The organism is Janthinobacterium sp. CG_23.3, from assembly GCF_046115965.1.
Taxonomy (GTDB): Bacteria; Pseudomonadota; Gammaproteobacteria; order Burkholderiales; family Burkholderiaceae_D; genus Janthinobacterium.
In genome coordinates this window covers 1-57,671 of record NZ_JBJXIB010000015.1, presented here as the reverse complement: position 1 = coordinate 57,671, position 57,671 = coordinate 1, and the positions used below count along the sequence as shown (strand labels likewise).

The window sequence follows — 57,671 nt, the reverse complement described above, 5'->3', positions numbered from 1 at the left end:
CACCTTGCCGGGGTTTTCCAAGCGGTGGTTCATGCCGATTGGAATATAGGTCGACTCGTTCTCGGTCAGCAACTTGACGCTGTCGCCGCAGGTCACGCGCGCGGTGCCCCTGACCACCACCCAGTGCTCGGCGCGGTGGTGGTGCATCTGCAGCGACAGCTTGCCGCCCGGGTTGACGGTGATGCGTTTGACCTGGAAGCGTTCGCCGGCGTCGATGCCCTCGTAATAGCCCCACGGCCGGCAAACCCTGGTGTGGCGCAGGTGCTCGGTGCGCTGCTGCGCCTCCAGGTGCGCGACGACCTGCTTGACGCGCTGGACCTGGTCCTTGTGCGCGACCAGCACCGCGTCGCGTGTCTCGACGACAACCAGGTCTTGCAACCCGATCACCGCGACGATGCGGCTTTCGGCGCGCACTAGCGAGTTCGCCACGCCGTCGAGGTAGACGTCGCCGCGCACCACGTTACCGTCGGCGTCGGCCCGCTGCACTTGCCACAGCGCCGACCAGGAGCCGACGTCGCTCCAGCCTATGTCGGCCGGCACCACCACCGCGTGGGCGGTGTGCTCCATCAGCGCGTAGTCGATCGAATCGGACGGGCAGGCCGAAAAAGCGGCCTCGTCCAGCCGGCAAAAGTCGAGGTCGCGGTAACCCAGCCGCACCGCCGCCTCGCAGGCGGCGACGATGGCCGGCTGATACAAGGCCAGCTCGCTCAGATAGCTGTCGGCGCGAAACAGGAACATGCCGCTGTTCCAAAAATAGTTGCCAGCGCTGACGCATTGCTGCGCCGTCGCGCGGTCCGGCTTCTCGACGAAGTGCGCGACGCGGTAACACGACTCGGCGCCGTCCAGCGCGGCGCCGGCGCGGATGTAGCCGTAGCCGGTTTCCGGCGCGGTCGGGACGATGCCAAAGGTCAACAGCGCACCGGCGCCAGCCTGGCGCGCGGCGCCGCCGATGGCCAGGTGGAAGGCCGCCACGTCGGTGATCACATGGTCGGCCGGCAGCACCAGCATCAGCGCCTCCGGGTCGATGGCGGCCAGGTAGTGGGCGGCGGCGGCCACCGCCGGCGCGGTGTTGCGCCCGGCCGGTTCAAGCAGGATGGCGAGCGGGGCGACGCCGATGTCGCGCAACTGCTCGGCCACCAGGAAGCGGTGTTCGTTGCCGCACACTACCAGCGGCGCCATCAGGCCGGGCAGGCCGGCCAGACGCAGCGCCGTTTCCTGCAACATCGTATTGTCCGTGACGAGGGGTAGCAATTGCTTAGGCAACACCGCGCGCGACAACGGCCACAGACGCGTGCCGGAGCCGCCGGACAGGATGACTGGATAAATGTTCATGCCTTGATGCTCTTCCGTTCGGTTACATTCGTATTCGTATCGTCGTCGGTGCGGCGCTTGCTGCGCCGGTCGCGCGCGTTGGCCCAGGCGTCCGGGTCGCACTCCGACACGTGCTTCATCTCGCCGGCGCGGTCGACGCTGTAGTCCTTGAAGACGATCATCTCGTCGAGCGCCACCCCGGGCAGCACACGGGTGTATTCGAACAGCACGCTGCGCACCACCTCGGCGCCGGAGCAGATGTGGCTGCCGTGGCCGATCCAGGTCGGCCCGATGATGGTCGCGCCGGCCTCGACCCGGGTGCCCGAGCCGATGTAGACCGGGCCTTCGATGCGGGTGCCGTCGGCCCAGTCGATGCTGGTGTTGAGGCCGACCCACAGGCCCTCGTCGACTTGGATGCCGGGCACGTCCATGTTGGCGACCTCCCCCATCAGCACGCTTTGCAGCACTTCCCAGTAATCCTTGACGCTGCCGATGTCGATCCAGTTGAAACGCCGCGTCTGGGCGTAGAACGGCAAGCCCTTCTCGACCATCAGCGGGAACAGTTCTGAGCCGATGTCGAACGGGCGGTCGGTTGGAATCAGCTCGATCACCTCCGGTTCGAAGATATAGATACCGGTGCTGGCGAAGTTCGACAACGCCTCCGTTTCGCTGGGCTTTTCCTGGAAGGCGCGGATGCGCCCGTCCGGGTCGGTGACGACGACGCCGTAGTTCGGCACCTTGTCCCACGGCACCTCGCGCGTGATGACCGACGCCAGCGCGCCCTTGCGGCGGTGCTCGAACAAGGCCGACTTGATGTCCAGGTCGATCAGCGCGTCGCCGCACAGCACGATGGTGGTGTCGTCGAAGAAGCCGCCGAAGTCCTGGATTTTCTTCATGCCGCCGGCCGAACCGAGCGGTTGCGGCACCACTTCGCCGGCGTCGTTGGTGTAGCCTTCGAAGGAATAGCCGATCTGCACGCCGTACTGGTGGCCCTCGCCGAAATATTCCTCGATTTTTTCATGCAGGTAACTGACGTTGACCATGATCTCGGTGATGCCGTACTTGGCCAAGTGCTCGACCAGATAGGCCATCACCGGCTTGCCGAGGATCGGGATCATCGGTTTGGGCAGGTCGTAGGTCAGGGGCCGCACGCGCGTGCCCTTGCCGGCCGCCAGAATCATTGCTTTCATGCTGTCACGCTCCGTTAAATGACTGCTTGCGACATGGTTTGCCAGCGCCAGGAATCGACGCACATCTGCTCGAGGTTGCGCACGGCCTTCCAGCCCAGCTCGCGCTCGGCCAGGCCGGGGTCGGCGTAGCAGGCGGCGATGTCGCCCGGCCGGCGCGCCACGACCTGGTAGGGCACGGGTCGGCCGCTGGCGGCCTCGAAGGCGCGCACCATCTCCAGCACGCTGTTGCCGCGGCCGGTGCCCAGATTGTACGTGTGCACGCCCGGCGCCGCCGCCAGCTTCGCCAACGTCTTGACGTGGCCCAATGCCAGGTCGACGACGTGGATGTAATCGCGCACGCCGGTGCCGTCCGGCGTCGCGTAGTCGCCGCCGTATACCGACAGCAGCGGGCGCAGGCCGTGAGCGACCTGGGCCACGTACGGCAGCAGATTGTTCGGGATGCCGTTGGGTTCCTCGCCGATCAGGCCGCTTTCATGGGCGCCGACCGGGTTGAAGTAGCGCAACAGCGCGATGCGCCAGCCCGGGTCGGCCAGCGCGGCGTCGCGCAGCATCTCCTCGACCATCAGCTTGCTGCGCCCGTACGGGTTGGTGGCCGACAGCGGGAAGTGTTCGAAGATCGGCACCGAGGCCGGGTCGCCGTACACCGTCGCCGAGGAGCTGAACACCAGCGTCTTGACGTCGAACTTGGCCATCGTCTCGAACAACACCAGGCTGCCGTTGACGTTATTGTCGTAATAACGCAGTGGCTGTTCGACCGATTCGCCGACCGCCTTCAGGCCAGCGAAATGGATCACCGCGTCGAAACGCCGGGCGGCGAACAGGGCCTCGAGGCCGGCGCGGTCGCGCACGTCGAGCGTGACGCAGTCGACGCCCTGGCCGGCGATCGCGCCCACGCGCTCCTGCACCGAGGCCTTGGCGTTGCTGAAATTATCCAACGCCAGCACTTGGTGGCCAGCGGCCAGCAGTTCGACGACGGTATGGGAGCCGATGTAACCCATGCCTCCAGTTACGAGTATATGCATTGCTGAACCTTTGTTGTCGGTGCGCACGGGGCGCAAGGAAAAACCGCGGCCTGGACCGCGCCTACAAGCGCCACACGCGCAAGCCGGACTGCTCCAGCGCCGCCGCGTCGAAGCACGCCTTGACGTCGATGAAGCAACCGCCCTTGACCAGCTTTTGCTGGAAGTCTTCGGCCGGCAGATCGAGTAGTTGTTGGTGCGACACGGCCGCCACGATCGCGTCGGCGCGCGGCAGCTCGTCCCACGAGAACAGGCGCACGCCATACTCGTGCATGGCCTCCTCCGGGTCGGCGTACGGGTCGTGCACGAACACCTCGACGCCATAGGTCTTGAGTTCGTTGATGACGTCGCCCACCTTGGAGTTGCGCAGGTCGGCGCAGTTTTCCTTGAACGTCAGGCCTAGCACGTTCACGCGCGAGCCCTTGATGTAGCTGCCGGCGGCGATCATGTTCTTGATGGTCTGCTCGGCGATGTACTTGCCCATGCCGTCGTTGATGCGGCGCCCGGCCAGGATCACCTGCGGGTGGTAGCCGACCATCTCGGCCTTGTGGGTGAGGTAGTAGGGATCGACGCCGATGCAGTGGCCGCCCACCAGGCCCGGGCTGAACTTCAGGAAGTTCCACTTGGTGCCGGCCGCCTTCAGCACTTCCGAGGTGTCGATGCCGAGCTTGTCGAAAATGATCGCCAGCTCGTTCATCAGCGCGATGTTCAGGTCGCGCTGGGTGTTCTCGATGACCTTGCATGCCTCGGCCGCCTTGATACTCGAGCAGCGGTGCACGCCCGGCTCGACGATCGACTCGTACATCGCGGCGACGGTCTGCAGCGTTTGCGGGGTGTCGCCCGAGACCACCTTGACGATGTTGGTGAGCATGTGCTGGCGGTCGCCGGGATTGATACGTTCGGGCGAGTAGCCGACGAAGAAGCCGTCCTTCCACTTCATGCCCGAGGCCTTCTCCAGCACCGGGATGCACACCTCCTCGGTGGCGCCTGGATAGACGGTGGACTCGTAGACGACGATGGCGCCCTTCTTCATGTGCTTGCCCACGCTGGTGCTGGCGCCGATCAGCGGCGAGAAATCGGGGCTGTGGGCGCCATCGACCGGGGTCGGCACCGCGACGATGATGATGTCGGCCTCGGCCAGCATGGCCGGGTCGGCCGTGTATTCGGCGTGTTCGGCGGCCGCCATTTGCGCGTCGCTCAGCTCGCGCGACGGGTCGACGCCGCGCTGGCAGGACTCGACCTTGGCGGTGGAGATGTCAAAACCGATGGTGCGTGCCCGTTTGCCGAACTCGACGACGAGGGGCAGGCCGACGTAACCGAGGCCAATCACAGCAATAATAGTCATATAACAGCTTTCAATTCAGTGAGTTGCCGCTTAGCGGCGAAAGGCTTCTTTGATGAACAGGCCAATGAAGGCCATGTCCTCGATAAAATAGCGGCGAAACATGCGCCGCGGCTCCTGCAGGAAACGGTAGAACCACTCCAGGCCGACGTTTTGCATCCACACCGGCGCGCGCTTGACGCGGCCGACGGCGACGTCGAAGGTGCCGCCGACGCCCATCGCGAACGGCACCTTCATCTGGGCCTGGTACTGGCCGAGAAAATGTTCCTTCTTCGGCGAACTGATCGCCACGAACAGCAGATCGGCGCGGGCCGCCGCGATGTCGGCCACCACGCCGGCCTCCTGCTCCGGCTGCCAATAACCGTTGCGGTAGCCGGCCACGGTCAGGCCCGGGTACTTGCGCTCGTAGTTGTGCTTGACGCCGGCGACGACTTCCTCGCGCGCGCCCAGCAAATACACGCGCCAGCCCTTCTCGGCGGCGCGGCGCATCAGCGCCTCGAACAGGTCGACCCCGGCGACGCGCTCCTTCAAGCCCTTGCCCAGCAGGCGCGAGGCCCACACCACCGGCATGCCGTCGACGTTGATCAGGGCGCACTCGTTGATGATGCGGCGCAGCTCCGGGTCGCGGTTGGCCTTGACGAGCTTGTCGACGTTGACCACCACGTGCTGGTGCGGCAGGCCGGACTGGATAAAGCCCTCAACCCGTTGCAGCGTGTCCTCCATGCTCAGATTATCGATCTGGCAGCCCATCATCGTGATGCGCCCGCTCATGCCAGCGCCTTGTCCAGCGCCGCGACGATGCGCTCGGCGGCCTTGCCGTCCCACAAGTGAGGGCGGCGGCCGGCCTTGCCTTCGCCGCGCAAAATGGCCTCGGCCGCGGCGACGATGCGCGCCGGGTCGGTGCCGACGAGCACGTTGGTGCCCTCGTCGACCGTCACCGGCCGCTCCGTGTTCTCGCGGATGGTCACGCACGGCACGCCCAGCGCCGTGGTCTCCTCCTGCAGGCCGCCGCTGTCGGTGAGCACCAGCGCGGCGTCCTTCCACAGGTTGAGGAAAGCCATGTAGGCCTGCGGCCCGACCAGGGTCACGTTCGGCCCGAGGTCGACGCCGAAGCGCTCCAGGTTGGCGCGGGTGCGCGGATGGACCGGAAAGATCAAGGGCAGTTGCGCGCCAATCTCGCGCAGCGCGCCGCCGATGCGCGCCATCATCGCGGCGTCGTCGACGTTGCTGGGACGGTGCAGCGTGACCACGCCGTAGCGTCCGCCGCCCTCTTGGCAGCGGGCCTTGAAGGCGGCCGTCTCGAAGCCCGCGGTGTCGGTGCGCTCGAGCTTGTCGGCCTGGTACAACACGTTGTCGACCATGACGTGGCCGACGTAGTGGATCGCCGCCTCGGCCTTGCCCTCGCGCCGCAGGTGGCCGACGGCGCTCGGCTCGGTCACGAAGAACCAGTCGGAAATACTGTCGGTGACGAGGCGGTTGATTTCCTCAGGCATGCTCATGTCGCCGCTGCGCAGGCCGGCCTCGACGTGGGCCACGGGAATGTCGAGTTTTTTGGCGACGATCGAACAGGCCAGCGTCGAATTGACGTCGCCCACCACCAGCACCGCGTCCGGGCGCTCGGCCAGGCACAGGTCCTCGAAGGCGACCATGATCTTGGCGGTCTGGGCGGCGTGGCTGCCGCCGCCGGCGGCCATGAACAGGTCCGGCTCGGGGATGCCGAGTTCCTCGAAGAAGACCTCGTTCATCTCGCGGTCGTAGTGCTGGCCGGTGTGGATGATCTTGAACGCGATACCGCCATGCGCCTGCAGCGCGCGCACGATGGGCGCGATTTTCATGAAATTGGGGCGGGCCCCGGCAACCAGATAGAGAACAGGCATAGACAAAACCTTTAGTGGTAAATTTTAGAAAACATCGATTGTAAACCGCGCCTCGATCGGCCCGGCACTCTGTTGGGTGGTAACGCGCAGCACCGGACACGGCGCCTTCGACTCGTACGTCCTGGAGAACCAGCCCAGCGGCGGATCCTCGGCGCCGCGCAGCAACTCGAGGCTGAGCGCGGCGCCCGAAAAGCTGCCGACCAAGCTGAAGGCGCGGCCCTGGACGCGGACCTCGGCGCCGTCCAGCGTGACCTCCAATCCGGGGGCGAAATGCCAGAACTGTTCCAGCAGGTGGCCCTGGCGCGCGACGATATGGTCGCGCACCAGCAGGCTGCGGGTGGCGGCGTCGAACTGCACCGCGCGCTGGTGGCGCACCGGATCGGCCAGCCGGGTGTAACCGTCGTGCCAGCCGGCGAAGTCGAACTGGGCCGGCCCGGTCGGCATGCGCTCGATATGGCAGGCCGCCTTGCGGGTCCACATGAAACGCCCGCCGCTGACGGACTGGTCGCAGCGGTCGACGCGCAGCGTGTTGTGCGCCGAGGTACCGCGGAAGTAGTCGCGCCACTGGATGTCTTGCCAATAGGAATAGGTGCCCGGGTCGACCAGGCATTCCTCGCCGCCGACCGACAGCGTCAGCGCCAGCGCGTCGGCGTGACCGTGCGCGGCGATGCCGAGGTAGCCCAGCGCGCCGCAGTCGAGCATGCCCTTGATCTCGTCGGCCGCGCCGAAACCGCTGCCGAACAGCAGGTAGCCGCCGTCGGCGAAGTTCCAGTCCGAGGCGGGCGGCTGCGCCGACGCCGGCGCCACCTGCCCCAGCCCGGCCAGCAACCACTGCGCGGTGGCGCTGCGCGCGCCGGGCGCCGCGCCGAAGATGGCCGCTGCCAGCGCCAGCAGCATCGCCGGCCGGTCGGCGGTGGCGCCCGGCTCGAGCCGGAAGACGATGCCGTCGTCGGCGTCGCCGACCATCGGCACATGGCCGCCGACGTCGCGCACGGCGCCGAGGAAATGCAGCGCGCGCCGCAGCACTTGCCAGTAAGCGGTGGAGAACGGGTCGCCGGCGCGGCAGCCGGCGACGCCGGCCAGCAGCAGGAATTCGGCCGTGAAGACCTGGTAGGAGAAGGCCTGCTCGCGGTTGACGCCGTCGCTGGAATGCTGCTTGACGGCTTCGGCCTCGAGCTCGCGCTTGGCCTGGGCGCGCCACTGCTCGCTGTGCTTCCAGCACGGCCAGGTCTGCGCCGCCACGTACAGGCCGGCCAACTCGCCCACGAGATGGTTGTTGGCCGACGAATGGCGCGAAAAATGCCGTTGGATGTACTGGCAGTGGGCGAAAATGCTGGCCAGCCAGTCGCGCCGCAGACTCGCCCCGGCGGCGCCGCCGAACAGGGCGCCGTCGGCGCCGCCGGTGAGCTGCCAGATCAGGCTCCAGTTAATCAGGCGGATGCCCAGTTCCAGGGAACTGGTCCAGTTGGGGCCGCGCAGCGGCGGGCATTGCTCCAGCCAGGAAGCGATCTGCCCAGCCAGCGCGTCGGCGTAACGCCGCTCCCCGCTGAGCGCGTACGCCTGCGCCAGGCGCACCAGGTGCAGGTGGCGGTTCAATTCCCACACATGCTTGATGTCGCCCACCAGCGCGCGGTCGGTGATGCCGATGCCGGGGCCGAAGACGTCCGGCCCCGTCACCCCGGTCAACGGGTCGCGGTTCCAGCGCGGCGCCGGGCCAACCTGGAACACGGTGGCGGCAAACAGGATGACCTCGCCGGCGACGATGGCGTCGGCGTCGTGCAGGTAGGGCGCCGCGTCGAGCCCGGCGGGCGCTAGCGCCGGCGCCGCTGGCCGCTGCGCCGCCTGCGGCGCCGGCGCCTCGCGTGCGAGCAAGCCGTGGCGTACCATGCGCGTCAGCACCGCCTGCTGAAAACGATACAGCACCTCGCCGGCCGACATGCACCTCAGGCGATTGACGAACCACAGCGCGCGCGCGCCCAGCGCGCTCATGCGCGCGCCCCGTGGCGGCGCGCAGCGGCACGCGGGGGAAACTTGACCATACCGACCACCCTTACCATATATTACTATTTACCATATATATACTCCCCGCCCGCCTACGATAATAAAAGAACCCGTTCGCCGCAGCCATCGCCCGTCTCGGCGGCGGCGCGCCGGCGACGATGACGGCGACGACGACGACGACGAGCGATATTATAATATGTCTTTTGCAACAAGCCTGTTTTTCTCGCGCGCGGCGCTTATTTTCGATGCGCCAGTGCTGCGCCGCAGCAATCGGCGCGCGCCGTCGCGCCGTCCGGCCCGAGACGCGCGCCCGATTGACTGGGGCGGCCAGATCCAGATATAGTGCGCGCTGGCATAACTTATCTATTCGTCAGCGTCCGCGCAACGTTTGGCGGGCGCGCGACGCTCGAGTACGCCGCGCGCGCCCGGCAGGCGAGGCCGGAACCGTTCCCGCTCGTGCTTGCGACCCCATCGGCAGGGCTGCGGAACGCCGGCCGCGGCTGTTTGCGCTTACAATTTTGCCGGCGCGGGTAGCGCCGCGGCTGCGGGGATTTTTTGTCAAGTTATATTGAAGGCGTCACGTACATTGAAAAACCTCACATTTTTGCTCCGCCATTTGCTGCGCCGCAACCTCATCGCGCTCGGGAGGGCGCGCGCCCTGATCCGCCGAGAACGCCTACCCTGGCCGCAACTGCAAGCGCGCCAGGGCGCGCTGCTGCGCGCCACGCTGGCGACCGCGCGCCGGGTGCTGCCCCACTACGCCGCCATCCCCGTTGCGCCGGACGACGCCGATATCCACGCCTGGCTTCGCGCGCATTATCCGGTCATATCGAAACAGGATTTGATCAAAGGCCGCGCCACCCTGTACCCAAACAAGGGCAAGCGCCGTCCTTGGTGGCCCTCGGGCAAGACCAGCGGCACCTCGGGCACGCCGCTGGAAGTATTTCGCAGCATCGATTCGGTCGTATGGGAAGAAGCGTTTCAATTGCAATTTTGGCAATGGGCCGGGTATACGAACGGTGAAACCCAAGCCGTGCTGCGCGGCGACCAGGTCAGCGACATTGACAGGCAAACGCCGCCGTTCTGGCACTGGGACCGCTTCGGCCGGCAATTGTTCATGTCGACGCGCCACCTGTCGACGCGCACGGCTGCGGCCATGCTCGATAGCATGCAGGCCAGCCGTCCCGGCATGCTGCGCGCCTACCCGTCCTCGGGCTTCGAACTGGCGCGACTGGCCGAGCAAATCGGGCACGGTGCGCGCCTGCGCGCGGTCGTGACCGGCTCCGAGCCCCTGTTTGCGCTGCAAAGGGAACAAATGCAGCGCGCCTTCGCCTGCCAGGTGTTCGATTTTTATGGCATGGCCGAGCGCGTGGCCTACGCCGCCCAGTGCGAGCACGGCTTCTACCACGTCAATCCGGAATACGCGTGGGTCGAGATCCTCGATCAAGACGACCTGCCCACCCGTGACTTCGGCCATGTCGTCGGCACCACGCTGCATAACCACGTGATGCCGTTGATTCGCTACCGCATCTCGGACCGGGCCCGCTGGGTCGACGGCGTCTGCCCCTGTGGCCGCAGCTACCCGCGCCTCGAACTGTCCTCGGGGAAGGTCGAGGACCAGCTCTATGATCGCGAAGGCACCCCCGTCAGCGCCAGCATTATCACGTTCGCGTTCAAGGGGCTGGCGCACATCCGCAAGTGCCAGGTGGCGCAGCTCGGGCCGGGCGCGTGGGAAATCCGCATCGTGCCCGAGGCCGGCTACGCGGCCGCCGACCAGCAGGCGCTGCTGGACAATGTCGGCGCCTACATCAGCCAGAAACTCGACGTTACGGTGCGCATCGTCGCCGACATTGCCCTGATGCCAAGTGGAAAATTCAAGTGGGTGTCGCAAGAGTGGCCGGGCTCCCACGCCGCCTGCGGCGCCCCGCGCTGACGCGCGCGGCCGTCGGCAACCGCGGCCACCGCCGCGGCGCTTCAGCAGACGGCTTTATCCCGCACGGCTTAACGATAGCGATTTTATGACAAAGAAAATTCTGTTTTGCGGCCCGATACCACTACCCGGCGCCAAACCCCTCGGCGGCTATGAAACGTGCAACAGACGCACCATCGACGCGCTGCGCGCGCGCGGCGCGGCCGTCGACGAGCTGCGCTACCCGCAACCGCGCGGCGGCGCCCTGAGCAAATTGCGCGGCTACTGGGGCGGCTTCGCCGGGCTGCTGCGCCAGCTTGCGCCGCAGCGCGACGCGTTGCTGCACGTCACCGGCCTGTACAAGCAATTCATCCTGCCGGAATGGCTAATGCTGCGCCGCGCCAGAAAACTCGGCATCGCCACCGTCTACGACATCCGCGCCGGGTCCATGTTCACCTATTACCAGCGCTACGGCCCGCTGTATCGCTGGCTGTTCCGGCGCGCCCTCCAGAGCGCCGACGCCGTCATGATCGAGGGCATGGAATACGCGTCCTTCGTCGAGACGGTGACCGGCAAGGCGGCTTTTTACCTGCCCAATCACATTGGCGCGGCCGGCATTCCGGCGCGCCCGCCAGAAGGCAGCGGCGGCGCCGCGCTGCGCCTGATCTATGTCGGCCGCGTGACGCGGGAAAAAGGCGTCGAGACTGCATTATTAACCGCCAGAACGCTGGCCGCGCGCGGGCTGGCCTGCGAGATCGCCATCGCCGGCCCCGGCGACGCCAAGCTGATGGCCAGTTTGCGCGCCGACTACGCCGACCTCAACGTGGAATGGCTGGGCTCGCTGCAATCGAGCGAGGTGCTGGCCCAGTTCGGCCGCGCCCACTTCTTTCTGTTTCCCACCCGGCACACCGGCGAGGGTCATTCGAACGCGCTGACCGAGGCGATGGCGATGGGCTGCGTGCCGGTCGCCTCTGCCAACGGTTTCAACCGTTCGGTGATCGGAGAAACCGGTGCCGTTCTGGCGCTGGACGCCGACGCCGGCGGCTACGCCGACGCCGTGCTCACGCTATGGAACGGAGCGTCCTGGGCGGCGCACTCGGCGGCGGCGATGCTGCGCACCAAGCAACTGTTCTCGACCGAGCAGGCCGTCGCGCGCCTCCAGGCGCGCTATACCGAAGTATGGAAGGAGTTCACATGACATTGATGTTTGCGGGTGATTTGGCTTGGCCCGAAGCCGGCGCGGTGGAATTCGACGCATTGGCACAACTGTTCGCCGGCGCCAAAGTGGTGGCCAACCTGGAAGGCGCGATGCTGCGCGCGCCCGCGCAGGATAGCGCCATTAACAACGCCTACAAGTTCAATCTTTACTCGCACGCCTCGGTCGCCGATATCCTGGCGCGCCTGAACGTGGTCGCCTGCGGTCTGGCCAACAACCACATCTCCGACTATGTCGGCGGGGTCGACAACAGCAAGGCCATGCTGGCCGAATGCGGCATTCAAGCCTTCGGCACCGAAGCGCTGCCGTATTGCGAACTGGAGGCCTTCGGCCAGCAGTACGTTCTGTTCGGCGCCTGCTCGCCGCTGCCGGAGCCGGGCGCCGAGCCGCACCAGGACCAGGCATGCCTGTTCCGGCCGGCGCCCGCGCTGGCCCTGCTGGCCCGGCTGCGACGCCAATTCCCCGACAGGAAACTGGTGGCGTTCATGCATTGGGGCTATGAACTGGCGCGCTACCCGCAGCCGGCCGACCGCGAATGGGCGCGCCAGGCGATCGATGCCGGTGTCGACTTGGTGATCGGCCACCATCCCCACGTGGTGCAGGGGCTGGAACGGCACGGCAACGGCCTGATTGCCTATTCGCTTGGCAATCTGCTCTTACCGCAAACCGACTACCGCGGCCGCAAGCTGCATTACAAGAGCGCCGCGGTGTGCGAACAATTGGTGCTGGGCCTGTCCGGCGCCGGCGTACAGGCCCATTGGCTGCGTTATCATCCGCAGCAAGCGCGTGTTTCGTACGAAGGCGGCGGCCCCGCCACCGACGACGCAGCGCTCAAGCAACGCACCCCGTTCGCCGGCATGGGCGACGCCGACTACCGCCGCTGGTTCGCCCAAACTGGCCAATTCGGCACCGACAGCGGACGGCGCTCGGGGCCGGTGTTCTGGAGCTACCGCGGCTGGCGCGGCGCCCAGGCCAGCGCCCTGTTCCAGCTGCTCAGGGCGAAACGTACGGTGCGCAAGCTAGCCATCGCCAGCGGCCTGCACAAACCCTACAACTGGTGAGGCCGGCGCGGTTTCGCGCTGTCCACCAGCGGTGGTCTTCATTTGGCGCCGTGCGTCATTGCCGTTGAGCACTCGGCATGGTACGTGGCGTGAGCGCGCCTGGGCGCCCGCCGTCCTAGCCGACGGTGTATCGCGCCGTGGTAGGCGGTGGTGGATTGCCAGTCCGCCGCGCGTCACCGCCGTCCTCGCTGGCGTGGACAGCGGTGACGCGGGGACAGCTCGGTTTATTTAGGCAAGGTGATTGCGGCACCGCCGATCGCCAGCCTCCTGCCCGTGGCAGTCGTCGTCAGCGAAATGAGCGGATTCTTGCAGCCGATATCGAGCACCATTAAAAACTCGGCCGTTAGCGCGGCGGGCAGGGCAAAGGCGCCATGGTCCTCGTAGGTGCCGGTCTTCGACGGCGCCCCCACACGTTTGCCGAAGATGGCGTTCGGCGTAACCGAGCGCACGCACAGAGTGCGGTCGATGTTGGTGATCTTGACCATGTTGTTGGCATCGACCACCAGCGGCGCCGCCGCATGCAGATTCCATTCGAATACCCTCGCCGTCGCCGACGCCAGGGTGTCGCGCACCACCACCAAGTCCTGGGCCCGCAGATACCATAACTGGCGCTTGGCCGAAGTCAACGCCCCGTCGTAGGCGGCGGTGGCGTCGCCGTCGGTATAATCCAACGAGGACGAGGTGGAAAATGAAGTCACTTTACCGTTACGGCTCAACAGCTTGTCGAAGCCATCGACCAACTGCCCCTTACCGCCATCGAAGGTGATGGCGTTGTGCGCCTTGGTCTGGCGGTACCAGTCGCGCCACAGCGGCGAACCATACCAGTCGTACCAGCCGGTTTCGATCAGTAACGGACGCCCGCCGCTCGTCACCAGCAGGCTGTTCTGGTCGGCGTGGCTGTGGTTGAACGAGCCGTACGGGCTCGATTTAAAGTAAACCGAGGTTCTGGCGCGGTTAGAAATATCGCTATGCATTGCCACCCAACCAATGCTCGGGTACAGCGCGGCGTTGGGAGGGGGCTGCGGCGTCGCCACTGAATTGACCGGCAGTGGCCAAGGCGCCGCTAGCAGGGACAATGGGTCTTCGTCGCCGCTCAAACTCTTGACGTACCAAGCCGCCGTAGGAGTGGCGAAGCGCGAAGCAAAACCCTTCAGCTCGGTCGGCACCGGGGCCGCCTCATGCTCGTCTCCAAAGGTGTGACGGGTCGCACCGGGCGGTTGGAAGTGCATAAAGAAACGCAGGTAGCCGTCGGCCCATGGCTTGCCGAACAGATTGACTCCGGTGGCGGCGGCAATCGGCTGCCAAATCGCCATCGACGATAGCGCGGCGTGCTGGCCGTAGGAGGTGCCGTTGGCGAAACCGCCCTCCGAGCCGCTCCATGGATAAATCGAGTGAACGTAGGCGCGGAAGGTAAAGTCGAACCACTCCGTGGCCTCGGGTATATCCCCCATCGCCAGCACCGAAATGGCGGCTAGATATCCTTGCGCGACGGTGCCGTGTGAATCGAAAGGAAATTGGTCGAGTCCGCCGTCGGCGGTCTTGAACGCCGCGAACATATCGTTGGTGCGCAACTTGACGACGTTCAACCAGAAGGCGCGCACCGCCGGCTCCAGGTCCCCAGCCAGAAGATCGATGCTCTTGATGAGCGCCAGCGTAATGACGCGCGTTTCCTGGTCGGCGTTCAGCAGACCCGTTGGTCCGGTGGGACTGAACGCGGCAACCTGCGCGCCTCGGGTCAATGCCTCGTTCAAGTATTGACGGTCCGCAGTCATGCGCCACAGGAAGGCTGCCGCCTCGAATTGGCGCGTCAAGTCCAATATGGCCCAACGGATCGCCGACGCCTGCGCGTTGCTTGCCGCCGTCACCGTGCCGGTGTTGACCAGCGGCCAGTTGGCATCCTTATAAATGGGAATGCTCTTGGCGCGCCATTGCACCTGAGCAATTAGCGTCGACAACGCCGGCGAGCGCTCGGCCGCCATGGTGGCGCTCCAGCTGCTGCGCGGATACAAGCTGGCGCTCAAGCTGCGCGGACGCGCGCGGCTGATGATCCGTTGCTTCAGTAGCGTATCGTCCGGCACCAGGAATTTTTTCGATGTCGCATCATTGATGGAAAAGGCTCGCGGCGACGACCAGACGGTGCTGTTGGACGGGCGCGCCCGCCACGAGTATGTACCAGCCGCCAATGGCTCCGATGGCAGGTACCAGTTGCGCGTAGTGGTGTAGGTCCGAACGCCGCTCGGACCGGTTACTTCGAGGATATAGTTGGGAGGCTTCAGGGCGGGCATGGCCCAGGTGAAGCCGGGCGGGTTCTGCGCTTGAACCTGCGCGTCCGCCGGCAGCGGCCGCACGACGCGGGCCAGCGGCGACGTCACCCAATCCGCATGGCTGGCGCTCGATACGATGCTGCTGAAGAGTATCAAGCCACGTAATAATATCGGCGCGGTTCCCAAGTTCATCGTTCACCTCCAAAAAATTCGTAATAGACCGCAAATGCCAGTAATAGTGCAACACGGGCCGACTGGCGCGAATTCCCGAGAAATATGCGTACTGGACAAGACGAGTGATGACGGTGGCGTCCGCCTCCGCCAGTGACGCTGTAGCTATTGGGGAATTTTATCTTACTTTTCGGCAAAAACAATGACTAACTGCGAGCGGCACCAAAACACCTGTGGTTTTATAGCGCTAACGCAATAATTTCCCAAAAAAAATTAACTCGGGTGAAATAACAACAAGAATCGCCTCGACGCACTGCTGCGCCGTGCCACATTGGGCACGCCTTTAACAATTTTTTGTTGCGAATTCGCTCGGAGATGGGAGGGGGGGGCGCGGCAACGCTTGGCGCGCCACGGCGGCGCCATATCGGGTCGCTTGCGCTCATATGGATTCCACCACTCGGTCGTTTGGGGCGGCGCCCGGTGGCTGCTCGCGCGCCGGGATGGCGAGGCGCGGATCGCCAGCCGGGCGCAGGAAGCCACGCGCCGCGCCGAGCGCATATAAGTGCCAGGACGCCAAGGCCAGGGCGGCTTCGGCCAAACTCTTTTTTCGCCAAGCCAAGACGCCGAACACCAGCGCCCAGAGCGCCACGGCGAGCGCCGCGAAGGTTGGAAAAAACGCCGCGCCAGCGCCGGCGCCGAACGCCGCGGCCAGCAACGCGGCGCAGTACAGTGCCGGCGCGGCAAATACGAACCAGCACAACTTGACGCTTCTACCCAGCCAGGAATGCCCGAGCGCCGCGCGCAGGAACGTCCCGCTTGCTTCGATGCGACCGTTGCGCCATAGCCGCATGAGCATCTGCGACGAGCTCTCACGGTGGCCGGAATGGCTGACGGCCGGCTGCGCAAGGCGCACCAGGCGCCAACCGGCGGCGGCCAAGCGTACGCCCAACTCGGCTTCCTCGAACGCCGGTAGCCAGCGGTTCGATAGATAGCCGACCGCCTCGATCGCGCTGCGCCGATACAGGCCGCCGCCGCCCAGCACGCGCACGTCGCACTCCTCGCGCAGGCCTTCGTACTGTACCACCCGCAGCCTGTCCGCCATGGTATGCACATGGCGGTCGAGCAGGCGCCCGCCAACGCCGGCCACATCCGGATGGGCCGCCAAATAGGCGATCGCGGCGCGCAGGAAACCCGGCTCCATCGTCATGTCGCCATCGAGCACGTAAATCAAGTGTCCACGGGCAAACTGGTATCCCAACTGCAGCGCCGCGCCACAACTGCGGTCCGCCGACGATTCGAATTGCACGATCCGCACTTGAAACTCCGCGGCAATCTCGACGGTGCGATCGGTGGACAGCGAATCGGCCAGGACCACCTCGCCGTCGAGACCGTCCAACTCTGCCAGCGCCGAGCGCAGGCAGGCCGCGATGCCGCCCTCCTCGTTGAGCGCCTTGACGATGATAGTCAGCGCCACTTCGGGCCCGACCGGCGGTAAATCTGTTGCGTGCATAGTATGACTCAATGGTTGTGGCAATCCGGCCCGCACGGGTGCGGCGCCCGGCGTCAGGATGAAAACAGCTCGTCCCGGCTGGCGCGTAAGATGGCGTTGGCGCGCACGCGTTGGCCCCTGAAAGTGGCGAACAGCCAGTCCTTAACGGTTTTCAGATAACACAATGGCAGTAACACGGGCAGCAATTTACGGTACAGCTTGAAACGCGAGCGGAACTGCGTATAGATCGAAAAACCACTATCGACCTGTGCTCCGGTGGAACTGCCCGATTTGTGGTAGACCAGCGCGCTGTAAGCGACCGCGTTGCGGAACAGTTTTTCCGAGCGCAGGGCCCAGTCGATTTCCTCATAGTACAGAAAATAGCGCTCCTCCATTTCGCCGACGCGGTTCAGGAAGTCGCGCGACACCAGCATGGAGGCGCCGCTGATCCAGTCCAGCCTGGCTTCGGTACGCTGTCGCACCGCCGCCGTGATGTCGCCGCGCCGCAGGCAATGGCCGTGCAGGTCGGCGAACGCGCGCCCGCGCGAGAACAGCCCTCCACCCAGCGCCTGCACCACATCGGGCTCGGCGTAGAAACAGTTCACGGAGCCGGTGATGCCGATACCGACGTCGGCCTTGGCGGTCTCGACCATACGCGCTAGACAGGCTGGATCGACCACCGTGTCGTTGTTGAGCAGCCAGACGAACTGGCAGGCGGGATCGGACAAGGCCATCCGTATGCCGACGTTATTGCCGCCGGCAAAACCGAGGTTGCCGCCGGTGCGGGCGATCAACAACGGCCCATCCACATCCGCGTCGGCCCGGTAATGCGCCGGCGTGTCGACGACGGCGCAAGTGACCGGCTTGGGCAGCGCCGGCGAACTCAGATACGCTAGCGGCCCGACCCGTTCAGGGCCGGGCTCGGCGCCGCTGGCCCAAGCCTGCAACGACGCCACCGAGCCGTCCGAGGAGTCGTTATCGCACACCACCACGCGGAAATGTGGATAGTCCAGCCGGAGCACGCTTTCCAGGCACTCCACCGTGTCGCGCCAACCATTCCAGTTGACCAAGACAATCCAAATTTTCGGCATGTCGCCAGCTTTATTATTAATGTTCATTATTTAACCACGCTATCCGGTTCATCTTGCTGTTTGCGCCGCAGGTCCTCGGTCGGCTCGCCCAGTACGATAATGGCGGCGATTAATATGAAGGCCAGCGTCATGCCCGAAGCGATCGACAGCACCGTCTTCGTGCCGATCACCATCATTAGCGAAATCGTGATGAAACCGGCGAGCGTACCGCCCCGGTCCAGGCGCCGGCGATACACCCCCAAACCGAGGAAAATAGCGCCGAGGAAGACGACGCCGTAGGCCAACAACCCGGGCAGCCCGGCGTCGAGGGCTACGCCGAGCCAATAATTATCAATATTATAACGAACGCCATCGAAGAAGCCCAGCTTGACCGCCCCCATGCCGTTGCCGTAGCCGAAAAACGGGCTGTTCAGCACCAGCGGCACGCCACGCTCCATCGCCACGATCCGCCCCAATGTGCTGCTGACCTCGTTGCCGGTGCGGCCGGCGATCAGCGCCGACACCTCGTGCATCGCGTAATAGCCGAGGGTCAGCAACACCGGCAGCAACAGCGCCGAAGTCAACAGCGCCAGGCTGGCCTTGTGTTCGTTGCCCCCGGTCTGCCGCGGCAGTAGCTTGAGCAGTCCCACCAGCAGCACCGCCAGTACCAGCACGGCGATACCGGAGCGGCTGCGCGAGGCAAGGATCATGGCCACGGCCAGCGGAATAAAACCCAGGCTGGCCCAACGCAACAGCACTTCCTTGCGGGTGAAGAACAGCGCGGCGGCCAGCGGCACCATCATCGCCAGGAATTCGGCCAACACCATCGGATGCTCGAAGGTTCCCTGGGCGCGGTAGTTGCCGTCTCGAAATTTTTGCCGCAACATGTCCAGCAATACCAGAGGATCCTCGCCACTGAGCGTGATGAAACGCTCAAACAGCGTGTGTTTGAGCACCGATTCATACGAGGCCAGGCAGGCCTGCGCAATGGCCACCAGCACGAGTGTGATGAGCAGACGGAACACGTCGCGCTCGTCGCGCAGCACCGCCAGCGCGATAAAGAAGACCAGGTAGTAAGACACCACTTCCGCGCCCAACGACAATACCTGCGCGACGGGCTGGCTGCCGGCGGCCGAACTGACGACACGCCAGGCAAACAGAAACAGCGTGGCCGAAACGAGCACCGGATGGGCGCGGCAACGCGTCAGAAGACGCGCCATCGGGCCTTGGCAGGACAGGATACTGAAGGTGGCCAGCAACAGCAGCGCCAACCAGGCCAACTTGGTCGGACTCACCGTCGGCAGGCCGCCGAAACGGTAGACGATATAGGCCGGCCACAAGTTGATCAGCGCGGCCAGCGCCAGTAACAACGTGTTGAGTAGGCTGTCTGGGGCCTCGCGGCGCATTGGCATCACCCACAAGCCCAGCAACCCGAGCAGGCCGATCGGCACGGCGAACATTTTCACCAGCGCACCCGGCGCCATCACGGCCGCCATAAAGCCGGCCAACAACGTCAACCCCAGCGCCCCCAACCCGAGCAAACCAAGCGTTGCATAATGGGCGAAGCCCCGTCGATTCCGTTTTTCCATCAATCCACTCCCTTACCGGCCTGCGTCGCGACACCAGCCTGCGCGCGACGATTACACCAAAACCAAAAAACCAGTTGCGCCAGCGGGATCCACAGTGCGTACGCCGCCAGGCGGACGTTGATGGCGCCGTCGACGCCGTAACGCGGAATGGCCCAATAACTGGCACCGACCACGACCACGCTGGTGGCGATGGTCAGGGCAGTGTTGAGCTTGAGCATGCCCCGGCCTATCCACTGCGGCGTCATCAATAGCGCCAGGCTGATGCCTAGTATCGTCGGCAACAAGGCGCGAAACATCGCCACGCTTGGATCGAAGGCATGGCCGGCGACCAGCGCCACCATCCACGGTGCCACTAGATAGGCGAACAGCGATAGCCCGGCGACGCCGGCCAGCACTTTTTTCGCCAGACGCTTCTGCTGCGGCCAAAACGCGTCCGGGCTGGCTTTAGCCAAGCCGCCGTAGATCACCATCAGCGCGCTTTGTGGCACGATCAGCAACAGGGCGACCATTTGCTGGGCCAGCTGGTAGAAGCCGACGTCGCTCTTGCCCAGGTCGTGGTTGATCAGCAGAATGCTGACCTGGTCGAGCAGGAAGGCGCTCACCGTCGTCATGTGAATGACGACGCCGGAGCGCAACAGCGGTAGCACTTCGCGCCTGGCCCACTTGGCCGAACTGCCAGCCAGTTGCCACAGCGGTAGCAACACTAGCGCGGCGACCAAAAACTGACCGATCAATTGCGAGGCCAGCGCGCCCGGCACACCCAACCCCAGATACATGACGAGCAGGAAAAACACGGCGAAGCCGGCGCTGCGCCCGATGTACTGGGCGCGGTTGAGCAAGCCTGTTTGCGCAGCCGCCGCCAACATGTTCGACGCGTACTGTTCCCACACCAGCAAGGGCACGGCGCCCAAAGCGAGCAGCAGCAGCGCCGGGCTGAGGCCCTTGAACAGGGCGCCGCCGCTGCCCAGGTACAGCATGCAGGCGCACAACAGCGCGGCCGCCGCCAGCGCCGCAGCCATGCCGCCCAGCGTACCGAGCTGCTCGGCCAGGGTCGGCTTCGATTGCGCCGACTGCAGACGGTGTTGCAGGGCCTGCCCGAGGCTGAGATTGAATAGGGTGGCGAACAGCGCCGCCCAGGCCATCGCCGCGGCGAATTCGCCGCGGCCCTGCGGTCCGAGCAAGCGCGCCGACACAAACAATGTGCCCAGCGACAGCACCATGCCGTAACCGCGCGCCACGCTCATCATGACAATGCGACGCAAGTCACTCATGGACGACGCTCCCCACGGGCGCGGGCGGAACAGCGTGGCGGAGGCCGCCGAGCCCGCGGCAAAGAAACGCCGCTCGACGCAATGCTAGGTCAACCAAGCCAACGGCAAGACAAAGGCACTGGCAAGCGCGGTCAGCATCGAGGGCGCCACGGCCGGGTGCAGCGAGACGCACACCTGCTGTATCGGGAAGGCGAACAAATAAATTCCGTAGGACAGGTCGCCGATACGCTCGGTACTGAACGGCAGCACCTAGTCCGGATGGCGCGCGATACACAGCGTGCAGTAGCTGATGGCGACGCTGGCAATAACCGGAAACCAGGCCAAACCCGCCGCGGCGCTGGCGAAGAACACGCACGCCAGCACTGCGGCGGCCATGCCGCGCAACGACACCCGCGCCCGTTCGAGGCAGCAGGCTGCGTTCAGCATGAAGTACGGCGCCAACAGCGCCGGACCGGCGGAATGCCCATTCAACACCATATACCAGCAGCACAGGCAGACGCCGACGCTGGCAAGCAGCCGCGCCCCGGTGTTGCGTCCAAGACCCGGCAGGCGCAGCGCGATCACCCCACCATCGCACACCAGACATGGTCGGCCGCGCATAGGCGCTGGCGATAATCAAGTAACCGCTGATGGAAAAGAACACGCCGACCGCCAACGTGCCAAACGTCATCTTGCCGCCGGTCGCCAGCGCGAACGGCTCGGCGGCGCCAAGGCCGGTCAGGTGGTAGCTGTGCGAGAACAGCACCAGCCGGGCGGCCATCAATCGTATCACATTGAATTTATTTCCTGGAACCGCAACGCCGACAGCCAGCGTCATGGCGGCGCCGCGCCGTTCGCAGGCGCGCCCTGCAGGAAGGCCTGCTCGAGCGCCAAAAGATCGCGGCTGCGCTGCTTGACCTTACGCGCGGGCGCGCCGACGTAGACGCCGAAGGGCTCGCAGTCGGTTCGCACCAGCGACAGCGCGCCGATGGCCGCACCTTCGCCGACGCGGATGTTGGGCAGCAGCACCGAACCGCTGCCGATAATCGCGTGGCGCCCAACATGTACCGGTCCGACACTGATATTGGTCCACTCCGGCGCCAGCGTCGGCCCGGTCATGTAGGCGCCGCTGTAGTCGTCGTTGCTGGAATAGATCGCCACCCGCGACGAGACGTTGGCAAAGTCGGCCAGCGTGATGCGGCCCTTGCCGATCAGACAGGAAAACACGGCGACATGGACGTTGCGGCCGATATCGATACCGCCGACGCCGGCCGACAGCACGCAAAAGTCGTCAATGCGGCTCTGGTCGCCGATACGGATGTTGGCGGCGTTGTGCAGAGATGCCAGGCGCGAGATGCGCACGCCCCGGCCCAGGTGGGCCAGGCCGAGCGCGGCCATTTCAGCTTCACTCAAAAAAGACATGGTGAACGCTCCCCGCTACGCGCGCTCGGCGCTGCGCAAGATGTCGCAGATACGGTCAACCTGTTCCAGCGGCAGATCGGGGAAGATCGGCAGGCACAGCACGCGCTCGGCGACGTGGTGGGCCACCGGCAGATTATCCCGCCGCGCCGACTGCAGCCCGCGGTACATCGGAAACTCGCTGATGAGCGGGTAGAAATAGCGCCGCGACATGATGTCCTTGGTCTGAAGATAGACGTACAGCGCGTCGCGCGCCATCGGGTAGTCGGCCTCGACGAAGACCGGAAAATATGAATTGTTCAGGCGATCGACGTCGGCCACGGCCGGTACCGAAATGCCGCGTACCGACGCCAGGTTGGCGCGGTAGCGCGCGGCGATGGCGGCGCGGCGCTCAAGCACCACGTCGACGTGCTTCAACTGCAGCAGGCCAAAGGCGGCCTGCACTTCGTTCATCTTGCCGTTGATACCGGGGGCGACGACGGTAACCTCGTCGGCGATGCCGAAGTTCTTCAGATGGTCGATGCGCTGCTTGGTCTTGGCGTCCGGGCAGATGATGGCGCCGCCCTCGAAGGTGTTGAAGACCTTGGTGGCGTGGAAGCTGAGCACTGACAGGTCGCCGTAGTTGAGTACGCTACCGCCCTTGTAGTCGACGCCGAACGCGTGCGCCGCGTCGTAGATCACCTTCAGGCCGTAGACGTCGGCGATGCGCTCGATCTCTTCGACGTTGCACGGGGTGCCATAGACGTGGACCGGAAAAATCGCCGTCGTTTGCGGCGTAATCGCCGCCTCGATCATTTTCGGGTCGAGGTTGAAAGTGACCGGGTCGATGTCGACAAACACCGGTTTGATGCCGTTCCACAGCAACGAATGGGCGGTCGCGACGAAGGAGTACGGCGTCGTGATGACCTCGCCGGAAATACGCAGCGCCTGCAGCGCCGTCACCAGCGCGATAGTGGCGTTGGTAAACAAGGCCAGGTGCTTCACGCCCAGGTAGGCGGCCAGTTCCTGCTCGAGTTGCTGGTGGAAGGGACCGGCGTTGGTGAGCCATTTGCTTTCCCAGATCTTCTCCAGGTAGGGAATAAATTCACCCAGCGGCGGCAGGGACGGTTCGGTAACAAATATTTTTTTCATGATGTCGGCTAAGAATGGGGCGCGCGCGGCGCGCTCAGTTTTTTTGGTTACGTTCGCGATAATGTTTCAGGAATCGCTCCGGGGCCCGCACGGCGCGCACGCCAAGGTAGCGGATCTTGCGGAAACGGTTCCAGTCGCCCGGTTCGGCGTAGCGCCAGGCCGCGATATCCCATCGAATCGAACCCAGCCAGCGATGGTAAAACACCGACGACGTCGACACGTTGTTTACGGCGAAATGCGGCGCCTGGTTGACATGCCACTCGTCGGGCACGCGTTCGTAGTCGAACGGATGCCAAATGATGTCGGCGCGGGTCGCCCGCATCATCGCCACGAGTTTGCTGACGCGGTCCGGCAGGTGTTCGTCATCGTCGTCAAGGTGGGTGATAAAGTCGCCCCTCGCCAGCGACAACGCGTGGTTGATGGCGACCGTACCGGCCACCATCCAGCGCTGCCGCGGCTCGGTTGGATAGACGCCCTGCACGGTAAGATTGACAAACTCGATGCGCGGATCGTTCAGCGCCGCCACCCGGGCGGCCGTGTCGTCGGTGCAGCAATCGCCGACAACGACGATCTGCAGGTTCGGATAATCCTGCCGCAGCAACGACGCCAGGCAGCGCTCGGTGAGCAACTGCCCGCGGTTAAAGGTGGCCACGCACACCGTCACCAGTGGCAACGGCAGGTCGTAGACCGCTTGGTAGGCGCTGGATCGGCGCGCGGCGCGGAAATCGCGGCGCGCCGACCAGCCCAAGTCGGCCAACGAACGCCATGGTTCCCGCGCGCGCGACCATAGCTTGATCAGCTTGGCGCTAGCCTGATGTACATTCAACAAAAAAATCTCCCTGTGCTGCATGCTGCGTTAATTGGTAGCGAGCGCCGGCGCGTCGAACGCGGCCCGGCATGCCCGGCGCACTGGCCTGCGCCTGCTCAGTTAGCCAGGCCCATCAGTCTGAGTTTATCCGCCGCCGGCAACGCCGACGCCAGTTCGCTGACGAACTCGTCCTGCAATTGGAAAGAGCGGGCCGAGTCGACATCGATCGACGAAACGCGGAACAACAGCCCGTCGGGGATTTGCCCGCCGAGGCGGTAGCGCATTTCCGCCATCTTCTTGTTGATGCCGCCCTGCACGACGACGTCGCCCACCGTACTCCAATAGGTCACGGCCTCGTAGCGTTGGCGCGACAGGTTGGTCTCCAGGCGTTTAACCCGGATCGCCCCGCGGGGCGTCGCCAGCACGCCGTTGCGGTTAGAGCTGACCTCGAAACCTTGGGCCGGGTAGCATACCTCTGGATAGTGCAATTGCAAGCCGTCGCTCTGGTTGGCGCCGTAGGCCAGCGACAGCATGATACGGTAGCCGGCGCGGTTCACGTAGGTGCGCGAGACGGTCTGCGTGTAGATTTCCTTGAGCGCCGCCTCGGTACTGGGATTGACCACGGCGGCCATGCCGCCCCGCTCCTCGGTCCAGCCGCCGAAACTGCGCGGCATGGCAGTCTCCAACGTCACGGCCTGCCGGCTATCCGACAGGAAATGGGTAGGCATGATCAACTCCGCAGTGCCGGCCGACGCTACCATCAACAGGCCCAGCACGGCGCTCGACAAGGACGCCTTATTCATGTTGCCTCCCCACTTGCACGCTTGATTTCGACTTGGCGATGAATTGCAAGAAGGAGTCGACGCCGATAATCAGCACCAGCGCGCTGATGAATAAGACCATGCCGGCGAAGCCATGCAGGAAGCCCTGCCCGGCGGCGTCGCCGAAATAGTAGGTAATCAACGTCAGCACGCACACCCGAATCACGTTGGCGGTGAACGAAATGGGCACGATCAGCATCGCCAGGCCGATGTTGCGCAAGGCCGAGGTATGCCGCACGACGTTCAGATAGAACAGCCCCAGCGATTCGAGCGTGAGCAGGGTCTGCAGGCCGGCGCAGGCGTCGGCCACCAGCAACTGGTATTGGCCGATTTGCAAGATCACGCCGGTGCGGGCGATTGGCAGGCCGGCCCAGAACAGCAGATGCTCGGTGACATACGAGACCGCCATCTTCATTGGCATCGTCAAGGCGCTTACCACCGAACCGGGCAGCGGAATCATAAACAGCATGAAAAAAAACGGAAACCACAACACGCGCAACGCGCCCGCGCCGCGTTTGATCAACAGCAGCGCGCCCAGAACCAAGATGAAGGAACTGATCTCGAACGAAAGGATCTGCTGCGAACGGCCGAGCACGTACAACACCAGCGCGACCACGAAGATCGCCCAGCCAACGGCCTCGCCGGACGGCGCCGCTTGCAGGCACGCGTCTTTCCAGCGACGACTAGCCAGCCACAGCGCCAGCGCCAGGATAATCGGGCCGTGCGCCTGCTCCTCCGTCGCCCAGGCGCCGCGGAACAAGCCGACGAACGTGGGAATAAACAGGGCCATCAGGCCAAGCCCGATCGGTAGCCACTCGGGCGCCAGCGCTTTCAGGCGCGGCAGCTTGAGCGCCGGGCCGGCGTTCGCCAGCCCCATCAGAACTCGACCATCACGGAGCCGACGATTTCGGCGCCACCGCGCACCAACTGCTCGGTGGCCGCGTTCAGCTCGGAGAGGCGGGTCTGGTTGCGCCGCGTCACCAGCAGCACGCCTCCGGCACGCGCCGCGATGGCTTGGGCGTCGGCGGCGGTGGCAAAGGCGGCGACGTCATACAACACGACGTCGAAGCGCTCGCCGAGCCGGTTATTCAACTCGCCAAACGAGGCGCGGCTCAGTAACTCCTGGGGATTGGGCGGCAGCGTGCCGGCTTCGAGCACGTGCAAATCGACAAAGGACTCGACTCTGGCGATGGCTTCCAGATCGGCGCGCCCGGCCAGCACGTCCGACAGACCCTGCTTGTGCTTCAAGTCGAAAATCTCGTGCTGGGTAGGCGTGCGTAAATTCGCGTCGACCAGCAAGGTGTGTTCGCCCAGTTGCGAAAACACCACTGCCAGATTGGCCGCGAACAGGCTGGCGCCGTCGCCGCTATCGATGCCGACGATAACCAAGGCCTTGTGCCCGCGGGCGAACCAGCGCAGCATTAACTGGCTGCGGATCGCGCGCAACACTTCCACTTGCGGGCTGAACGGCTTGTAGGCCGCCAGCAGGCGCTGCGAATACTTGCCCTGCCCCGCCAGCAGATAGGGATAGTCGAACTGGCGCGCCAGCACCTGTTGGATGTCGGCGTCGGTGATCAAGCCGAGGCGTTGGGCAGCCTCGCCGAAACGGATGCCCAACTCCTTTTGCATACGCAAGACTTTCTCGGCGTTTTCCGGCGTGATCTTGCCCGATTCCAACAGAAGGCCACCAATGCTAGAATCCCCGGTACGGGTCGGCGGGCGGGCAGCGGTAGTTAGCATAGGGGGGGTCATATCGGTGTCCATCTCGTCATCTCTTAGTTAGCGCGCACACGGCGGGTCGTGAGCAGATTCATAAAACTGCTGCGTTTTGGCGGGACCGGGTTCCAGTCGATCACGCCGAGCACGGGAATGCGCAACGCGTCGCTCAAGTCGCTCTCGGAACGCACACGGCGGTTCAGCATTTCGGCCAGCACGCTAAAGCCCAGGCCCAGCATCGTACCCAGGAACAACGCTAAGGCAGTATTGAGCAGGATTTTCGGACCGGACGGCTTGATCGGCGCCACGGCCGGGTTCAACACGGAAATATCGGACTGCTCCGATTGACCTTCGATCTTGGTTTGCGAGAAGCGCTGCGAGGCCGAATCGAAGGCGCGCTGGGCGCTTTCAACGTCCTTGCTCAACACGCCCATTTCATCGCGGGTACGGTTCAGTTCCAGCACTTTAGCCTTCTGCTCGGCCAGCGCGGCGCGCACGGCCCCCTCGCGTTGTTGCAAAATCTGGGCGTTGTTGCCGACGCTGTTCGAGGTCGCCCTCATCTGCGCCTGCAAATCGGTGCGTAGCTTGTCCACTTCCGCCTTCGCGCTTTGATATTGCGGGTGGTTGTTGCTAAGACGCTGGGCAATTTCGGCGAATTTCGATTCAGCATTGCCCAAATTCACCTTCAGGCTCTGGATCAGCGGATTGGCGGCCACGTCTGGCGATTCGGCGCCGTTGCCGCCGAGCGCCATGCGCTGGCGCGACGCCGCCTCCATCGCCTGGCCCTGCGCGCCGACCAATTGGGCGGACAGGTCGTTGAGACGGTTCGACTCGACGTCCAAGCGGTTGTCAAGACTGACAATGCCGTGTTCCTGCTGGTACTTCGACAGGCGGCTCTGGGCCACCTCGACGTTGTCGCGTAGCAACTTGGTTTGCTCGCTAAAATACACCGACGCCTTTTTCATCGGATCGACCTTGAGCTGGATACTGATTTTCTGATACTCGTCGGCGAACGCGTTGGCGATCGTGGCGACGAATTGCGGGTCATTGCCCTTGAAGCTGATGTCGACGACGCTGCTTTCGCGTGAAGGCACGATTTCCAGTTTCTGCAACAACAGGTCGGCCAACCAGTTACGTAATGTTCCCTTGCCCTCGGTGGCTTCGTTGAACTGCGCCACCACGGCCGGGCTGTTGGCCAGGCCGAGCGAATCGACGACGTGCAGCGCGACGTTTTGGCTGCTGATGATGTCGACTTGGGTCGCCATATATCCCGGCAACAACTGGCCCGGCATCGTCAAGCCGGTGACGGGATCGACACCCTTAAAATTTAGCAGCAGCGAACTGGTTGCCTTATAAGTCTTCGGCAGCAGCGCGCTGACCACGGCGGTGACGCCGACGGTGACCAGCACGGTGAGGATCAAAATCCAGCGGCGCGCGCGGAGAATCAGTAAAAATTGTGAAAAACTCATGATGGAATTCCCATGGCGTGTTTAGGTGAATGCTTGATGCCCCATGGGCGAGTACGCGGACGCATCGTCAAAACAGGCTTTCCTTGACATACACGACATCGTCGACTTGCACCACGTCGTCATGCTTGGCGTCGAGGACCTGCAGTACGCCAGCCGCATCGCGGCGTTTGATCCGCATGCCGCGCTCCGTGCCGCGCGGGGTCAGTCCGCCGCCGACCGACAGGGCCTGCAGCACCGTCATCGACCGCTCCAGGCGGAACGCGCCGGGGCGTTGGACTTCGCCGTAAATATAGAAGCGCGGGGCCCGCTCGACATAGATGACGTCGTTGCCGGCCAAGTCGAAATCGCGGGTGAAATCACCGTTGCGTACCATCTCGACGATATCGATGGTATCCTTAGTCGTGACGCCGTTGCGCTTACGGATCAAGCTGACCATGTCGCCACCGTCGGCGTTGAAGCCGCCCGCCTGCGCCAGCATGTCCATCAGGCTGCGCCTGCCCTCCAGCGGATAGCGGCCCGGCCGGTTAATCTGCCCCAACACGGAAATTTGCTGGCTTTGCATGGCGGTGACTATGATGTTCACCTGCGCCTTGCGGATGAAACCGCCGGATTCGAGCAGGCCGCCGATTTTCTTTTCCGCCGCCGACACCGGCAGGCCGCCAATGGCCACGGCCCCCACCAGAGGGAATGTGATATTACCGGCCTCGCTGACGCGGGTTTCCAGGCCAAGGTCGGGACTACCGTAGACCGAAATCTTGAGCACATCGCCCGCGCCCAGCGTCACATCGGCACCGCTTGCCGAGCCGGCCGCCAAAGCCAGCGCCGCCAAAATCCACATTGCGAATCGTTTCATGATTGCCACATTCTATTAATGAACTACAATTTATTAAAAATCAAGGCATGTTACTTTAGCCCGGCGACGCCGCGCTCATTGACCTCGCTGGCTGCCGCTGCCGCTGCCGCTGCCGCCGGCTTGCCCGGCGCCCCGGTCGTCGACTTGTTCAGGTACTCGATTTTAGCAGTCGCGCGCAGACGCGCCAGTTCGGCATCGGCTGCATCCTTGTTCTTTTTATTAAAAAGGAATTGCTCGATTTGCTGCGCCGCCACCGCCAACGCGACCGGACTGTCCTTGATCTCGGCGATCTGGATCAGCATGCTACGCTCGCCCTCCTTAATGATGAACAACTGCCCCTTCGGCATGGCCAGCAGCTTCGCGCTCAATTCGGGCGCCAGATCGGCGCTGGTGCGCGACAATTGAGTGCGCGTGAACTTCACTTTATTGGCCTCGAGCCAGAGCGCCACCTCTTCAAGCGACTTGGCGCCATCCATCGCCGCCTTGAGCGCGTCGCTCATGTCGGCGTTGCCGACGACCAGTTGCTTCATGTCGAACTGTTTGCGGTTGCTGAAAAACTCCGGATGCTTGGCGAAATATTCCTCGACTTCAGGCTTGCTGGGCCGGGCCACCGTGCCGATTCGCTTCTGCATATAGGCCTGGGCAACGATCAGCGATTTAGCGCGCTCGATTGCCTGCATCACTTTCGGGTCGCGGTCGGTTTTATCCTTTGCCGCCTCGTTTTGCAACAGTTGGCGGTCGATTAAGGCTTCAAGCAATTGCTTGCTGGCCGTCTCTTGTTGCGCGGCCTGGACACCGGAGCGTTGCAACTCTTCGTTAAGCTGCAGCACGGTAATTTCTTCGCCATTCACACTCACCAGCGCTTGGCCGGCTTTTTTTTCCTTACCACCGCCGCAGGCCGACAAGCCGACTGCGGCAAGCAATACCAATCCGGCGCCCAGGAAGCGCCGCTGCGCCGTATTCTTCTTATTCTTCATTGGGCTTGAAATATCAAAATGGTTCAAAGTCATTCCTTTAAGATTTACTTCCAGTACGCCTGAACCGACTGGGACCGCGCCCTACCAGCGAGCGGCGCGAGCTACTCAAGACGCCGTGCCAGGGGACCAGGACTGCCAAAAATACAATTTTTGCGTGAGAATTATGCGACCTCCACATACGATTGTCAATGTTATACATAATGTCATCGCCCATACATACGAACAATATTATTACTTACTTAAAAATCCATTAAGAAGCGAAAAAAACAATTATTTAAGCGGGCCGCGCACCCGTCGCGCGACAGGAACAAAACTATACCATCCCACACATCAATAGCCTGTTCCTGTTGCGCTCGCACACCGTGGGGCCGGCATGCGTGGCGGCCATTCCGCCGTCCCGACAGTAGGCGGGCGCCGCCCCATTTTATCGCGCATCAGTTGCTGCGCAAGCTATTTCGGCACGCCCCCACGCTCCCGTTTGCGCCTCAGTGCGCGTTTTCACGCGCCAGCACCACCTTGACGGTACGAAAGATAATACGGATGTCAAGCCACAGCGACCAGTTGCGCAGGTAGTCCAGATCGTACTCAACCCGCGCCTCCATTTTGTCGAGCGTTTCGGTTTCGCCGCGCAGGCCGTTAACCTGGGCCCAACCGGTAATGCCCGGCTTGACCTTGTGGCGCAACATGTAGCCCTTGATCAACTTGCGGTATTGCTCGTTGTGCGCCACCGCGTGCGGACGCGGGCCGACGATGCTCATACGCCCCTGCAGCACGTTGATGAATTGCGGCAATTCGTCGAGCGAGCTGCGGCGCAAAAACGCGCCGATCTTGGTGACGCGCTGGTCGTTCTTGGTGGCCTGCACCACCTTGGCGCCATCCTCGGCCACCGTCATCGAACGGAACTTGTAGACGATGATTTCCTCGCCGTACAGGCCGTAGCGGCGCTGGCGGAAGATGATCGGCCCCGGCGAGGTCGCCTTGACGGCGGCGGCGATGACCAGCATGATCGGCAGCAACATGACCTGGATCAAGCCGCCCAGGATGATGTCGCTGCCGCGCTTGATCATGCTGTTGAAGCCGGTGAACGGCGACTCGCAAATGGCGATGACGGGCATGCCGCCGACGTTGTCGAAGCGCGCCTGCATCAGGTCGAACACATAGATGTCGGGCAAGAAATACACCGAGGCGGTGGTGTCCTGCAACTCGTCAAGCAGTTTGCGGATGCGCGGCTGCGCCGAGATCGGCTGGCTGATGAAGATCATCTTGATGCTGTGCTCGCGCACGTACGAGGCGATGTCGGCCATGCGTCCGAGCATCGGTTCGCGCATCTCGGCCGGCCAGCGGTCGTCGGTACGGTCGTCGAAGAAGCCGCGCACCGCCATGAACAGGTTTGGGTTGCGGCCGATGGTGGCGGCGAACTTCAGGCTGGCGTCGTTGGCGCCGATGATCACCACCGAGCGCATTTCGCTATCGCGGGCCGGGTCGGCGCCGAGCTTGCGCGCGGCTAGGTGGCTCAGCAGCAACGCGAACGGGGTCGCCCCGAACCAGGCCACCACCACCGTCTCGTCGTAATGGTAGGACAGGCCGCTGGCCGAGCCGAGGAACACCAGGATCACGGCCGTGATGGCCCAACCGATGAAAATGTCGGCGGCGTAGGCCAGCATGCGCCCGCTGCGCCAGGCCCGGTACGGATCGACCCGCTGGTAGACCGACGAGGAAACAAAGAACGCCAGTATCATCAGCACCAGCGAATAGCCGGTGAAGGGCTCGGCGAACACCAGCGAAAACAGGTACAGCGTACCCATGATGATGATCGGATCGAGGATACGCTGGAAAAACGAGATTAAGGGGATATCATTGACCGTCATGGTTTGCTTTAAAACTGCGCACTGGCGTTGAACGACACGACGTTGGCGCGATAGCTGCCGGTGCCGATGATGGCGGAACCGTCGCGCACGTCGCGCGACAGCGAAGCGCCGAGGGTAACCGCGCGGTGCGGCTGGTAACTCAGGCCGAGCGTGGTCGAGCGGGTCGAGTCGCTAGCGTCGTCGGGCAGCACGACACCGCTCAGGCCGGAGAAATCGCGCTGCTCGCGCCGCACCGAGGCGTTGACGCTGACCTTGGCGCTGGCGGCGTAGACGGCGGCCAGACTGGCGCCGTTGTTCAGGCTGTTGTTCACCAGCGTGCTCTCGACAACGCCGAATTCGCGCCAGCCGCTGCCGGTAAAGCGCAGCTTGCCGGTCGGCGCGTAGGTGACGACGGCGCGGGCATTGAAGCCGCTGGCGTCGCGCAGGGTCAGGAAGGCGTGCTTGCGCTCGACCCAGCCGCCCAGCAACTGGAGCTGGGTGATGCCGCTGTAGTTCCAATAGATGTTGGCCTTGACCTCGTTCTGATCGTAGTCGTTGTCGACCAGCAGCGTGCCGACGGCGCGACGGCTAGCATAGCTGCCCTTGAGCTTGCGCAACTGCACGCCGACCCGGCTGCCGCTGGCGGCCAGATAATCCAGCCCACCTTCGGTGGCCAGTTCGGTTCGTTCGTTGAAGCGCTGCGACGGCAGGTCGTAACTGAAGCGGTCGCGGGTGACGCCGCCACGCACACGCCAACTGGGGTGGAATCGCCAGGCGGCGTCGACGTATTCGCGGTGCTGCACGCGCAGGTTGCGCTCGGCTTGCTGGAAATCGGTAAACGGGGTCAACGTCTGGTTGTAGCTGGCGCCCAGGTGGCCTTCGACATGGTTGGCGACGTGCCATTCGAGCGCGGCGAGGAAATCCTTGCCGTCGTAGTTGAACTCGTCGTAATGGTCGAAGCTCACTTTCGACCATTTGGCCTCGCCGCTGAGGATTTGCCGGCCGATCGGCCGCTCGAACGACAGGCCGGCCTGCACCTGTTTGAGGTTGTCACCGCGCGGCGCGACGTCGACCGGGGGGCCGTCGCCGCGGCGCAACAGGTTGTCGTCGTGGCTATACGTCACGGCAACGAAGGGGTGTACGGTGTCGCTGATGGCCGCCACGGCCGAACCACAGCACAGCGTCCCGACCAGGCCGGCCAGTAGGCCGAGCGCTCCGGGCACGGCGCGCGGCGGTGAAGGTGGGCGGTTCGAGCGGGAACCGATGTTTTTTCGCGAAGAGCTCAACATTTTTTATTCGTCTTTTGAAAGATCAAACCACTGACGGGCAATATTACCAGTAAGTCCAATGACCAGTAGAAATTATCCATACCCCCAGCAAACCATTGGTCACGCCGTGCGCGAGAATGGGCGACCAGAGGTTTTGGCTGCGCATATAAAGGAAAGTGTAGGCGGCGCCGGCGACGATGCCGGCAAGCCACAAGTTATGTTCAAACCCGAATAATATCACCGTGACAACAAGAGCCTTGGTTTTAACGTGCGCGGGTCGGATCTCAAGAAATTTCGGCGACTCGATCCAGCGCATCAGGAAGGAGCGCCAAAACAATTCCTCCATCACCGGCACCACCAGGGCGGCACCGCCGATGCGCACGATCACCATCAGCCAGTCGACCACGCCGTCGGTGCGCGGGTCGAAGCCGGTCGGCGTGCCGACCGTCATCCAACCAGCGTTGAGGTTAATCCACAGCAGCAGCACCACCACGCCGGTGGCTAGCGCGGTGGCCAGCGCGCGCGCCCCCATGCGGGTCCAAGTCAACTCGGTGTAGCGGCGGCGAAACGCCAGCAGCATCGCCAACACGGCGCCGATCTTGACGGCGTACAACCAGCGCAGCGCGCGCGCCTCGACGCCAGCGTGCACGAGCATGTCAGCGATGAAGATAAAGGCGATGTAGACAAGAAAGGGGAGCACCCGCGGCAAGGCGTCGCGGTCAAACATCGGCGGCCCCGGCGGAGACGGCGGCGCGCGGCGCCGAGCGGTGGCGCACGGCGTCGGCGCGGTGTGTTGCGGGCATGGCGGTCTCTTTCAATATAAAAGCGCCATTGTGATTGATACAACAAACTCAATCAAGCCCGCGCGCTATTTATTTCCATTCATTATGAAACCGCGCGCGCGGGAAGCCCGCCTATGCCTCAGCCTTTACTACGAGCCTCGATCACTTCCCACTTTTCCAGCGCGTCGAGCAGCGCGGCGTCGATCTCGACCATGCGGGCGTTCAGACGTTTGCCCTCGGCCGGGGTTTTCTTATAGAAGTCAGGATGCGCCAGCTGGCCGGCGATGACGGCCTGCTCGTCTTCCAGCTTGACGATCAGCAGCGGCAGCTCGTCAAGTTCGCGCTGCTCCTTGTAGCTGAGCTTTTTCTGCTTGGCGGCGGCCGGCTGGGCCGCGGCCGGCTCGGCCTTGGCGGCGGCCTTGGCCGGCGCGGCCGGCGCGATGGTGCGCACGCGCTCCCAGTCGGTGTAGCCGCCGACGAATTCGCGCCACTTGCCCTCGCCCTCCGAGACCACCACCTGGGTCACGACGTTGTCGAGGAAGGTGCGGTCATGGCTGACCAGAAAGACGGTGCCGGTGTAGTCTTCCAGCAATTCCTCCAGCAATTCCAGCGTGTCGATGTCGAGATCGTTGGTCGGCTCGTCGAGCACCAGCACGTTGGCCGGCTTGGCGAACAGGCGCGCCAGCAGCAGGCGGTTGCGCTCGCCGCCGGACAGCGACTTCACCGGCGAGCGGGCGCGCTCGGGGGCGAACAGGAAGTCGTTCAGGTAGGTCATCACGTGCTTGCGCTGGCCGTTGATCTCGACCCAGTCGCTGCCCGGGGCGATGGTTTCCATCAGGTTCGCCTCCTCGTTGAGCTGGGTGCGCATCTGGTCGAAATACGCCACCTGCAGCTTGGTGCCCAGGCGGATCGTGCCGCTGTCGGCCTCTTCCTGGCCAAGGATCATTTTCAGCAGCGTGGTCTTGCCGGCGCCGTTGGCGCCGATCAGGCCGACTTTGTCGCCGCGCAGGATGGTGCCGGTGAATTCCTTGACGATAACCTTGTCGCCGTAGGACTTCGAGACGTTTTCCAGTTCCGCCACGATCTTGCCGGAGCGTTCGCCGGCCGACACGTCCAGCTTGACCTGACCCTGCTGCTCGCGGCGCACGCTGCGCGTCACGCGCAAGGCTTCCAGGCGGCGCACGCGGCCCTCGTCGCGCACCCGGCGCGCCTTGACGCCCTTGCGTATCCACACCTCTTCCTGCGCCAGGAACTTGTCGAACTTGGCGTTCTCGACTTCCTCGATCTCCAGTTGCTCGCTCTTGCGCACCTGGTAGGCGGTGAAGTTGCCCGGGTACGACAGCAGACGGCCGCGGTCGAGTTCGATGATACGGGTCGCCACGTTGTCGAGGAAGCTGCGGTCATGGGTAATGAACAGCACGCTGCCTTTGTAGTCGCGCAGCAAGCCCTCAAGCCACAGGATCGAGGTGAAATCCAGATGGTTGGTCGGCTCGTCCAGCAGCAGCACGTCCGGCGCCGACACCAGCGCGCGCGCCAGCGCGACACGCTTCTGCATGCCGCCCGACAGAGTTTTCATCAACATGTCGCCGCTCAGGTTCAGGCGGCCCAGCACGGTCTCGACCTTGTTCGGCAGGCTCCAGCCGTCGCCGGCGTCGAGCTTGACCTGGATGTCGTGCATGCGTTCCATCAGGGCCTCGTCGTCGCCCTGGCCGAACTGGCCGGTCAGCCCGTCGTACTCCTGCAGCAGCGCCGGCAGCTCGCCCATGCCGGAGGCGACGGCGTTGTAGACCGACATTTCCTGGTCGAATTGCGGCTCCTGCTCGACGTAGGCGATTTTAATGCCCTGTTGCATGACCAGCAAGCCGTCGTCGAGCTTGAACGTGCCCGAGATGACTTTCAGCAGCGACGACTTGCCGGTGCCGTTGCGCCCAATCAAACCGACGCGCTCGGTCGTTTCCAGTGAAAATTCCGCGTGGTCGAGCAGCGCGACGTGACCGAACGCGAGTTGCGCCGATGAGAGAGAGATGACAGCCATAATGAGTGAGAGGTGCTCGGGCGCGTTCCGTTTTGGAGACGAAATACCGGCCGATTAAATGAATGAAGCGAGCATTGTACCGATTCCCGCGCATTGAACGCCATATATCGGCAAACTGTCGGCTATAATTGCGCACGATTCGCGACTTTGTCTGCCCAACCGACCTTCAAAGCAACGCGGCATCAAGCGGCGCGCGGCCACGCCGGCGTCCAGCGTCCTCCCCGTAGCACAATGGATAGTGCACATGCCTCCTAAGCGTGGGATACTGGTTCGATTCCAGTCGGGGGGACCAGTTTGCGCCTCCCAAGCGACAATACCCTCGCCGCACGCCACCAATTCTCGCCATAAACTACTTGGAGAAGCAGCTTGAGCCAGGCGCTGCGCGCCAATCTATGGCCGCGCCGACACCGGCAGTGGCCGGAAGAGCACGTCGTGCGGACCCGCGCGTGAAGAACTTCCTCGCCGACAATGCCTGAGACAGATGCCCGGCGCATCCGGGACGCCCCAATCGGCAATAGGAGTAGCCAGTAAAACTGGCCGCCCCCTGCCACACGGCCCGGTATGCGAGTCCCCGGGCCGGGCGGTTCGAGTGTTGAGGTTATGAGAACGGGAAAAGCCCGCCTATCGAAATAGGCTGTTGTTACTATCCCGTTGCGAGGCCAAGACAGGCGGGGCACGTTCAAGCGGTCGAAGTAGGCGATAGTGAGCACGCTGTTTGACAGCTTGGCACTATTGCGCCACCAGCGGCGGCTGTTGGCCGCCACTTGTTTTGCGACCGAGGCAGGCGCCCGAAGCTTGAGCAGTTCCCGATACATGGCCGCGCCACGTTTCCGGTGCCTGAGCTGAATCGCCCGCAGCCTGCGACGCAGCCATTCATCGAGTGTGCGCCAAAATGTTGGGCGTTTGCGCCAGCCGAAAGTACCTTTTCCAACCCAGCATATAGGAGCGAAGTTTCTTGGCGATCCGGGACATGCTGCGACCACCAGAGCGCCTCGTCAAGTCGCTCCCTTGCGGGCACAAGGCTGGGCGTCCCCAGGTAAGGCCCGCACTCCTTCATCCCACAACCGCCGCATCTACGCCACCGCTCCTTGACCACAAGAGCTTCACGGTTTCTAGCCCGCTCACCCTGATCGGCAGCGCCTTCTATGCGACTCGTGTGCCTCGGCTCATGATTTACGCTCCACGCTTCCTTCCCACGGTCAGTTACCTTTCCGCAGTTGCGCGTCACTTCGCTCACTCTGGTCAGTTCGCGACGGGACTTGCACCCGCAGGAGTGGGCCCATGCTGGGCGCGCCAAAAAAAAGGCCCGCAGTCGGCGGGCATTTTTTGCGCCTCCAGCTTCAGGCCGGTAGCTTTCTGTTGCGGAAAATAACGGATGATAGCAAACCTAACCCGGCCACCATCATGCCGGCGGCTCCCGGCTCAGGCACGAGGCTGATTGTGAACACTTCTATCGCGCCGTAGGTAACGTTCGAAGCATTATTAAGGGAACCGTCGAGCACACTCTCTCCAAAGCCGCCAGTAACAGGATCAATGTATGAATACAACGATGAGTGGCCGCCTGTGGTCAGATTCTCCGGTACGGACAAGTCATAGCCTAGCCCAAAGGTAGGTCCGAAAGCGGCGCCATTATATGTTTGATAAGCACCGACCGTGTCAAGGGCGTAGGTCTTGGGCGTTTGACGGTGCATCGATCCATCCGTTAGATTGAAGATGAAGGCCGTGCGCTGGTTACTTTCCAACGTCATATTGTATCGTTCCGCCGTACTCCAACTCTGCGGATTATACCCACCGACGAGCCAGCTTTGGCCAAGCTCGTTGCTCGCCCGCATGACGGAAAAGGTGCGTCCCTTGCCATCGGCCGCCAAATGGAAATTGCGCGACGTATCGCCTTGGACCTTTGAATAGACCTTCGTCAGCGCAATTGGTCCCTCGCTCAGCCATGACGCCAGTTGTACCTTATCGGCAACGGTTAGCAAGGAAGAACCGCCCATTTTCTCTTGCGCATGCGCAGACAAACCGAAGCATAGTGCCACCACCGGCAACAATTTCATGCTCGCTACCATGTAAGAATTTTTCATGTGACACCTTTAATTAATCATCTGACCGTTCTCAGCGACTAAATATACCATGATTCAATGACATCATTGCATGCTTTGCATTAATATTTTTACAGCCTGGATTGCTTTCAATTCAGACCAACACAATGGCGGTGACTTCGATCTCCACCTTGGCCCGGTCCTCCACCAGCGCCACCACCTGCACCGCCGTCATGGCCGGGAAATGCAGGCCGATCAACTCGCGGTAGGCGACGCCGATGTCGCGGTAGGCGGCCACGTATTCGCGCTTGTCGACGACGTACCAAGTCATGCGCACAATATCGGACGGCTTGGCGCCGGCCTCGGCCAGCACCTCGACCACGTTCTGCAGCGCCTGGCGCACCTGGCCGGCGAAGTCGTCGGTGTGGAACACGCCCTGCCCGTCCCAGCCTATCATGCCGCTGACGCACACCGTGCGCCCGCTGGCGGCGACGCCGTTCGAGTAGCCGCGCGGCTTGGCCCATCCGGGCGGTTGTAAAAATTCCATGTCAAACCTTTCTCATACTCATAGTAGGATACTGCGCGCGCAAATGGTAGCGCGATTTTCGTAGGTCGGCTTAGCCCGACGGGCGTAAGCCGACCGGCGTCGGCGGCGGCCCGGCGTCGACTGACGCGTTGCGCCAATCCGATCCGCGACGCTACTCCTGGGCCGGCGCCTCGCGCAGCAGTTCGCGCGCGATGATCAGTTGCTGCACCTCGGTGGCGCCCTCGTAGATGCGCAGCGCGCGGATTTCGCGGTACAGGCATTCGACCGGGTGGCCGCTGACCACGCCCAGGCCGCCGAACAGTTGCACCGCCGCGTCGATCACCTGTTGCGCCGTCTCGGTCGCCGTTATCTTCGCCATCGCCGCCTCCTTGGTGACTTTGCGGCCCTGGTCGCGCTGCCAGGCGGCGCGGTAGGTCAGCAGCGCGGCGGCGTCGATGCCGGTCGCCATCTGCGCCAGCTTGGCCTGGGTCAGCTGGAAGTCGGCCAGCGTCTGGCCGAACATCTTGCGCTGCGTCGCGTGCGCCAGCGCCGCGTCGAAGGCGCGCCGGGCGAAGCCCAGCGCGGCCGCCGCCACCGAGGTGCGGAACACGTCCAACGTCGCCATCGCCACCTTGAAGCCCTGCCCCGGCGCGCCCAGGCGGGCGCTGGCCGGGATCCGGCAATGGTCGAAGCGCAGCCGCGCCAGCGGATGCGGCGCGATCAGGTGGATGCGCTCCGCCACTTCGCAGCCGGGCGTGGCGGCGTCGACGATAAAGGCGCTGATGCCGCGCGCGCCCGGCGCCTCGCCGGTGCGCGCGAACACCACGTAGAAGTCGGCGATACCGCCGTTGGAAATCCAGGTCTTCTCGCCGTTGAGCACGTAGTCGTCGCCGTCGGCCACCGCCGCGCACGCCATCGCGGCGACGTCGGAGCCGGCCTGCGGCTCCGACAGCGCGAACGCGGCGATGGCCTCGCCGCGTTCGACCCGCGGCAGGTAGGCGTCTTTGTTGGCGGCGCTGCCGAACAGGCTGATGGCGCACGAGCCCAGCCCCTGCATGGCGAAGCTGAAGTCGGCCAGGCCGGCGTGGCGCGCCAGCGTTTCGCGGATCAGGCAAATGGCGCGCGTGTCGATCTCGCCGATGGCGTGCTTGAGCCAGCCGGCCTGGCCCAGCTGGCGCACCAGCGCGCGGCAGGCGACGTCGACGTCGGCGCCGTGGACGTCGTGGATGTGCCGCGCGGCCCAGGCGTCCAACTCGCGTTCGAGCTGGGCGTGCTTCGGCTCGAAAAACGGCCAGTCCAGATAAGTTTTATCGCTCATGCTCAATCCCCCTCGAATTGCGGTTTTTCCTTCGCCACGAAAGCGTGGTAGGCGCGGTGGAAGTCGTTGGTCGCCATGCAAATGGCCTGCGCCTGGGCTTCCGCCTCGATCGCCTCGTCGATGCCCATGTTCCACTCCTGCTGCAGCATTTTCTTGGTCATGCCGTGGGCGAAGGTGGGGCCGTTGGCCAGCTCGGCGGCGAAGGCCCGGGCCGCGGCCAGCAGCGCCCCGGGCTCGTGCAGGCTGTTGAAAAAGCCCCAGCGCTCCCCTTCCACGCCCGACATCGAGCGGCCGGTGTAGAGCAGCTCGGCGGCGCGGCCCTGGCCGATCACCCGCGGCAGCAGCGCGCAGGCGCCCATGTCGCAGCCGGCCAGGCCGACCCGGGTAAACAGGAAGGCGGTCTTGCTGCGCGCGCTGCCCAGGCGGATGTCGGAGGCCAGCGCCAGCATCGCCCCGGCGCCGGCGCAGATGCCGTCGATGGCCGCGACGATCGGCTGCGGGCAGGCGCGCATGGCCTTGACCAGGTCGCCGGTCATGCGCGTGAAGGCCAGCAGGCCCGGCATGTCCAGTGTGGTCAGCGGGCCGATGATGTCGTGCACGTCGCCGCCGGAGCAAAAGTTCTCGCCGGCGCCGGTGACGACGACGGCCTTGACGTCGTCGGCGTGGGCCAGCGCGCGGAACAGCTCGCGCAGCTCGGCGTAGGAGTCGAAGGTCAACGGGTTCTTGCGTTCGGGCCGGTTCAAGGTCAGCGTGGCGACGCCGCCGGCCACCTCGAAGCGGAAATGGCCGGCCTGGTAGTCGGCCACGCCGGCGCGGTTGCCGGGCAGTTGCTGGGCTTGGCCAGGGAGGTAGCGCATGGTGTGGTCCTTTATGTATGTTGCTTAGTTGTCGTCGAGCTGGCGCTTCATCTGCGACAGCAGCCCGATCAACTGGGTTTTGTCCTGCGGCGAGACGCCGTGCAGCAGCTCGGCGATCCAGCCTTCGTGTACCTGCGCCATCGTGGCGAAGGCGGCGCGCCCGGCCGCCGTCAGCTTGACGCTGTAGACGCGCCGGTCCTTCGGGGCGGGCACGCGCAGCACCAGCCCCTCCGTCTCAAGCTGGTCGGTGATGCCGGTGATGTTGCCGCCTGTGACCATCATGCGCTTCGACAGCTCGCCCATGCGCAGCCCGTCCGGGTGGCGCTCCAGCTGCGCCATCAAATCAAAACGCGGCAGCGTGATGTCGAAGCTCGAGCGCAGCCGGCTGCGGATCTCGTTTTCAATCTTCACCGTGCAAGAAAGCATGCGCAGCCACAGCTTGAGCGACTGGTGGTGGTCCTGCGTCAGGCGGCTGGCCAGGTCGAGCACGGCGCCGCCGTCGTCGTCGGGTAAGCCGGCGCTCACTTCATTGTCGTTGGGTGTGGCTGGCATAAGGGCGCTTACCTTCATCTATTCACATGACTTCGCCGCCGGCGACGGCGATCGATTGGCCGTTCATGGCGGCCGACTCGGGCAGGCACAACCACGCCACCGCGGCGGCCACTTCAACGCTTTGCACCAGGCGTTTTTGCGGATTGCCGGCGGCCAGTTCGGCCAGCGCCTCGGCCTCGCTGCGGCCGGTTTTGCCGCTGATGTTGGCCAGCGCCTGCTGCACGATGTCGGTGTCGGTGTAACCGGGGCAAACCGCGTTCACCGTCACGCCCTTGGCCGCCACCTCCAACGCCAGCGCCCGCGTCAGCCCCACCAGGCCGTGCTTGGCGGCGACGTAAGCGCTCACGTAGCGGTAGCCGACCAGGCCGGCGGTCGAGGCGACGTTGACGATGCGGCCCCAGCGCGCCTCCAGCATGCCCGGCAGCGCCGCCTGCATGCAGTGGAAGGCGCCGGTCAGGTTCACCGCCAACATCTGCTGCCACAGCGCCGCGTCGGTCTTGCCGAACGGCGCGGAGCTGGCCTGGCCGGCGTTGTTGACCAGTATGTCGATGCGGCCCAAGCGCGCGGCGGCGCGCCCGAAGGCGGCCCGCACCGCGTCCTCGTCGGTGATGTCGAGCCGCTCGCAGGCGAGCTCGCCCAGGGGCGCCAGTTCCGCCGCGGCGGCCGCCAGTGTGGCGCCGTCGCGCCCGGCCAGCGTGACGCGGGCGCCGCGTTCCAGCAGCGCGCGGGCGCAGGCCAGGCCGATGCCGCGCCCGGCCCCGGTCACCAGCGCGTGCTTGCCGGCCAATGCGAGGGACGCCATGTCAACCCTCCAGCAGCTTGGCCGCGACTTGCTGCGGGCTCAAGCCGGTGTTGGCGGCGGCCAGCTGGCGCTCGCGTTCGAGGTTGCGCTCGAGTTGCAGCTTGCCCGGCTGGTACTGCTTCGGCCACGGCAGCGCGTGGAAGCCGATTTTCGCCGCCTCGGTCAGGGTCCAGGCCGGGTTGGCCAGATGCGGCCGGCCCACCGCGCACAGGTCGGCGCGGCCGGCGGCGATGATGCTGTTGGCGTGGTCGGCCTCGAAGATCGAGCCGACCGCCATCGTCGCCACGCCGGCCTCGTTGCGCACGCGGTCGGCGAACGGGGTCTGGAACATGCGCCCGTACAGCGGTCGCTCGGCCTTGCTGACCTGGCCCGACGAGCAATCGATCAGGTCCGCGCCGGCCGCCTTGAACAGGCGCGCGATGCGCACCGCGTCGTCCGGCGTGACGCCGCCTTCGACCCAGTCGTGCGCCGAAATGCGCACGCTCATCGGCTTGTGCCGCGGCCACGCCGCGCGCATCGCGGCGAACACCCGCAGCGGGAAGCGGCAGCGGTTTTCCAGGCTGCCGCCGTATTCGTCGCCGCGCAAGTTGGTCAGCGGCGAGATAAAGCTCGACAGCAGGTAGCCGTGCGCGCAGTGCAGTTCGAGCCAGTCGAAGCCGGCCAGGTCCGAGGCCAGCGTGGCGCGCACGAAGTCGGCCTCGATGCGCGCCATGTCGGCGCTGTCGGCGGCGCGCGCGGTCTGCGACACGCCGGCCAAGTATTGCTGCTCGGACGCCGCCAGCAGCGGCCAGTTGCCCTCTTCCAGGGGCTGGTCGATGCCGTCCCACATGGCGCGGGTCGAACCCTTGGCGCCGGCGTGGCCCAGCTGGATGGCGATCTTCGCGTCGCTGCCGGCGTGGACGAAGTCGACGATGCGCTTCCAGGCCTGGGTGTGCGCCGGCGCGTACATGCCGGGACAGGCCGGCGTGATGCGCGCGTCGGCCGAGACGCAGGTCATTTCGGCGAACACCATGGCGGCGCCGCCCAGCGCGCGCGCCCCCAGGTGCACCAGGTGGTAGTCGCCGGCGACGCCGTCGACGGCGCTGTACTGCGCCATCGGCGAGACCACGATGCGGTTTTTCAGCGTCAGGCCGCGCGCCTTGAAGGGAGTGAACATCGGCGGCACGCGCGCGCCGGCCGGCAGCGCCACGCCGGCCTGGGCGCAGGCGCGCCCGGCCAGCCACAGCTCGTAGCCGGCGACGTAGTCCGGGTCGCGCAGGCGCAGGTTTTCGTGCGACAGGCGCTGGCTGCGCGTCAGCATCGAATAGGCGAACTGCGGCGCCTCCATGGCGCTATAGCGCGCGACGTTCTCGAACCACTCCATCGAATTGCGCGCCGCGCTCTGGATCTTGATGACCTCGATCGCCCGCGCCGCCTGGTAGTCGGCCAGCGCCAAGGTTGGCGCCTGCGCCGCGCCGGCGTGCCGGCCGAAGCAGCGCGCCAGCTCGATGGCGTCCTCCAGCGCCAGCTTGGTGCCGGAGCCGATCGAATAGTGCGCGGTGTGGGCGGCGTCGCCCATCAGCACCACCGGCACGGCGCCGTTCCAGTGCACCCACTGGCCGCAGACGATGCGCGGGAAGGTGATCCACATGGCCGAACCGCGCAGGTGCGGCGAATTCGACATCAACGCGTGGCCGTCGAGCTGGTCGGCGAACAACTGCTCGCAGAAGGCGACGCTCTGCTCGGCGCTCATGTCGGCCAGGCCGGCGCCGCGCCACACGGCTTCCGGCGCCTCGACGATGAAGGTCGAGGTGTCGCCGTCGTATTTATAAATATGCGCCTGGAACCAGCCGTGCGCGGTTTCCTTGAAGGCGAAGGTGAAGGCGTCGAACTTCTTGCGTGTGCCGAGCCAGACGAAGCGGCATTGGCGCGCCTCGATGTCGGGCTGGTAGCTGGCCGCGTAGCGGGTGCGGATGCGGCTGTTCAAGCCGTCCGAGGCGATCACCAGGTCGGCGCCGTAGGCCTTGGCGATGTCCTGGTCGTCCTGGACCTCGGTCTCGAACACCAGTTCGACGCCGAGTTCCTCGCAGCGCTGTTGCAGGATGTTGAGCAGGCGCTTGCGGCCGATGCCGCAGAAGCCGTGGCCGCCGGAACGCACCTTGGCGCCCTTGAAATGCACGTCGATGTCGTCCCAGTGGTTGAACGATTGCAAGATCGCGCGGGCGCTCTGCTCGTCGGCGCCAACCAGGTTGCCCAGCGTCTGGTCGGAGAACACCACGCCCCAGCCGAAGGTGTCGTAGGGGCGGTTGCGCTCGACGACGACGATGCGGTGGGCCGGGTTCTGCTTCTTCATCAGCAGGCTGAAATACAGGCCGGCCGGGCCGCCGCCTATGCAAACGATATTCATATTGGACTCATTTTCATTCGGCGCGCAGCTTGAAGCGCTGCAGCTTGCCGGTTTCGGTGCGCGGCAGGGCCGCCTGGAATTTGATCGAGCGCGGGTATTTGTACGGCGCGATCTGCTGTTTGACGAATTCCTGCAGCGCCCTGGCCTGCTGCTCGGAGGCGTCGAAGCCGCTTTTCAGCACCACGTGCGCCTCGACGACCTGGCCGCGCTCCTCGTCCGCGCGGCCGATGACGCCGCATTCGGCCACCGCCGGGTGGCGCAGCAAGGCCTCCTCGACCTCCGGCCCGGCGATGTTGTAGCCGGCCGAGATGATCATGTCGTCGGTGCGCGAGCGGTAGAAAAAATAGCCGTCGGCGTCCATCTCGTAGGCGTCGCCGGTCAGGTTCCAGCCGTCCAGCACATAGTCGTTCTGGCGCGCGTCGTCGAGGTAGCGGCAGCCGGTCGGGCCCTTGACGGCGAGCCGTCCGACCACGCCCGGGCCGACCGGCTTGCCGTCGGCGTCGAGGATGCAGGCCTGGTAGCCGGGGATCGGTTTGCCGGTGGCGCCGCGGCGGATTTGCGCGCCGGCGGCGGAAATGAAGATGTGCAGCAGCTCGGTGGCGCCGATGCCGTCGATCATGGCCAGGCCGGTGGCGCCCTGCCAGCTGTCGCGCGTGGCCAGCGGCAGCGCCTCGCCGGCCGAGACGCTCTTGCGCAGGCTGGACAGGTCGTAGTTGGCCGCCAGCGGCGCCATCTGGCGGTAAAACGTCGGCGCGGTGAAGCAGATGGTGGCGCGGTAGCGCGCGATCGCCCGCAGCAGCGTCTCCGGCGTCAGCTTTTCCAGCAGCACGGCGGCGGCGCCGACGCGCAGCGGGAACAGCAGCAGGCCGCCCAGGCCGAAGGTGAAGGCCAGCGGCGGCGTGCCGATGAAGACGTCGTCGGCCTGCGACTCCAGCGTCGAGCGCGGAAAGCAGTCGCAGATGGCCAGCACGTCGCGGTGGAAGTGCATGGTGCCCTTGGGCACGCCGGTGGTGCCGGAGGTGAAGCTGATCAGGCAAACGTCGTCGGCGGCGGTGTCGAGCGCCTCGAAGCGGCCGTCGTGCGCCGCCATGCGCGCCTCCAGCGAATCGGCGCCGGCGTCGTTGAACCAGACGGTCGGCGGGGCGGCGTCGAGGGCGTCGATCTCGGCGCGCAGGCCGGCCGCGCACAGCACCGCGTCGACCCGCGCCTTGCCGATGATCGCGGCGAGTTCCTTGGCGCGCAGCAGCGGCATGGTCGGCACCGCGACGCAACCGCTTTTCAGCACCGCCAGCAGGCAGGCCGCCATCATCGGGTTGTTGGCGCCGCGCAGCAGCACGCGGTTGCCCGGCACCAGGCCGAGCTCGTCGCGCAGCACCTGGGCGATCTGGTTGACCTTGCGCTGCAAGGTGGCGTAGCTCCACTGCTCGGCGTCGGCGTAGATGGCGACGCGCCCGCCGCCGCCGTCGGCCACGGCGGCGTCGAGCAGCGCGCCGACGCAGTTCAGCCGCGCCGGGTACTGCAGCGACGGCAGGTCGAAGCGGATCTGCGGCCACTGCCCGGGCGGCGGCAAATGCTCGCGCGCGAAATGGTCGAGGTGGGCGGTGTAGGCGGTGGCGGCGGGTGCGGCGGCAGTCGGTCTGGTCATGGTTGCCCTGAGCTTTGGAGAAACGTATCGGTTCGTCGTATCGATTCGGCCTGCGAGCAGATACTTTAAACCTAAACTATCCAAACATCAAGCGGGGAAATCACAGCAGGAAAAAGGGAGGAAAACCGGGGACAGACCACGATTTCCGGGAAATACTTTCCCGGAAATCGTGGTCTGTCCCCGGTTTTTTTACGCGGGCAGGTTTTGCTGGCGCACCAGGCCGGCCTGGTGGATCACCGCGCGCACCACGTCGGCCAGCACCGGCTGCAGCGTCTCGCTCAGCAGCAGGCCCGGCGTGAAGCTGCCCAGCGCCGCCGCGCCGCCGCTCAGGCCGAGCGTGACGCAGCCGACCTGCAGCCGTTCGACGCGCGCCTGCGCCTCGTCCCGTTCGCCGCGCGCCAGCAGCGCGTCGAGCTCGCCGCTGGCCGCCGTCAACTGGTGCTGGAAGCCGGCCAGGTAAACCAGCAGGCGCTCGCTGTTGATGCCGAGCCGGCGCTCGGTCGCCTGCGGCGTTTCGGCCAGGTGCTGGTAGCCGCTGGCGGCCTGGTCCAGGTAGGCGCCCAAATGCACCCGCACCTGGTCGGCCTGGAACGGTTTGACGATGTAGCCGGCCGCGCCCGACTGGGTTGCGTGCTGCACCGTTTCGCGGTCGGTTGCCGAGGACACCAGCACCAGCGGCATGGTGTTGAGGGTGGCGTCGCCCTTGACGCGCTGCAGCAGCTCCATGCCGGACAGGCGCGGCATGCGCAGGTCGCAAAAGCAGATCGACGGGCGCAGCCCGTTTTCCAGCTGCTCCCAGGCGTCCACGCCGTCCTCCGCCTCGACAATGTCGAAGCTGCCGCAACTGTCGATCAGGTGCATCAATACCATGCGCGAGACGACGTCGTCGTCCACCACCAATACTTTCATGTGTCTCTCCAAGGTCCAGCGCGCCTGTTTTCGCCGGCATCACGGCCGGCTGATGCTTGCATTTATATTACATTATAACCAGCGCAACCAGCGCACCGCTACAGCCCGCTACACGACGCCGGCCAGCAGCGCGCGCAGACGCGGCATGGCCGCCGCCAGCGCCGTCCAGCCGCCGGCGTCGGCCAGCCGTTCCAGCTCGCCGCACAGCAGGTGCAACTCGACCTCGTCGAGGTAGGCGGCGCTGCCCTTGAGTCCGTGCAGCAGGCGTCCGGCGGCCTCGCCGTCGCGCCCGGCCAGCGCCGCGTCGAGCGCCGCCAGGCGGGCGTTGACGTCGCCGGCGAAGGCGTCGCGCAGGCGCCGCGTCAGCTCGCCCGGGCGGCGCCGGGCCGGCTGCGGCGCGGCCTCGGCGGCCACGCCGAACATCGCGTCGAGTTCGCCGGCCGACGGCGCCGGCGCCGGCATCAACGGCAGCGCCAGGCCGCGCTGCAACTGGCGCTCGATGGCGCGGCCGAGCTGGAAATGCAGCGCCGCCTCGTCGATCGGCTTGGTCAGGAAGTCGTCCATGCCGGCGCCCAGGTAGCGGCTGCGGTCCTCCTCGCTGGCGTTGGCGGTGAGCGCGATGATCATCAGCTCCTGGTCGCGCACCGGCGCCTCGGCGGTGCCGCCGGCGCGGATCAGCCGCGTCGCGCTGGCGCCGTCCATCTCCGGCATGCGCCCGTCCATCAGGATCAGGTCGTAGCGCACGCGCGCGCACGCCGCCACCGCCAGCGCGCCGTTGCCGACCACCTCGACGCGGTGGCCGAGGTCTTCGAGCAGCACGCGGATGATGATCTGGTTGGTCGGGAAGTCCTCGGCGCACAGCACCCGCAGTTGGTGGCTGTGCGGCGCGCGCGGCACCTGCGGCACCAGCGGCGGCGCCACGCCGTCGGCCAGCGGCACCACGAAGGTGAAGGTGCTGCCCAGGCCGGGCGCGCTCTCGGCGGTGATATGCCCGTCCATCAGGTCGACCAGTTGGCGGCAGATCGCCAGTCCCAGCCCGGTGCCGCCATAGCGCCGGGTGGTGGTGCTGTCGGCCTGCTCGAACTGCTGGAACAGGCGCGGCAGCGCCTCCTGCTCGATGCCGATGCCGGAGTCGCTGACGGTGAAGCGTATCAGGTTCAGGCCGCGCCCGTGCGCGCCGGGCGCGCTGCCGGCGCGCTCGACGCGCATGCTGACCGCGCCGCGCTGGGTGAACTTGAAGGCGTTGCCGACCAGGTTGACCAGCACCTGGCGCAGCCGGGTCGGGTCGCCGACGACAAAGCTCGGCAGGTCCGGCGCGAAGTCGATGGCGAAGCCGACGCTGCGCGCCGCCGCCTGCTCCTCGAACAGGCTGACCACGTTCTCGATGGCCGCGCCGAGGGCGAAGTCGATGTTCTCGATACTCAGCTTGCCGGCCTCGATCTTCGAGAAGTCGAGCAGGTCGTTGATGATCGCCAGCAGCGACTGGGCGTTGGCCTGGCCGCGCAGGATTTGCTCGCGGGTCGACTGCTGCAACTGCTGGTCGCGCAGCGCGAAGCCGAGCATGCCGATGACGCCGGCCAGCGGGGTGCGCATCTCGTGGCTCATGTTGGCCAGGAACTCGGACTTTTGCCGGGTCGCGTCCTCGGCCTTCCGCTTGGCCTGGCGCAGCCGCTCGTCGTTGTCCTGCAGCGCGCGGTTGGCCAGGGCCAGCTCGCCCGATTGCAGCCGCACCTGTTTTTCCTGCTGCCGCAGCAGCAGGTTCTTGTGCTCGACCTCGGCGGTGCGCTGCGAGACCTGCTGCTCCAGCCAGCTCTTTTGCGCGCGCACGCCGCGCATGCGCGCCTGGTAGGCGGCCAGCGCGGCGCCCACCAGCAGCAGCGCCAGCAGCGTGCGGAACCACCAGGTTTTCCAGTACGGCGGCAGGATCGTGATGGCCAGCGTGGCGCCGGCCTCGTTCCACAGGCCGTCCTTGTTGGCGGCTTTGACGCGGAACACGTAGCGGCCCGGGTCGAGGTTGGTGTAGGTGGCGAAGCGCTTGCCGGCGTCGGTGGCGACCCAGTCGCGGTCGAAGCCCTCGAGGCGGTAGGCGAAGCGGTTGCGCTGCGGCGCGGCGTAGTGCAGGGCGGCGAATTCGAGCGAGAAGACGGCGTCCTGGTCGCCCAGGGTCAGCGCGGCGCTGCCCTCGATGGCGCCGGCCAGCACCCGCGGGTAGGCGCCGCGGCCGGGTTCGACCGGCTGGTTGAGGATCTGGAAGGCGGTGATGGCCACCGGCGGCGCGACGCCGTTGTTGCGGATCGCCCGCGGATCGAAGCCGGTGACGCCGGAGAAGCCGCCGAAGTACAGGCTGCCGTCGGGGCCGCGCAGCGCGGCGCCGTCGAAGAAGGCGCCGGCGGCGGTGCCGTCGGAGCTGTCGAAGTTGCGGAAGCGCCCGCTGGACGGGTCGAGGTGGCTGATGCCGCTGTTGGTGCTCAACCACAGGCCGCCGGCGCCGTCGGCGAGGATGCTGGCGATGGCGTCGTCGGCCATGCCGTCGCGCCGCAGGTAGCGGCGAAAGCGCGGCACGCCGTCGGCGCCCAGCTTCATGCGGTTCAAGCCGTTGGCGGTGCCGACCCACAGCGCGCCGCCCTGGTCCTCGAACAGCGCGTGCACCTCGTCGTGGCTCAGGCTGGCCGGGTCCTTCGGGTCGTGGCGGAAGTGGCGGAAGCGGCCGGTTTTCCGGTCCAGCAGGTCGAGGCCGTTGAAGGTGCCGACCCACAGCGCGCCGCGGCGGTCCTCCAGCACCGGGCGCACCACGTCGTCGGCCAGGCTGGCCGGGTCGGCCGGGTCGTGGCGGAAGCTCTGGTAGGCCTGCGTTTCCGGGTCGAGCCGGTGCAGGCCGCCGCGGGTGGCGACCCACAGCATGCCGGCGCGGTCGCCGACCACGTTGCGGATGATGTCGCTGCCGGGGTCGCCGCGGGCGAACGACAGCGTGGCGAAGCGCCCGCTGGCGGTGTCGAGCCGGTACAGGCCGGTGCGCCCGCCGACCCACAGCGTGCCGCCCTTGCCGGGCCACAGCGCGCTGACCTGTTCGTCGCGCGCGGCGCCGGCCTGCGGCGGCGACGTGAACAGCTCGGCCTCGCCGGTGGCCGCGTCGACCAGGTTCAGGCCGTTGTTGGTGCCGACCCACAGGCGCCCGGCGCCGGCGTCGGCGAGCGCGCGCACCTTATTGTCCGACAAGGAGCGCGCGGCGTCGGCCACCTTGGCGAAATGGGCGAAGCCGCCGCTGCCCAGGTCGACCCGGCTGACGCCGTTGTACCAGGTGCCGACCCAGAACGTGCCGACGCGGTCGCGGTACAACGCCGATACCTGGTTGTCGGCGACGCTGTGGCGGTCGCTGTCGTGGTGGCGGTACTGCACCAGGCGGCCGGTTTGCGGGTCCCAGCGGTACAGGCCCTCGGAATGGCTGCCGATCCAGATGGTGGCGTCGGCGTCCTGGTACAGCGCGCCGATGCGCCCTTCCTTCAAGCCCTGCGCCGCGCCGAGCCGGCTGCGCGCCGGCGCCGCGCCGACGCCGCCGAGGCGCCAGCGTTCGACCCCGGCCAGGCTGCCGATCCACAGGTTCTGCCCGGCGTCGACCAGCAGCGCCTGCACCGCGTTGCGCTTGGCGCCGGCGGCGTCGGGCTCGACGGCGAAGTGTTCGAAGGCGGCCGCGCCGGGCGCCAGCATGTCCAGGCCGGTGGCTGTGCCGACCCACAGGCGGCCGGCGCCGTCGCGCGCCAGCGCGTTGACGGCGTTGTCGCCCAGGCTGCCGGGACGGCCGGCTTCATGGTGCCACAGCGTGAAGCGGCCGCTGGCCGGGTCGAAATGCTGCAGGCCGTCGGCGCTGGCGATCCACAGGCCGCCGGCGCCGTCGTCGACGATGGCGCCGACGTGGCGGTTGCCGTTGCCGCGCTGGCCGGCCTGGCGCGGCACGAAGTGGCTAAAGTCGTGGCTGGCCGGGTTGTAGAGGTCGAGGCCGCCGTCGGTGCCGACCCAGAGCCGGCCGGACGGGTCGACGTGCAGCACCCGCACCCAGTCGGCGGCCAGGCTGCGCGGGTCGGCGCCGCTGCTCTTGTAGGTGGTGACGCGGTAGCCGTCGTAGCGGCTCAGGCCGGCCTGGCTGCCGAACCACATGAAGCCCTGGCGGTCCTGGGCGATCGCCAGCACGGTCTCCTGCGCCAGGCCGTGCTCGACGCTGAGCTGTTCGAAGCGCAGGCTGCGCGCCGGCGCGGCGCCGGCCGGCGCGGCCGCGCCGGCGCACAGCGCCAGCAACGCCAGCAACGCTGGCAACCACGCCAGCAACGCTGGCAACCACGCCAGCGGCGCCGGCCGCGGCGGGCCGGGCCGGCCACGTAAACGTCGAAGTAACAACACAAGCGTCCTGTGGGCTAAAAGGGTGGAAAGGCGCGCGGCCGACGCTCGCGGGGAGGAGTCAAGAGCCGAAAAACGCCAGCACATCGTCCTTGCGGGCCTGCGTGTCGCGCTGGCCCAGCCGTATCAACTCGCAAGTATATGATGATTCGAACAATAAGTACGACGCCAATGCGGCGCCGCGCGCCTCGGCCGCGCCTATGCTCGACAACATGGTGCGGATCGGCCGCGGCAAACTGGCGATATGCCGGCTGGCGATGTCGTCGAGGCGCTCGGACGGCGCGATCACCAGCAGCTCGACCGGCTTCAACGGCGTGCGCGCCAAAAACTCCTCGGGCAGCATCGACAGCGTCAAGTTGATGCGGTTCAGGCGCTCGATGTCGACCGCCAGGCCGTCGAGGAAGATCGAGGACATGGCGTGGCCGGCGATCTGCGCCAGGCTGGGGTAGCGCGCCGACTCGGTGGCGTCGCGCGCCGGTTCGGTCAGGCGGCCGGCGCCGACCACCAGCACCTTGCTGGCGCCGAGGTGGATCGCCGGCGAGATCGGCGCCAGCTGGCGCATCGAGCCGTCGCCGCAATACTCGCGGTGGCCGCCGACGAACAAGGGCACGGCCGGGAAGATGAAGGGGATCGCCGCCGACGCCAGCAGGTGCTCGACGCCGATCTGGTCCTGCAGCGCCACGCGCTGGGTGCGGATCCACGGCGGTATGTCGGTGGCGGTCTGGTAAAAGGTCATGTGCTGGCCGCCGGTATAGGACGAGGCGGTGACGGCGAGCGCGTGCAGCAGCCCCTCCGACAGCGCGGCGTCGAGCCGCGGCAGGTCGAGCATGCGGTGCAGCAGGCTCACCAGCGGGGTGTTGTCGAGCAGCGAGGCGGGCGGCGCCGCGCGCCACTGGCGCAGCATCCAGCCGAACGACAGCAGCGACAGCCAGCGCGCGCCCGAGCGGATCACGCCCAGCGAATCGGCGCGGTAGACCTGTTCGACCTTGATGTGCTGCCACACGTCGAGCAGTTTTTGCACGCCCTCGCCGAAGTTGTCGGCGCGGCAGGCCAGCGCGGTGGCGTTGATGGCCCCGGCCGAGGTGCCGCAGATGATGTCGAAGGGGTTGCGCGCGGGCGGCCAGCCGGCCTCCCACAAAATCTCCGAGACCGCCTGTAACACGCCGACCTGGTAGGCGGCGCGGGCGCCGCCGCCGGTCAGGATCAGACCCGTTTTCTTTTGAATTCCCATGCGGCCAAGGGTAGCAGGGTCTGCCGCGTTTGTGGGCAATGTTGCGAGATTAAAACATCGCGCCGGCCAAGCCGCCGTGGAACCTACTTCGGCTGCATGCGGATGGCGCCGTCGAGGCGGATCGACTCGCCGTTGAGCATGACGTTTTCAATGATCGCCCTGACCAGGTGGGCGTATTCGTCCGGCTTGCCCAGGCGCGAAGGGAAAGGCACCATTTTGCCAAGCGCGTCCTGCACCTCGGCTGGCATGCCCAGCAACATCGGCGTCTCGAAAATGCCGGGCGCCACCGTCATTACGCGGATGCCGCTGCGCGCCAGGTCGCGCGCCATCGGCAGCGTCAGGCCGACCACGGCCGCCTTCGACGAGGCGTAGGCGGCTTGGCCGATCTGGCCGTCGAAGGCGGCCACCGAGGCGGTGTTGACGATAATGCCGCGCTCGCCCTGCGCGGTGGCGTCGCTCTTGCCCATCGCGTCGGCGGCCAGGCGCGCCATGTTGAAGGTGCCGACCAGGTTGATGTTGACGGTGCGCTGGAACACCTCGAGCGGATGCGGGCCGTCCTTGCCGACGGTTTTCACGGCCGGCGCCACGCCGGCGCAGTTGATCAGGCCGCGCAGCGTGCCCAGTGCCACGGCGGCGGCGACCACGGCCAGGCCGTCCGCTTCCGACGTGACGTCGCACTGGACGAACTGGCCGTTCAACTCCGCCGCCAGCTTGGTGCCGGCCTCGACCTGCACGTCGGCCAGCACGACCTTGCCGCCGGCCGCCGTCAGCATGCGCGCGGTGGCCGCGCCCAGGCCGGACGCGCCGCCGGTGATGATGAATACATTGTCTTGAATCTGCATAAAAATCCTCCGTCGATAGTGAAAATGGCGCGCAATCTTGCTTTGCCGTCCGTGACGCGCGCCTGGCCTATTTGCCGTTTACGTAAACGTCAAGTGACGGCAATTGTAGCGACTTTTCAAGCCGAACAGAGAAAAACGGTTCAGAACATTAGTAGCACTGCAACCATGCGCCGTTGCGCACGCACTGCCTGCCGCCGGCGTCGATGGTGGCGTTCCCGACGCCGCCGTTGTGGCGAACGCCGGCGGCGTCGCGGCAGCCGCCGCTATCGCAGCCAATAATAGGCAACGGCGGCAATGGGGATGATTGTGGCGATGGCGTTAATGGCGTTGATGGCGTTGATGGCGAGGCGGCGGCGGCCAGCGGCGGCGCCACCCGGGGCGGCATGCGTCCGACGGCTTGCGGCACCGCGCGGCGCGCCCGGTCCTGCCTGGGCGGCGCCGGCCGGCAAGGTTCGACGGCCAGCCTGGTGGGGTCGTCCGGCGCCAGCGCGCACACCGGCAATGGGCGTGGCGCCGCCGCTTCGGCTGCGCCGGTTTGCGCGGCGGCCTGGTTGAGCCAGCCCGCAACAAGCAGGCCCAGCGCGGCAAGCGCATTGTTCATCGGACTCCCCTTACCTGATACGTCAACGGGACTCCCCTTACCTGATACGTCAACGGGCCGGCGGCGGCGTGTTCGGCGGCGGCACGGCGGCGTTGGCCGGCACCTCGCTGAACCGGCCGGCGACCGGCACCCGGTGCCCGTAGGCGTACATGCATTGCTGGTAGGCGTAATCATAACGCTGTTGCATGCCGTAGCCGGAACTGTCGGCCGCGCCCGCGCCGGCCAGCGCGCCGAAGGCCAGGCCGGTGCCGGCGCCGACGCCGGCGCCGTGGCCGCCGTCAATGGCCGCGCCGGCCAGCGCGCCGATCACCGTGCCCAGCGCCGCGCTGCGCACCCCGCTGTCGACGCCGGCCTGCTGCGCCGACGCGCCGCCCAACTGCGACTGGGCGTAACCCCGGCAGGAAAAATCGTCGCCGCGGAACTGCTCGAAACTCTTGCCGGTGCCCGGCAGCACCAGCGCCGACGGGCCGCTGGGCATGACCGTGCAGGCGCCCAGCAGCAGGGCCGCCAGCGCCGCCGGCAACACCGGTGAGGTATGTGGTTTTGTCAGCATGTCATCGGTCCCTTCAGGGTGTGACGGAATATGGCGCCACCGTGCGCCAGGGCGTCGAGCATTGTTTTACATAGGGGTAATAGCCTTGCGGATTGCTGCAGAAGTACCACAGCCCCGCTGCCGGCGTCACGCCGCGTTCGACATACACGGGCGCTTCCACCACCACCAGCGCAGGACGGTAACGGTAGGCATAGGGATAGTCGAAATACGGGTCGCCGTACCAACCGCCGCCCCAGTACAGCGGGGCGCCAATGGCCACGCCGACGTGGACCCGGCTATAGCCGTGGTGGTGGCCGCTGCGGTCGCCCCAGGCGTTGCTACAAAACACCGAGCCGACAAGGAAGGCCAGCGCCAAGGCCGGCTTCAGGTATTTTCTGGCGCCGTGCGGGCGCGGAGAAATGTGCTTGAGTAGGTCGAGTTGATTTTCCATGGCCCACCTCCGGGCGTTGCGAAACCAAATGAAGGTGAAGACATTATTGGCAGAGACGACGCGAAAGAAAAGCCGCCGTAACAATTCGTCACGATTGATACGAACGGATATGGATTGCAGAAAACGTTGCGCGGCCATGTGGAAAAGCAACGACAGGCGGGCCGGGTCAACGACGGGGTGTCGACCCGGCACGGCTGCCTGTGCGTGCTGTCAGCGTGCGCCGCGGCAAGCGCGGCGTCGCCGGCGCCGGTCTACTTCGGGGCCGCGGGCGCGGCCGCGTCGACCGCGCCGACGGCCGGCAGCGCCGGCGCGTACAGCGCCACCGGCGCGCTGACGGCCAGCCAGCCGCTGGCCGGCAACAGCGGCACCAGCAGCAGCGCGACGATGTTGATGATCTTGATCAAAGGATTGACGGCCGGGCCGGCGGTGTCCTTGTACGGGTCGCCGACGGTGTCGCCGGTGACGGCGGCCTTGTGGGCGTCCGAGCCCTTGCCGCCGAAGTTGCCGTCCTCGATGTATTTCTTGGCGTTGTCCCAGGCGCCGCCGCCGGTAGTCATTGAAATGGCCACGAACAGGCCGGTGACGATGGTGCCCATCAGCAGCCCGCCCAGCGCGGCCGGCCCAAGCAGCATGCCGACGACGATCGGCACCACCACCGGCAGCAGCGACGGCAGGATCATCTCCTTGATGGCCGAGGCGGTCAGCATGTCGACCGCCTTGTCGTATTCCGGCTTGCCGCTGCCGTCCATGATGCCCTTGATGTCGCGGAACTGGCGCCGCACCTCGACCACCACGGCGCCGGCGGCGCGTCCGACCGCCTCCATCGCCATCGCCCCGAACAGGTAGGGGATCAGGCCGCCAATGAACAGGCCGACGATGACCATCGGGTTCGACAGGTCGAAGGTGATGTGCTGGCCCACCGATTCGAGCGCGTGGGTGTAGTCGGCGAACAGCACCAGCGCGGCCAGGCCGGCCGAGCCGATGGCGTAGCCCTTGGTGACGGCCTTGGTGGTGTTGCCGACCGCGTCGAGCGGGTCGGTGATGGCGCGCACCGAGTCCGGCAGGCCGGACATTTCGGCGATGCCGCCGGCGTTGTCGGTGATCGGGCCGTAGGCGTCGAGCGCGACGACGATGCCGGCCATCGACAGCATCGACGTGGCGGCGATGGCGATGCCGTACAGGCCGCCCAATTGGTACGACACCAGGATCGCCGCGCACACCGCCAGCACCGGATAGGCGGTCGACTTCATCGACACGCCCAGGCCGGCGATGATGTTGGTGCCGTGGCCGGTGGTGGAGGCTTCGGCGATGTGGCGCACCGGCTTGAAGTCGGTGCCGGTGTAGTACTCGGTGATGTAGACCATCAGGCCGGTGAGGACGATGCCGACCACGGCCGAGCCCATCATGCTCACGCGCATGGCCTGCTCGGTCCACACCTGCCACGTGACGACGCCGAAGCCGAGCAGCGACAGGCCGGCGGCCCACCACAGGCCGGTGTACAGCGCCGACATGATTTTCTTGCCGGGCGTGGCCTTGACCATCGAGCAGCCGACGATCGACGCCAGGATCGACACCGCGCCCAGCAGCAGCGGATAGATGACGGCGGCGACCGCGCCGGCGCCGGTGATCAAGAGCGCGCCCAGCAGCATGGTGGCGATCAGCGTCACGACATAGGTTTCGAACAGGTCGGCGGCCATGCCGGCGCAGTCGCCGACGTTGTCGCCGACGTTATCGGCGATCACCGCCGGGTTGCGCGGGTCGTCCTCCGGGATGCCGGCCTCGACTTTGCCAACCAGGTCGGCGCCGACGTCGGCGCCCTTGGTGAAGATGCCGCCGCCCAGTCGCGCGAAAATCGAGATCAGCGAGGCGCCGAAGGCCAGGCCGATCAGCGGCTGGATCAGCTTGTGGGTGTCGGCGCCGGCCGGCGCGCCCACCGTCAGCATCCAGTAAAACAGGGTCACGCCCAGCAGGCCCAGTCCGACCACCAGCATGCCGGTGATGGCGCCGCCCTTGAAGGCGACGTCGAGCGCCTCGTTCATGCCCTTGGTGGCGGCCTGGGCGGTGCGCACGTTGGCGCGCACCGAGACGTTCATGCCGATGAAGCCGCAGGCGCCCGAGAGCACCGAACCGATCAGGAAGCCGAGCGCGGTGTGTAGGCCCAGCAGCGCGTAAATGGCGACCAGCAGCACCGCGCCGACCATGGCGATGGTGCGGTACTGGCGCGCCAGGTAGGCGGCGGCGCCCTCCTGGATCGCCAGGGCGATTTCCTGCATGCGGGCGTTGCCCGCGTCCTGGCGCAAAATCCAACTGCGCGACCAGAGGCCGTACACCACGGCGATGACGCCGCAAGCTATCGCGAACCACAGACTAGCTGCCATATTGTCCCCTTTTGTTTTTGAATCAAGTACTACATCTACGACACTCGGAAACTGCGGCCGTGCCGGATAGACACGTGCAGCCAACCAACTTGCGTACTGCAAAACCTTGAAAAGCGAAAACGGAACACATGGTTAGCGTGTCGGAGGTCGGATTAGCGGCACGCGTAATCCGACCATGTTGGCCGAAGCAAGTCGTGCTGCTCCAGGCCAACGTTGTCGGGTTACGCCGTTCCGGCTAACCCGACCTTCTATGATGAATTCCAAGTCAACTGGTTTTTCGCAAATTTATCCTATCCCTTGTTTCGGTATCGGCGGGGTCAAGGGCGGG

46 protein-coding genes, 1 tRNA gene and 1 pseudogene (1 of these 48 running past the window's edge) are annotated in these 57,671 nt (G+C 65.6%); 4 read left to right on the top strand and 44 right to left on the bottom strand.

The features are described from left to right. From ACFDR9_RS06415 to ACFDR9_RS06385, 7 genes are all read right to left on the bottom strand, one after another. On the bottom strand, positions 1–1,332 hold the 5' portion of the coding sequence (locus ACFDR9_RS06415; protein WP_409030451.1) for a mannose-1-phosphate guanylyltransferase/mannose-6-phosphate isomerase. 87 nt of this gene lie to the left of the window's left edge; only the first 1,332 of its 1,419 coding nucleotides appear in the window; it begins with the start codon at positions 1,330–1,332; the stop codon falls past the left edge of the window. Continuing rightward, positions 1,329–2,501: a sugar phosphate nucleotidyltransferase gene (locus tag ACFDR9_RS06410; RefSeq protein WP_409030450.1), complete on the bottom strand. Its 1,173-nt coding sequence runs from the start codon at positions 2,499–2,501 to the stop codon at positions 1,329–1,331. Before ACFDR9_RS06410 ends, ACFDR9_RS06415 begins: the two co-directional genes overlap by 4 nt. A gap of 14 nt (positions 2,502–2,515) precedes the next feature. Beyond that, entirely contained in the window at positions 2,516–3,523 is a 1,008-nt protein-coding gene (gene galE / locus ACFDR9_RS06405; RefSeq protein ID WP_409030449.1) for a UDP-glucose 4-epimerase GalE, read from the bottom strand. Positions 3,524–3,584: 61 nt separating this feature from the next. Beyond that, the gene (locus ACFDR9_RS06400; RefSeq protein WP_409030448.1) at positions 3,585–4,865 is read right to left on the bottom strand and encodes a nucleotide sugar dehydrogenase; all 1,281 of its coding nucleotides are present in this window, start codon (positions 4,863–4,865) and stop codon (positions 3,585–3,587) included. Positions 4,866–4,895: 30 nt separating this feature from the next. After that, positions 4,896–5,633, bottom strand: a complete 738-nt coding sequence (locus tag ACFDR9_RS06395) for a WecB/TagA/CpsF family glycosyltransferase (RefSeq protein WP_409030447.1) — start codon at positions 5,631–5,633, stop codon at positions 4,896–4,898. Then, positions 5,630–6,739, bottom strand: coding sequence for a non-hydrolyzing UDP-N-acetylglucosamine 2-epimerase (wecB, locus tag ACFDR9_RS06390; RefSeq protein ID WP_409030446.1), 1,110 nt, complete (start codon positions 6,737–6,739; stop codon positions 5,630–5,632). Before wecB ends, ACFDR9_RS06395 begins: the two co-directional genes overlap by 4 nt. Positions 6,740–6,763: 24 nt before the next feature. Then, complete coding sequence (locus tag ACFDR9_RS06385) at positions 6,764–8,728, bottom strand: alginate lyase family protein (RefSeq protein WP_409030445.1); 1,965 nt, start codon at positions 8,726–8,728, stop codon at positions 6,764–6,766. A gap of 598 nt (positions 8,729–9,326) precedes the next feature. Here ACFDR9_RS06385 and ACFDR9_RS06380 point away from each other — a divergent pair. From ACFDR9_RS06380 to ACFDR9_RS06370, 3 genes are all read left to right on the top strand, one after another. Further along, positions 9,327–10,673, top strand: coding sequence for a phenylacetate--CoA ligase family protein (locus tag ACFDR9_RS06380; RefSeq protein ID WP_409030444.1), 1,347 nt, complete (start codon positions 9,327–9,329; stop codon positions 10,671–10,673). Between the two features lie 85 nt (positions 10,674–10,758). Further along, positions 10,759–11,847, top strand: a complete 1,089-nt coding sequence (locus tag ACFDR9_RS06375) for a glycosyltransferase family 4 protein (RefSeq protein WP_409030443.1) — start codon at positions 10,759–10,761, stop codon at positions 11,845–11,847. Next, complete coding sequence (locus ACFDR9_RS06370) at positions 11,844–12,926, top strand: CapA family protein (protein ID WP_409030442.1); 1,083 nt, start codon at positions 11,844–11,846, stop codon at positions 12,924–12,926. Before ACFDR9_RS06375 ends, ACFDR9_RS06370 begins: the two co-directional genes overlap by 4 nt. A 224-nt stretch (positions 12,927–13,150) precedes the next feature. Here the strand turns inward: ACFDR9_RS06370 and ACFDR9_RS06365 are convergent, their stop codons facing one another. The 20 genes from ACFDR9_RS06365 to ACFDR9_RS06270 all read right to left on the bottom strand — a co-directional run bounded on the left by ACFDR9_RS06365 (position 13,151) and on the right by ACFDR9_RS06270 (position 35,885). Continuing rightward, positions 13,151–15,382, bottom strand: coding sequence for a heparinase II/III family protein (locus ACFDR9_RS06365; protein ID WP_409030441.1), 2,232 nt, complete (start codon positions 15,380–15,382; stop codon positions 13,151–13,153). Positions 15,383–15,800: 418 nt separating this feature from the next. Beyond that, positions 15,801–16,871: a glycosyltransferase gene (locus tag ACFDR9_RS06360; protein ID WP_409030440.1), complete on the bottom strand. Its 1,071-nt coding sequence runs from the start codon at positions 16,869–16,871 to the stop codon at positions 15,801–15,803. Between the two features lie 53 nt (positions 16,872–16,924). After that, positions 16,925–17,968, bottom strand: a complete 1,044-nt coding sequence (locus tag ACFDR9_RS06355) for a glycosyltransferase family 2 protein (RefSeq protein WP_409030439.1) — start codon at positions 17,966–17,968, stop codon at positions 16,925–16,927. Then, a complete protein-coding gene (locus ACFDR9_RS06350; RefSeq protein ID WP_409030438.1) occupies positions 17,968–19,509 on the bottom strand; it encodes an O-antigen ligase family protein in 1,542 nt (513 codons plus the stop codon). Before ACFDR9_RS06350 ends, ACFDR9_RS06355 begins: the two co-directional genes overlap by 1 nt. Next, the gene (locus ACFDR9_RS06345) at positions 19,509–20,780 is read right to left on the bottom strand and encodes a lipopolysaccharide biosynthesis protein (protein WP_409030437.1); all 1,272 of its coding nucleotides are present in this window, start codon (positions 20,778–20,780) and stop codon (positions 19,509–19,511) included. Before ACFDR9_RS06345 ends, ACFDR9_RS06350 begins: the two co-directional genes overlap by 1 nt. A gap of 84 nt (positions 20,781–20,864) precedes the next feature. Beyond that, a complete protein-coding gene (locus ACFDR9_RS06340) occupies positions 20,865–21,029 on the bottom strand; it encodes a hypothetical protein (protein WP_409030436.1) in 165 nt (54 codons plus the stop codon). Continuing rightward, positions 21,030–21,380: a hypothetical protein gene (locus ACFDR9_RS06335; RefSeq protein ID WP_409030435.1), complete on the bottom strand. Its 351-nt coding sequence runs from the start codon at positions 21,378–21,380 to the stop codon at positions 21,030–21,032. It abuts the gene before it with no gap. A gap of 213 nt (positions 21,381–21,593) precedes the next feature. Beyond that, entirely contained in the window at positions 21,594–22,181 is a 588-nt protein-coding gene (locus tag ACFDR9_RS06330) for an acyltransferase (RefSeq protein WP_409030434.1), read from the bottom strand. Between the two features lie 15 nt (positions 22,182–22,196). Next, positions 22,197–23,309 (bottom strand): DegT/DnrJ/EryC1/StrS family aminotransferase, encoded by a 1,113-nt coding sequence (locus tag ACFDR9_RS06325; protein WP_409030433.1) that lies wholly within the window; start codon positions 23,307–23,309, stop codon positions 22,197–22,199. A 34-nt stretch (positions 23,310–23,343) separates the two neighbouring features. After that, entirely contained in the window at positions 23,344–24,138 is a 795-nt protein-coding gene (locus ACFDR9_RS06320) for a glycosyltransferase family 2 protein (RefSeq protein ID WP_409030432.1), read from the bottom strand. Positions 24,139–24,233: 95 nt separating this feature from the next. Beyond that, positions 24,234–24,920 carry an exosortase-associated protein EpsI, B-type gene (gene epsI, locus ACFDR9_RS06315; RefSeq protein WP_409030431.1) on the bottom strand — a complete coding sequence of 229 codons (687 nt, stop codon included), beginning with the start codon at positions 24,918–24,920 and terminating at the stop codon, positions 24,234–24,236. Then, positions 24,913–25,815 carry an exosortase B gene (xrtB, locus tag ACFDR9_RS06310; protein WP_409030430.1) on the bottom strand — a complete coding sequence of 301 codons (903 nt, stop codon included), beginning with the start codon at positions 25,813–25,815 and terminating at the stop codon, positions 24,913–24,915. The genes epsI and xrtB overlap by 8 nt, the downstream gene beginning before the upstream one ends. After that, entirely contained in the window at positions 25,815–26,690 is an 876-nt protein-coding gene (gene epsG, locus ACFDR9_RS06305) for a chain length determinant protein tyrosine kinase EpsG (RefSeq protein WP_409030454.1), read from the bottom strand. The genes xrtB and epsG overlap by 1 nt, the downstream gene beginning before the upstream one ends. 23 nt (positions 26,691–26,713) lie before the next feature. Continuing rightward, a complete protein-coding gene (gene epsF, locus ACFDR9_RS06300; protein WP_409030429.1) occupies positions 26,714–28,123 on the bottom strand; it encodes a chain length determinant protein EpsF in 1,410 nt (469 codons plus the stop codon). A 67-nt stretch (positions 28,124–28,190) separates the two neighbouring features. Continuing rightward, complete coding sequence (gene epsE, locus ACFDR9_RS06295; protein ID WP_409030428.1) at positions 28,191–28,976, bottom strand: polysaccharide export protein EpsE; 786 nt, start codon at positions 28,974–28,976, stop codon at positions 28,191–28,193. A 50-nt stretch (positions 28,977–29,026) separates the two neighbouring features. Beyond that, positions 29,027–29,980 (bottom strand): EpsD family peptidyl-prolyl cis-trans isomerase, encoded by a 954-nt coding sequence (locus ACFDR9_RS06290; RefSeq protein ID WP_409030427.1) that lies wholly within the window; start codon positions 29,978–29,980, stop codon positions 29,027–29,029. Positions 29,981–30,438: 458 nt separating this feature from the next. After that, positions 30,439–31,821 carry an undecaprenyl-phosphate glucose phosphotransferase gene (locus ACFDR9_RS06285; protein ID WP_409030426.1) on the bottom strand — a complete coding sequence of 461 codons (1,383 nt, stop codon included), beginning with the start codon at positions 31,819–31,821 and terminating at the stop codon, positions 30,439–30,441. Between the two features lie 8 nt (positions 31,822–31,829). Further along, complete coding sequence (gene epsL / locus ACFDR9_RS06280) at positions 31,830–33,023, bottom strand: XrtB/PEP-CTERM-associated polysaccharide biosynthesis outer membrane protein EpsL (RefSeq protein ID WP_409030425.1); 1,194 nt, start codon at positions 33,021–33,023, stop codon at positions 31,830–31,832. A gap of 109 nt (positions 33,024–33,132) precedes the next feature. Beyond that, positions 33,133–33,795 (bottom strand): CAAX prenyl protease-related protein, encoded by a 663-nt coding sequence (locus tag ACFDR9_RS06275; protein ID WP_409030424.1) that lies wholly within the window; start codon positions 33,793–33,795, stop codon positions 33,133–33,135. Positions 33,796–33,989: 194 nt separating this feature from the next. Further along, complete coding sequence (locus tag ACFDR9_RS06270) at positions 33,990–35,885, bottom strand: ATP-binding cassette domain-containing protein (RefSeq protein ID WP_409030423.1); 1,896 nt, start codon at positions 35,883–35,885, stop codon at positions 33,990–33,992. Between the two features lie 217 nt (positions 35,886–36,102). Between ACFDR9_RS06270 and ACFDR9_RS06265 the strand changes: the two genes are divergently transcribed. Beyond that, positions 36,103–36,177, top strand: a tRNA-Arg gene (locus tag ACFDR9_RS06265). A 370-nt stretch (positions 36,178–36,547) separates the two neighbouring features. Here the strand turns inward: ACFDR9_RS06265 and ACFDR9_RS06260 are convergent. The 17 genes and pseudogenes from ACFDR9_RS06260 to ACFDR9_RS06180 all read right to left on the bottom strand — a co-directional run. Beyond that, positions 36,548–36,887, bottom strand: a pseudogene (locus ACFDR9_RS06260) (group II intron maturase-specific domain-containing protein); the annotation flags it as partial. A 338-nt stretch (positions 36,888–37,225) separates the two neighbouring features. Beyond that, the gene (locus tag ACFDR9_RS06255; protein ID WP_409030422.1) at positions 37,226–37,966 is read right to left on the bottom strand and encodes a PEP_CTERM-anchored TLD domain-containing protein; all 741 of its coding nucleotides are present in this window, start codon (positions 37,964–37,966) and stop codon (positions 37,226–37,228) included. Positions 37,967–38,078: 112 nt separating this feature from the next. Beyond that, complete coding sequence (locus tag ACFDR9_RS06250; protein WP_409030421.1) at positions 38,079–38,471, bottom strand: RidA family protein; 393 nt, start codon at positions 38,469–38,471, stop codon at positions 38,079–38,081. A 151-nt stretch (positions 38,472–38,622) separates the two neighbouring features. Then, complete coding sequence (locus ACFDR9_RS06245; protein ID WP_409030420.1) at positions 38,623–39,768, bottom strand: acyl-CoA dehydrogenase family protein; 1,146 nt, start codon at positions 39,766–39,768, stop codon at positions 38,623–38,625. 2 nt (positions 39,769–39,770) lie between these two features. Then, on the bottom strand, positions 39,771–40,625 hold the full coding sequence (locus tag ACFDR9_RS06240; RefSeq protein WP_409030419.1) for an enoyl-CoA hydratase family protein: 855 nt from the start codon (positions 40,623–40,625) through the stop codon (positions 39,771–39,773). 24 nt (positions 40,626–40,649) lie between these two features. Then, positions 40,650–41,177 (bottom strand): MarR family winged helix-turn-helix transcriptional regulator, encoded by a 528-nt coding sequence (locus tag ACFDR9_RS06235; RefSeq protein ID WP_081611850.1) that lies wholly within the window; start codon positions 41,175–41,177, stop codon positions 40,650–40,652. 22 nt (positions 41,178–41,199) lie between these two features. Beyond that, entirely contained in the window at positions 41,200–41,979 is a 780-nt protein-coding gene (locus ACFDR9_RS06230; protein WP_409030418.1) for an SDR family NAD(P)-dependent oxidoreductase, read from the bottom strand. Between the two features lies 1 nt (position 41,980). Beyond that, positions 41,981–44,365: a bifunctional salicylyl-CoA 5-hydroxylase/oxidoreductase gene (locus ACFDR9_RS06225; protein ID WP_409030417.1), complete on the bottom strand. Its 2,385-nt coding sequence runs from the start codon at positions 44,363–44,365 to the stop codon at positions 41,981–41,983. Positions 44,366–44,378: 13 nt separating this feature from the next. Next, entirely contained in the window at positions 44,379–46,010 is a 1,632-nt protein-coding gene (locus tag ACFDR9_RS06220; protein ID WP_409030416.1) for an AMP-binding protein, read from the bottom strand. Between the two features lie 189 nt (positions 46,011–46,199). Beyond that, positions 46,200–46,919 carry a response regulator gene (locus tag ACFDR9_RS06215; protein WP_017876915.1) on the bottom strand — a complete coding sequence of 240 codons (720 nt, stop codon included), beginning with the start codon at positions 46,917–46,919 and terminating at the stop codon, positions 46,200–46,202. A gap of 108 nt (positions 46,920–47,027) precedes the next feature. Next, the gene (locus tag ACFDR9_RS06210; protein ID WP_409030415.1) at positions 47,028–51,308 is read right to left on the bottom strand and encodes a two-component regulator propeller domain-containing protein; all 4,281 of its coding nucleotides are present in this window, start codon (positions 51,306–51,308) and stop codon (positions 47,028–47,030) included. Positions 51,309–51,369: 61 nt separating this feature from the next. Beyond that, positions 51,370–52,539: a patatin-like phospholipase family protein gene (locus ACFDR9_RS06205; protein ID WP_409030414.1), complete on the bottom strand. Its 1,170-nt coding sequence runs from the start codon at positions 52,537–52,539 to the stop codon at positions 51,370–51,372. A gap of 83 nt (positions 52,540–52,622) precedes the next feature. Beyond that, the gene (locus ACFDR9_RS06200; RefSeq protein ID WP_409030413.1) at positions 52,623–53,381 is read right to left on the bottom strand and encodes a 3-hydroxyacyl-CoA dehydrogenase; all 759 of its coding nucleotides are present in this window, start codon (positions 53,379–53,381) and stop codon (positions 52,623–52,625) included. A 148-nt stretch (positions 53,382–53,529) separates the two neighbouring features. After that, on the bottom strand, positions 53,530–53,982 hold the full coding sequence (locus tag ACFDR9_RS06195) for a hypothetical protein (RefSeq protein WP_409030412.1): 453 nt from the start codon (positions 53,980–53,982) through the stop codon (positions 53,530–53,532). A 49-nt stretch (positions 53,983–54,031) separates the two neighbouring features. Beyond that, the gene (locus tag ACFDR9_RS06190) at positions 54,032–54,535 is read right to left on the bottom strand and encodes a hypothetical protein (RefSeq protein ID WP_409030411.1); all 504 of its coding nucleotides are present in this window, start codon (positions 54,533–54,535) and stop codon (positions 54,032–54,034) included. Between the two features lie 13 nt (positions 54,536–54,548). Then, on the bottom strand, positions 54,549–54,965 hold the full coding sequence (locus tag ACFDR9_RS06185) for a hypothetical protein (protein ID WP_409030410.1): 417 nt from the start codon (positions 54,963–54,965) through the stop codon (positions 54,549–54,551). A gap of 251 nt (positions 54,966–55,216) precedes the next feature. Continuing rightward, complete coding sequence (locus ACFDR9_RS06180; protein WP_409030409.1) at positions 55,217–57,343, bottom strand: sodium-translocating pyrophosphatase; 2,127 nt, start codon at positions 57,341–57,343, stop codon at positions 55,217–55,219. Positions 57,344–57,671 lie beyond the last annotated feature (328 nt).

What these genes read in the sequence shown, in the direction of transcription:
- ACFDR9_RS06215 (WP_017876915.1), bottom strand. Translation starts at nt 46,919, where the DNA reads ATGAAAGTATTGGTGGTGGACGACGACGTCGTCTCGCGCATGGTATTG.
- ACFDR9_RS06185 (WP_409030410.1), bottom strand. Translation starts at nt 54,965, where the DNA reads ATGGAAAATCAACTCGACCTACTCAAGCACATTTCTCCGCGCCCGCAC.
- ACFDR9_RS06285 (WP_409030426.1), bottom strand. Translation starts at nt 31,821, where the DNA reads ATGACGGTCAATGATATCCCCTTAATCTCGTTTTTCCAGCGTATCCTC.
- ACFDR9_RS06245 (WP_409030420.1), bottom strand. Translation starts at nt 39,768, where the DNA reads ATGAGCGATAAAACTTATCTGGACTGGCCGTTTTTCGAGCCGAAGCAC.
- ACFDR9_RS06235 (WP_081611850.1), bottom strand. Translation starts at nt 41,177, where the DNA reads ATGCCAGCCACACCCAACGACAATGAAGTGAGCGCCGGCTTACCCGAC.
- ACFDR9_RS06335 (WP_409030435.1), bottom strand. Translation starts at nt 21,380, where the DNA reads ATGCGCGGCCGACCATGTCTGGTGTGCGATGGTGGGGTGATCGCGCTG.
- ACFDR9_RS06355 (WP_409030439.1), bottom strand. Translation starts at nt 17,968, where the DNA reads ATGAACATTAATAATAAAGCTGGCGACATGCCGAAAATTTGGATTGTC.
- ACFDR9_RS06205 (WP_409030414.1), bottom strand. Translation starts at nt 52,539, where the DNA reads ATGGGAATTCAAAAGAAAACGGGTCTGATCCTGACCGGCGGCGGCGCC.
- ACFDR9_RS06190 (WP_409030411.1), bottom strand. Translation starts at nt 54,535, where the DNA reads ATGCTGACAAAACCACATACCTCACCGGTGTTGCCGGCGGCGCTGGCG.
- ACFDR9_RS06400 (WP_409030448.1), bottom strand. Translation starts at nt 4,865, where the DNA reads ATGACTATTATTGCTGTGATTGGCCTCGGTTACGTCGGCCTGCCCCTC.
- ACFDR9_RS06230 (WP_409030418.1), bottom strand. Translation starts at nt 41,979, where the DNA reads ATGGCGTCCCTCGCATTGGCCGGCAAGCACGCGCTGGTGACCGGGGCC.
- epsF (WP_409030429.1), bottom strand. Translation starts at nt 28,123, where the DNA reads ATGAGTTTTTCACAATTTTTACTGATTCTCCGCGCGCGCCGCTGGATT.
- epsG (WP_409030454.1), bottom strand. Translation starts at nt 26,690, where the DNA reads ATGACCCCCCCTATGCTAACTACCGCTGCCCGCCCGCCGACCCGTACC.
- ACFDR9_RS06180 (WP_409030409.1), bottom strand. Translation starts at nt 57,343, where the DNA reads ATGGCAGCTAGTCTGTGGTTCGCGATAGCTTGCGGCGTCATCGCCGTG.
- ACFDR9_RS06360 (WP_409030440.1), bottom strand. Translation starts at nt 16,871, where the DNA reads ATGCACGCAACAGATTTACCGCCGGTCGGGCCCGAAGTGGCGCTGACT.
- ACFDR9_RS06375 (WP_409030443.1), top strand. Translation starts at nt 10,759, where the DNA reads ATGACAAAGAAAATTCTGTTTTGCGGCCCGATACCACTACCCGGCGCC.
- ACFDR9_RS06345 (WP_409030437.1), bottom strand. Translation starts at nt 20,780, where the DNA reads ATGAGTGACTTGCGTCGCATTGTCATGATGAGCGTGGCGCGCGGTTAC.
- xrtB (WP_409030430.1), bottom strand. Translation starts at nt 25,815, where the DNA reads ATGGGGCTGGCGAACGCCGGCCCGGCGCTCAAGCTGCCGCGCCTGAAA.
- ACFDR9_RS06395 (WP_409030447.1), bottom strand. Translation starts at nt 5,633, where the DNA reads ATGAGCGGGCGCATCACGATGATGGGCTGCCAGATCGATAATCTGAGC.
- ACFDR9_RS06195 (WP_409030412.1), bottom strand. Translation starts at nt 53,982, where the DNA reads ATGAACAATGCGCTTGCCGCGCTGGGCCTGCTTGTTGCGGGCTGGCTC.
- ACFDR9_RS06325 (WP_409030433.1), bottom strand. Translation starts at nt 23,309, where the DNA reads ATGAAAAAAATATTTGTTACCGAACCGTCCCTGCCGCCGCTGGGTGAA.
- ACFDR9_RS06385 (WP_409030445.1), bottom strand. Translation starts at nt 8,728, where the DNA reads ATGAGCGCGCTGGGCGCGCGCGCGCTGTGGTTCGTCAATCGCCTGAGG.
- ACFDR9_RS06330 (WP_409030434.1), bottom strand. Translation starts at nt 22,181, where the DNA reads ATGTCTTTTTTGAGTGAAGCTGAAATGGCCGCGCTCGGCCTGGCCCAC.
- epsE (WP_409030428.1), bottom strand. Translation starts at nt 28,976, where the DNA reads ATGAAACGATTCGCAATGTGGATTTTGGCGGCGCTGGCTTTGGCGGCC.
- ACFDR9_RS06250 (WP_409030421.1), bottom strand. Translation starts at nt 38,471, where the DNA reads ATGGAATTTTTACAACCGCCCGGATGGGCCAAGCCGCGCGGCTACTCG.
- ACFDR9_RS06200 (WP_409030413.1), bottom strand. Translation starts at nt 53,381, where the DNA reads ATGCAGATTCAAGACAATGTATTCATCATCACCGGCGGCGCGTCCGGC.
- ACFDR9_RS06410 (WP_409030450.1), bottom strand. Translation starts at nt 2,501, where the DNA reads ATGAAAGCAATGATTCTGGCGGCCGGCAAGGGCACGCGCGTGCGGCCC.
- ACFDR9_RS06240 (WP_409030419.1), bottom strand. Translation starts at nt 40,625, where the DNA reads ATGCGCTACCTCCCTGGCCAAGCCCAGCAACTGCCCGGCAACCGCGCC.
- ACFDR9_RS06255 (WP_409030422.1), bottom strand. Translation starts at nt 37,966, where the DNA reads ATGAAAAATTCTTACATGGTAGCGAGCATGAAATTGTTGCCGGTGGTG.
- ACFDR9_RS06220 (WP_409030416.1), bottom strand. Translation starts at nt 46,010, where the DNA reads ATGACCAGACCGACTGCCGCCGCACCCGCCGCCACCGCCTACACCGCC.
- galE (WP_409030449.1), bottom strand. Translation starts at nt 3,523, where the DNA reads ATGCATATACTCGTAACTGGAGGCATGGGTTACATCGGCTCCCATACC.
- ACFDR9_RS06270 (WP_409030423.1), bottom strand. Translation starts at nt 35,885, where the DNA reads ATGGCTGTCATCTCTCTCTCATCGGCGCAACTCGCGTTCGGTCACGTC.
- ACFDR9_RS06365 (WP_409030441.1), bottom strand. Translation starts at nt 15,382, where the DNA reads ATGAACTTGGGAACCGCGCCGATATTATTACGTGGCTTGATACTCTTC.
- ACFDR9_RS06225 (WP_409030417.1), bottom strand. Translation starts at nt 44,365, where the DNA reads ATGAATATCGTTTGCATAGGCGGCGGCCCGGCCGGCCTGTATTTCAGC.
- ACFDR9_RS06370 (WP_409030442.1), top strand. Translation starts at nt 11,844, where the DNA reads ATGACATTGATGTTTGCGGGTGATTTGGCTTGGCCCGAAGCCGGCGCG.
- wecB (WP_409030446.1), bottom strand. Translation starts at nt 6,739, where the DNA reads ATGCCTGTTCTCTATCTGGTTGCCGGGGCCCGCCCCAATTTCATGAAA.
- ACFDR9_RS06350 (WP_409030438.1), bottom strand. Translation starts at nt 19,509, where the DNA reads ATGGAAAAACGGAATCGACGGGGCTTCGCCCATTATGCAACGCTTGGT.
- epsI (WP_409030431.1), bottom strand. Translation starts at nt 24,920, where the DNA reads ATGAATAAGGCGTCCTTGTCGAGCGCCGTGCTGGGCCTGTTGATGGTA.
- ACFDR9_RS06275 (WP_409030424.1), bottom strand. Translation starts at nt 33,795, where the DNA reads ATGTTTGACCGCGACGCCTTGCCGCGGGTGCTCCCCTTTCTTGTCTAC.